Genomic DNA, 56,307 nt, shown 5'->3' on the forward strand with positions numbered 1-56,307 from the left:
CAGCGCGATCCGTTTCCCGGCCCTCTCCGCGACATCGACGACCGCTTGGAGATGGAGTTCGTCGAGGGGGCCCGGGTCGATCACGACCGCCGAGTCCGCGTCCGGCTCCGAGACGATCCAGGTGTTGGTGCCGTCGAGGGTCATCGCCGAGGCGTTCGGGGCGAGGACATTTATGGCGCGGGCCGTGACGGGGCCGGTGAGCACCCCGCCGCGCGGCTGGCCCGGGAGGGCGGCGGCGTCGGTCATCGGGAACCTCCGGACGGGCTTTGAGTCTGCGTCGGAGTCGGCGTCGGCGTCTGGCCGGAGCTCTGGCGTGGCCCCTGGCCCGTGCTCGGACTCGGACTTGGGCGGCTCGGACTCGGGCTCGGACTTGGGCTCTGGCTCTGCTTCTGCTCGCCCGGACGCGAGTCCACGCGCTTGGTGAACTCCTCGTGGCCGGGCCAGCTGAGCACCAGCTCCTCGCCCTCCATCCGGGCCGTGGCCAGCACCGGCGTCAGATCGCGGCCGTCGGAACCGGCGAGCGCCTCGTCGGCCGAACCGTACGACTGGAGCTGACGCAGCGTCGCGACGGTCGGCGGCATCATCAGCAGCTCGCCCCGGTCGTACGCCTCCGTCGCCTCGGCCGGTCGGATCCACACCGTACGGTCGGCCTCCGTGGAGGCGTTCCTGGTCCGCTGGCCCGGTGGCAGCGCGGCCACGAAGAACCAGGTGTCGTAGCGGCGCGGTTCGAACTCGGGGGTGATCCAGCGGGCCCACGCGCCGAGCAGGTCGCTGCGCAGCACCAGTCCGCGCCGGTTGAGGAAGTCGGCGAACGACAGCTCGTGCCCGGCGAGGGCGTCGCGGTCGGCCTCCCAGTCGTCGCCCGTGGTGTCGCCGACGACGGTCCCCGGGGTCTCCCCGGCGAGCAGGACACCGGCCTCCTCGTAGGTCTCGCGGACCGCCGCGCACACGATGGCCTGCGCGGACGCGGCGTCGACGCCGAGCCGGCGCGCCCATACGTCACGACCGGGGCCGGCCCAGCCGACGGTCCCGTCGTCGTCCCGCGGGTCGACTCCGCCGCCGGGGTACGCGTACGCGCCCGCGGCGAACGCCATGGAGGCGCGGCGCCGCAGCATATGGACGGCGGGGCCGGCGGGATCGTCGCGCAGGAGCATCACGGTCGCGGCCCGTCGGGGAGTCATCGCGGTGATCTCACCGGCGGCGAGGGCACGGATCCGCACGGGCCATTCGGGCGGGTACCACTGACCATTGGGCATGGCCGGATGCTATGCGCTGGCGCGGGGATGTTCGAGAGGCACTGGAAGGCATGTGCTGTGACGCTACGTACAACACGATCCCGCCCGGTGCGCCTCACATACGCGCACCAGGCAGGATCTTTGGCCACGCCCCGGGCGGGGACGGGCGAGGGGACGGGCGCCCAGAAGCCACCGCCCCGTGCTCAGCCGCCGCCCGCCCCGCGCTCAGCCCCGTCGTCCGCCCCGCGCTCTCAGCCGTCGCCCGGTCCGTCCGAACCAGCCCGCGCCCGGCCCGCGCCCGGCCCGTCGCTCAGACCTCGGTCAGCTCCACCTGGATCTCGACCTCGACCGGCGCGTCCAGCGGCAGCACCGCCACGCCGACCGCGCTGCGCGCGTGCACGCCCTTGTCGCCGAGGACCTGGCCGAGCAGCTCGCTCGCGCCGTTGATCACACCCGGCTGGCCGGTGAAGTCCGCGGCCGAGGCGACGAAGCCCGTGACCTTCACCACGCGCGCGATGCGCTCCAGATCGCCGGTGACGGACTTCACGGCGGCCAGGGCGTTCAGCGCGCAGGTGGCCGCCAGTTCCTTGGCCTCTTCCGCGGTGACCTCGGCGCCGACCTTGCCGGTCACCGGAAGCTTGCCCTCCACCATCGGGAGCTGGCCCGAGGTGTAGACGTACGCACCGGACCGTACGGCCGGCTGATAGGCCGCCAGCGGCGGTACGACCTCGGGCAGTCTCAGTCCGAGCTCGGCGAGCCTGGCCTCAACGGCTCCGGCTCGGGCTCCGGCTCCGGCCGCCGCCCCAACCCCGGGTCCGCTCATGCGGCTTTCTCCCGCTTCAGATAGGCCACCAGCTGCTCCGGGTTGTTCGGCCCGGGAACGACCTGGACGAGCTCCCAGCCGTCCTCGCCCCAGGTGTCCAGAATCTGCTTGGTCGCGTGCACGAGAAGAGGCACCGTCGCGTATTCCCACTTGGTCATGGAGGCGACTGTAGTCGTACCGCGTGGCGGCCTCGTGCGTAGCCTGCGGCCCGACTGGTTAGGCTCGAATACGTGAGCAGGCTCCAGGTCGTCAGCGGCAAGGGCGGTACCGGTAAGACGACGGTCGCCGCCGCCCTCGCGCTCGCCCTCGCCACCGAGGGGAAGCGCACGCTCCTCGTCGAGGTCGAGGGCAGGCAGGGCATCGCACAGCTCTTCGAGACAGAGGCCCTTCCATACGAGGAGCGGAAGATCGCCGTCGCCTCGGGCGGCGGCGAGGTGTTCGCGCTGGCCATCGACGCCGAGCGCGCGCTTCTCGACTATCTCCAGATGTTCTACAAGCTCGGCAGCGCGGGCCGGGCGCTCAAGAAGATCGGTGCGATCGACTTCGCGACGACGATCGCGCCGGGGGTCAGGGACGTACTGCTGACCGGCAAGGCGTGCGAGGCGGTGCGCAGGCGCGACAAGAGGGGACGTTTCGTCTACGACTACGTCGTGATGGACGCCCCGCCCACCGGCCGCATCACCCGCTTCCTCAATGTGAACGACGAGGTGGCCGGGCTGGCGAAGATCGGCCCGATACACAATCAGGCGCAGGCCGTGATGCGGGTCCTGAAGTCGCCCGAGACGGCCGTGCATCTGGTGACGCTGCTGGAGGAGATGCCGGTCCAGGAGACCGCGGACGGCATCGCCGAGTTGCGGAGCGCGGAGCTGCGGGTCGGCAAGGTGATCGTGAACATGGTCCGGCCGCATCTCCTGGACGAGGCCGCCGTACGCGCCGCGGCCGGTGATCGCCGCAAGGAGGTCGCGAAGGCGCTCGCGGCCGCCGGTGTGCCCGCGCCCACGAAGCTCGTCGGGCCACTGCTCGACCAGGCCGCGGAGCACGCGCAGCGCGTGGAGCTGGAGCGCGAGCAGCGGGCCGTCCTCACCAGGCTGGGGCTGCCCACGTACGAACTCCCCCTGGTCGGCGAGGGAATGGATCTCGCCGGTCTGTACCGGCTGGCGGGGGAGCTACGGCAACTCGGGGAGGTCTTCGCATGACCCTGGACTCTGCGGCTGCCCCACTCGACATCGATCCGCTGCTCGACGACCCGGCCACCCGCATCGTGGTGTGCTGCGGCTCGGGCGGCGTCGGCAAGACGACGACCGCGGCGGCTCTCGGCGTACGGGCGGCCGAGCGCGGCCGGAAAGTGGTCGTCCTGACCATCGATCCCGCGCGCCGGCTGGCCCAGTCGATGGGGATCGACTCGCTCGACAACACGCCCCGGCGGGTGAAGGGCGTCCAGGGCCCCGGCGAACTGCACGCCATGATGCTCGACATGAAGCGGACCTTCGACGAGATCGTCGAGGCGCACGCGGACCCGGACCGGGCCCGCGCCATTCTGGAGAACCCCTTCTACCAGTCCCTGTCGGCCGGCTTCGCGGGCACGCAGGAGTACATGGCGATGGAGAAGCTGGGTCAGCTGCGGTCCCGCGACGAGTGGGACCTGATCATCGTCGACACGCCGCCGTCGCGCTCCGCGCTGGACTTCCTGGACGCGCCGAAGCGGCTCGGTTCCTTTCTCGACGGGAAGTTCATCAGGCTGCTGATGACCCCGGCCAAGATGGGCGGCCGGGCGGGGATGAAGTTCCTGAATGTCGGTATGTCGATGATGACGGGCACGCTGGGAAAGCTGCTCGGCGGCCAATTCCTGCGTGACGTACAGACCTTCATCACCGCGATGGACACGATGTTCGGCGGGTTCCGTACGCGCGCGGACGCGACGTACCGGCTGCTTCAGGCGCCGGGTACGGCGTTTCTGGTGGTCGCGGCGCCGGAGCGGGACGCCTTGCGGGAGGCGGCGTACTTCGTGGAGCGGCTGGCGGCCGAGGAGATGCCTCTGGCCGGGCTGGTGCTCAACCGTGTCCACGGCAGCGGCGCCGCGCGGCTGTCGGCGGAGCGGGCGCGGGCCGCGGCGGAAAATCTTGAAGACGGCGGCATTGTGGATCAGGGGGCCGGGAATGCTCAGAGTCGTGGCAGTGCAGCCTCGGAAGGCTCTTCTCCCGAAGCCTCCGAGACGCACGAGCCCTTCGAAGCCGCCGTACCTGTCGTAGCCGCTGAATCCGTCGTACCCGCATCACCGCACGCGTCTGACGAATCCGATGTATCCGACGTATCCGCTATGCCCGCCGCCCCGGCCGTACCCGAATCGGTCGCGTCTGTCACAACTGTGGAACAGCTGACGGCGGGTTTGCTGCGGCTGCACGCCGAACGGATGCAGGTGCTCGCGCGTGAGGAGCGCACGCGCGACCGCTTCACCGCGCTGCACCCCGAGGTGGCGGTGGCGGAGGTCCCCGCCCTGCCCGGCGACGTTCACGACCTTGCCGGGCTCAGGGCCATCGCGGAGCGCCTCGCGGCGGGTGGCACGACGCGCTGACATGGCCCGGCACGCCATGGCGACGCACCAAGCTCGACGCGCCAAACTCGACACGCCAGGCTCGACGCACCAGGGCCGGCGCACCGTGCTCGACACACGCACCGTGCTGGGCGCGCCGTGTCCGGCACAGCGCGTTCGGCACACCGTGCCCGGCAACACCGCGGTCGATGTGACACGCCCGAAGCGCTGCCCGCCTCAGCGCCGAGTCATGGCGCCCTCGGCAGGACCGAGAGCGATTACCCCACCGGCTTCCCCACCCATTACCCCACCGGCTTCCCCGGCGGTTTCGCTACCGGCTCCCCAGCGGCTTTGCTACCGGCTCCCCCACCGGTTACCCCACGGCCCGGTTACCCCACGGCCGCGTACGTCTCGTACGTCTCGTCATCCTCCAAGCCCACAGGCAGGAGGCCCGCGCTGCGCTCGTACTCCGTGCGCGCGGTCTCGAGCAGCCGGCGCCACGAGGTGACGGTCGGCCGCCTGCGCAGCAGTGCACGGCGCTCCCGCTCGGTCATCCCGCCCCACACGCCGAATTCGACGCGATTGTCCAGCGCGTCGGCCAGGCATTCGGTCCGCACCGGGCATCCGGTGCACACCGCCTTGGCCCTGTTCTGCGCCGCACCCTGCACGAACAGTTCATCTGGATCGGTAGTGCGGCAAGCTGCCTGCGCACTCCAGTCGGTTACCCAGCCCATGCTGGCGCCGTCCTCTCCCGAATCGAGGCTCCCCCACGGCGGCAGCGGCATATTCACCGTTGCCAGTTGAGGACGTTACGGAAGGTGGGCACAGCGCAACACCCCCTTCGGGCCCAATCTTGAATGGCCCGAACGGACTATGCGTACGCGGCAGATCACCCAGGGGAGTGACCCGAGGGCATAACCGGCACATCCGACAAAGTCGGGTATTTCACTTGGGTCACAACGGTCATCTCATGCCAGGCGCGGAGGATTCGGGCGTCAATATTGCGTGTTTCGGGTTCACGGAAAGTTCACGCCGGGTGCTTGATACGCAACCGCACTGCTGTGACAGTTGGGGACAGCTTAGGCCAGAGCCTTGACGCGTGTCCGGCGATTGAGAACGTAGGCTGCCCTCATGCCAAAGAAGCGCTCGGGCGGGGGTCTGACCGGGACCCAGCAGGCCGCCAAGTTCCTCGGTGTCAGCGTGCTCGCGGGAGCGGTGCTCGCGGGAATCGCCCTGCCGGCCTTCGGGGCGCTGGGACTCGCCGCCAAGGGGACGGTCGAGGGATTCGACGAGATCCCCGCCAACCTCAAGACACCGCCGCTGAGTCAGCGGACCACGATCCTGGACTCCCAGGGCGGCCGTATCGCCACGGTCTACTCACGTGACCGCACCGTCGTCCCGCTCAAGGACATCTCCCCGTACATGCAGAAGGCGATCGTCGCGATCGAGGACTCGCGCTTCTACGAGCACGGGGCCATCGACCTGAAGGGCGTGCTGCGCGCGGTCAACCGCAACGCGCAGTCGGGCGGCGTCGCCCAGGGCGCCTCGACGCTGACCCAGCAGTACGTGAAGAACGTCTTCGTCGAGGAGGCCGGCGACGACCCGGACAAGGTCGCGCAGGCCACCCAGCAGACCCTGGGCCGCAAGATCCAGGAGCTGAAGTACGCGATCCAGGTCGAGGAGGAGCTGGGCAAGAAGAAGATCCTCGAGAACTATCTGAACATCACCTTCTTCGGGCAGCAGGCCTACGGCATCGAGGCGGCCGCCCAGCGCTACTTCTCCAAGCCGGCCAAGGACCTGAAGCTCGAAGAGGCGGCCATGCTGGCGGGCATCGTCCAGTCGCCGAGCCGGTACGACCCGGTCAACGACGAGGAGGAGGCCACCAAGCGGCGCAACATCGTGCTGCAGCGGATGGCCGACGTCCGCGACATCTCCCAGGCGGAGGCCGACCGCGCCAAGGCCGCCCCGATCACGCTCAAGGTGAGCCGTCCCGCGAACGGCTGCATCACGGCCGTCGCCGGGGCGGGCTTCTTCTGTGACTACGTGCGCGAGGTCTTCCTGACCGACCCGGTCTTCGGCAAGGACCGCAAGGAGCGGGCCAAGGTCTGGAACCAGGGCGGTCTGACGATCCGTACGACGCTCGACCCGAAGGCCCAGAGCTCGGTACAGGCGTCGATAAAGGATCACGTCAACCAGAGCGACAAGGTCGCCGCGGCGGTGACCCTGGTCGAGCCGGGCACCGGCAAGATCCTCGGCATGGGGCAGTCCAAGCCCTACGGCTTCGGGAAGAACGAAACCCAGATCAACTTCTCGGTCGACAAGGGGATGGGCGGCTCGAACTACGGCTTCCCGACCGGTTCGACCTTCAAGCCGTTCCTCGCGACGGCGGCCATCGAGCGCGGTGTCCCGCCGACACAGTCGTATCCGGCGCCGTACCAGATGCCGTACCCGGCGTCGATCCAGACGTGCAGCGGGAAGCCGTGGGTCAACACGGAGGGCGACACGGCCGAGAACGAGAACGAGTCGGAGGTCGGGCCGTACGGGCTGAAGGAGGCGATGGCCAAATCCGTCAACACGTATTTCGTGCAGATGATAGAGCAAATCGGTCTCTGCCCCGTGACGGAGACGATCGCCAAGCTGGGCGTGGTCCAGGGCGACGGCAAGAAGCTTCCGGAGTCGCCGTCGGCCCTCACCCTGGGCTCGCAGGGCATCTCGCCGCTGCGGATGGCGAACGCGTACGCGGCCTTCGCGAACCGCGGCACGTACTGCACGCCCATCGCCATCGACTCGATCAAGACGGCGACGGGCAAGAGCCTGAAGGTGCCGGAGTCGGGCTGTTCCCAGGCCATGTCGGAGAAGACCGCCGACACGATCAACACCCTGCTGAAGGGCGTGGTCGACTCCGGTACGGGTGAGGCGGCCGGACTGACGAGCCGCGACAACGCCGGTAAGACGGGTACGACGGACGCCCGTAAGAACGCGTGGTTCGTCGGATACACCCCGAACATGTCCGGCGCGGTCTGGGTCGGCAGCCCGTCCCAGCAGGTCGAGATGGAGGACATCACGATCGGGGGCGAGTACCACGACAAGGTCTTCGGTGGTCAGGTCCCGGGTCCGATCTGGAAGGACGCGGTGTCCGGCGCGCTGGACGGCAAGCCCGCCCCCGGCTTCGTGACGGTCGACATCCCGGACGCGCCGAAGGGCCGGGACACCGACAGGCCGGGCGGGAACAACCAGGGCCAGGGCAACGGCGGCCGGGGTGACAACAAGCCGGGCGACGGCGGTGACAGTGACGGTGACGATCCGTTCCCGGGCCTGCCGGACCTGATCAGCGGCGGCCAGTCCCAGGGCGGCGGGAACGGCGGCAATGGGAACGGCGGGAACGGCAACGGCGGCCAGAACGGCGGCGACGGCGGGGACAACGGCGGCCAGGACGGCGGCAACGGGTTCCCGTAAGCCGCGGTGGCCGAGTGCCGTAGCCGAATGCGTTAGCTGAATGACGAAGGGGCGCTCCATCCGACGGCGGCAGCCGGGGATGGAGCGCCCCTCACTCGTCGCCCCTCACTCGTTGAACTGCGTGCACTGAGTGCGGGTGCGAGTTCACGGTTCCGGGTTCACGGTTCAGGGTTCAGCCGGCGAGGGAGCGCTTCACGAGGGCGGCCACCCGGCCTCCCTCGGCGCGGCCGGCCACCTTCGGGTTCACGATCTTCATCACGGCGCCCATGGCGCGCGGGCCCTCGGCTCCGGTGCCCTTGGCCTCCTCGACGGCCTGCGCGACGATCGTGGCCAGCTCCTCGTCGGTCAGCTGCTTCGGCAGATACGCGTCGAGGAGCACGCCCTCCGCCTTCTCACGCTCGGCCTGCTCCGGACGGCCGCCCTGGGCGAAGGCCTCCGCCGCCTCACGGCGCTTCTTCGCCTCCTTGGCGATCACTTTCTGCACCTCGTCGTCGGAGAGCTCGCGCGCGGACGTGCCCGAGACCTCCTCCTTGGTGATCGCGGAGAGGGTCAGCCGCAGCGTGGCGGAGCGGAGCTCGTCACGCGCCCTGATGGCCTCGGTGAGGTCTTCCTTCAGCTTGGACTTAAGGCTGGTCATGAGGCCAAGTGTGGCAGGTGCCGAGAGGTACCCGCCCGCGGATTTCGTGCCCGTACGGCGTCTGCGACGATGGGCACATGCGCGCACGCTACGGGGTTCCCCTGAAAATCACCGCAGGCATCGCGGCAGTCGGCGCGGCCGGCCTCGCCTACGCCGCGGGCATCGAGACACGTTCGTTCCGGTTGCGCCGGATCTCGGTGCCCGTGCTCCCGCGCGGCATGCGTGACCTGCGCGTTCTCCAGGTCTCCGACATCCATATGGTGAGCGGACAGCGGAAGAAGCAGCGCTGGCTCCAGTCGCTGGCCGGGCTGCGCCCCGATTTCGTGGTCAACACCGGCGACAACCTCTCGGACCCGGAGGGCGTACCGGAGGTACTGGACGCGCTGGGCCCGCTGATGGAGTTCCCGGGTGTCTATGTCTTCGGATCGAACGACTACTACGGCCCGAAGCTCCGCAATCCGGCCCGCTACCTCTTCGAGAAGGCCCAGGGCCGCCACGGTCTGAACGGGAACGCCCCGGCCGTCCACGCGGTGCACAACCCGTGGGAGCCGATGCGCGACGCCTTCGACGCGGCGGGCTGGGTGGGCCTGACCAACACCAGGGGCCGGCTGAAGATCGACGGCCACGAGATCGCCTTCACGGGCGTCGACGACCCGCACATCAAGCGGGACAGGTACGAGCGGGTCGCGGGCGGCCCCGAGGCGGACGCCGACCTCTCGATCGGCGTGGTGCACGCCCCCTACCTGCGCTCCCTGGACTCCTTCACCGCCGACGGCTACCCCCTGATCCTGGCGGGCCACACGCACGGCGGCCAGCTCTGCATCCCCTTCTACGGAGCGCTGGTCACCAACTGCGACCTCGACACGGACCGCGTGAAGGGCCTCTCCACCCACCGCTCCGGCGGCCACACCGCCTACCTCCACGTCTCGGCGGGCTGCGGCACGAACCGCTACACCCCGGTCCGCTTCGCCTGCCCCCCGGAAGCAACGCTCCTGACCCTGACCTCCCGCCCCTGACGTACCGGGCCCGCCCCACTCCCGGCCCCTGTCGCCCCCCGAAACCGGATTTCGTCTCCGGCCAGCGGTGGGCTAAAGTAATCGATGTCGCCGCGACAAGGGCGACATCGGGGTGTAGCGCAGCTTGGCAGCGCGCTTCGTTCGGGACGAAGAGGTCGTGGGTTCAAATCCCGCCACCCCGACAGCTAAGCACCAGGTCAGAGGGCCCTTACCGAATCGGTAAGGGCCCTCTGGCGTTGCTGTGTGTCTATCTGCGTGACTATTGCCTACGGCTTCCGTGGGTCCGCGCCGAAGATGCCGTCCATGACGACGGCGCCCGTCTGGATCACTGGCCTGATCTGCTTCCGGTAGACCTCCTCGGTCACGGCCGTCCCCGAGTGACCGACGAGCCGGGAGATCTCCTCCAGGGGGACGCCACGGTCGGAGAGCAGTGACACAAAGCTGTGCCGGAGCTCCCGAGGCGTCCACTCGGCTGGGTCGACCCCGTCGACGTCCTTGAGCGCCTGGCGGAAGGCGCGGCGGACGTTGGCGGCGTCGAGCGGCTTGCCGACGGCCGAGGAAAAGACGAGCCCGTGCTCCTCCCACTCGTCATCGGCGGCGAGCCGATCCCACCCCTGATCCTCGTACTGCCGCCAGAGCGCATCGATACAGCGTGACGGCAGGGCGAGCGTGCGCCGGGACTTGCGGGTCTTGGTGTCGCCGCTCCGCCGGACCGGACCGCCACACGGCGATGTGCGGAGGCTGCGCCGGGACCAGGTCGGGCCGTCCCTTGAGGAAGACGTGGTCCCAGGTGAGGGCCCGCAGTTCTTCGGTGCGGGCACCGGTCAGGAGGGCGACGACGATGTACGCGTACATCGAGGTTCCCTCAGCTCCCCGGAGAATGGCCTCCGCCCGGGCGAAGGTGAGGGCTTTCGAAGGTCGCCCGGACTGCCCCTGGGGCACCGAGCACAGCTCCACGACGTTCCGCTTGACCTTGTCCCGGGCCATGGCCCGCTTGACCGCCCGGTTCAGGCAGGAGTGAAGGCCCTGGAGAGTTCGGGTGCTGAGCGTTCTGGACTTCTTGGCCAGCCAGCGGTCAACGTCCTCCGCACTGAGATCGCGGAGCTTGCGGGCGCCGAGCGACGGAATGACGTGCTTCTCACTGAGGAGCGTGGTCGTCGCGACGGTGCTCGGGTCAAGGCCGGCCAGACCATAGGCGAGCCAGTCCGTGACGGCGTCCTTCACGGTGTAGTTGGTCGGCGCGATGGCCAGACCGTCTTCGTGATCGCGCAGCACCTCCTTGAGCTTGTTTTTCGCCTCGGTCTTGGTCCTGCCACTCCCCCGCTTCACGATCCGCTTGCCGCTCGGGTCGAAGCCGAGGTTCGCTGTGGCGATCCACCGCTGTCTCTTGTCGTCCCAGTGCAGACCGCCGTCACCGCGACTGCGTCGCTTGGTCACTGCTCAGCCCCAGCTTCCCGCTCCAGGAGCGCAACGTAATCAGTGATGGCGGAAGCTGGAACGAGGCGGGTCCGCCCTTCCTTGACAGTCCGGAGACGACCAGCACGGATCAAGTCGTAGACGACGCTTCGGCTCAGCCCCAGCACCCTCACAGCATCGGGAACGCGGTACAGGGCCGGAGGGATCGCCGGTCCTCCAATGTCGAGTACGGTCACCATTCCTCCTCATCGCTCAGCAGTTCGGCGCGGTGTTCGCGGGCGGCTTCGCGGTTGTGTTGGATGTCGCGGTGGATGTTGGCGGCGAGCCAGGATTCGCCGGGGGTGTGGCCGTTTCCGGCATAGGCCCAGTGCGCGAGCGTGAGCGTGGTGGCCTCGGGGTGGTCGTCGGGGTCGGGGAGGCCGAGTGCGGCGCGTTGTTCGGCGGCTCGATAGTCGGCGCGGACCTGGCGGAGTGCGCTGAGGGTGGTGGAGTAGGCGCGGGACTTGGTGGAGAAGTGGCCGCGGAAGCCGAGCATGTGGGCCCAGTCGCGGAGCTTGCGTTCCGGGTAGGCGTGGTGCAGGTCCAAGCACGCCTCGATCAGCCGCCGGGGGTGCTCCGGCACGTCAAGCAGCACCAGAGCTTCCTTGTTGCCGACACGGTGGTCCACGGTCCCGGTCGTCTCAGCTGCCTTCGTGGCGTACTTGGCGACGTAGGAGGCCACGGCCTGTTCGGTGAGGTCTTCGCCCTTGCCGAACGCGCCGATGGGCTGCACATCGAGTTGCGTGCCCCACCGCAGCGTCCACCCCTCATGGATTCCGGCTTCCGGGTTGGCCGGCACAATCACTTCGGCCCGGGCGGCGGCGGCGCGGATCGCGTCGTCCAGGAGCTCCCGCGTGGCCCAGGCCGGTGGCGGGGTGTTCGGTCCTTCGGGTCCGTCGAAGCGGATGACCGCGTGGAAGTGCACGGCCCCGCGCTTCTGGTACTCCGCAACCTTCCCGAAGGAGACTTTGGATTGTTCGCGGGCGGCTTTCTGGGTGAGTCCCGCTCGCTTGGCGATCTCGCGGCGGAGGTAGATCGTGAAGTAGCGCCAGAGGTCCGATGCGTGGTTGTTCCACAGCACCGCCCCCGCGTAGTCGTAGGTGTCCGGGTCCAGCGGCGTACCAAGTTCCGGCGCGTCCTCGGGGTGTCGGGTACCGCAGCGGCAGGGCCGGTTGCCAGGTCGGTTGTGGACGGGCCCGAAGGAGGGGGCCGTCAGGGTGGCGAAGACCCGGGGGTGGTCCCGGATCGTGGTCGGGGTGCCTTTGTCGGGGTCGCCGGTAAGTCCGGCGCGGATGAGGTGGTAGGTGTCGCCTGCGTAGGTCCAGGCGCAGGCGGGGCAGCGGGTGGCGCGGCGGTTGCCGCAGGCGATCCGTAACCGGCCCCCGGGCTCGGCGTCGGTCGAGTAGTGGTGCAGGACCGTGCCGGTCGCCCGGTCAATGGTCTTGGTGGCGCCGGTGAGGTGGATGGGCTGGGAGCAGCCTCCGGTGCGGCGGAGTTGTTCGGTGAGGCGGTCGAAGCCGGGAGACCCGGCCACCCTGAGCAGGTCGCCCAGGGTGGCCGGGTCCAGGCCCGCCGCGGTCGCAGCGGTGTTCATGGTCAGCGCCCCGCCCTGCCGTGCGCGGGACCGTGGTTGGCGGTGTAGCCCTCGACCAGGGCCTTGACCTGGCTGTCGCCCGTGGCGGTGGCCTTGGCGCCGCAGTGGCAGACGGCCGATCCGGTGGCCGGGGCGTTCGGGGACGGCTTGCTGACGTGGAGACCGGGGCGGTCCGGGGTGGGGGTCAGGTCGGCCATGGCGCTCAGGCCCCGATCCGGCTGTGGGCGCGGGCGGGGGTGGTGTGACCGGTTCCGCGGCAGGCGGGGCAGTGGGCGGTGATGGTCTGGCGCTGCCCGTCGGGGGTGGTCTGGCCGGTGGTGATGGTGACGGTGGGGAAGCCGTCGCAGTGGCCGCAGATCGGCCGCGGCGGGGTGTGCTGGGGCATGATGGGAGCTCCCTTTCGGGTCCGTTGGATCTGGAGTGGGTTGGACACCCGGGGCGGCGGAAACTTGGCGGTTGAGGCCGCCCCGGGGGCCGGTTAGCGGTTGTTCGGGCGGTTGAGCAGCGAGCGCAGGACCACGGCGCACACGGCGACCGAGGCGGCGGTGATCGCGGTCGCGAGGAGCATCGAGACCAGGACCGTCCCGATGATCAGGACCATGGCGGTCCCGCCCGCGGCGGCGACGAGGAGCGAGCCCGGGGTGAACTGAACGGCCGGACGGGCGGGCGGAGCAGCCGGAACCGGGGCCGGGACGGTCGGGGCGTTGTGGCAGGTGCAGGCCGGAGGATGCATCAGGCCGGTGAGCGGCGGGACGAGGGACGCGCCCGGGGTGGGGGCGGTGTCGGGGGGCGGGATCTTCGGGGTGAACACGGGCGGGGCCTCCTGTCAGGGGTTGCAGCGGTGGGTGCGGGCGGCGAGTTCGGCGGCGGAGCGGCCGTGGTAATCGGCGGAGAAGTCGCAGCGGGGTGCGGTGCAGGCGGCGACGTGCTTGGTCCGGCCCCGGCCGTCGTAGTAGGTGCCGACCTGAACGGGGCCGAAGCGGACCACGTTCGTGAAGCGGTTCGGACGCGGCATGGCATGAACCTCCTTGTTTGTTAGACGAGTTGGGCGGTGATGGCGTCGGCGAGGGGGGCGGGGACGCCGAGGCGGGCGCGCAGGGTGGCGGAGTCGATCCGGCTGCCGGTGGTGGCCTGGTGGGTGTCGGCGAGCTTCCGGGCGTGATCCAGAAGGGCCGGAGGAACGGCCGCGGCCGGAGCGGACACCGGAGCCGGAGAAGCCGTGGCTTCCTCAGGAGCGGGCGCGGGCGGCAGTTCGGGAGCCGGTTCGGGAGCCCGTTCCACCGTCACGTCCGCGGCGGGTTCAGATGCTCGGGCAACCGGCGGTGCGGGCACTGGAAGGGGCTCGGGATCGGCCTCGGGTGCGGTGGTGGGGCTGTGGACAAGGAGGGTGCCGCCGAGGAAGGCGAGGGCGGGCCATCCGGCGACGAGGATGCGTAGCCAGGCCGGGACGTCGTTGAGGTCGAGGAGTCCGGCGGTGGCGACGTTCGCGCCCAGTGAGGCGGCCAGCGCGATGATGAACCAGGCCCAGGCGGCGCGGTTGTCCGCGGTGGTGCGCATGCGGCGCCAGGCGGCGACGAGGAGCAGATCGACGCTGACGGGGTAGGCCCAGGCTTTCCAGCCGTCCTGCCCGGCGGCTGCGGCCAGATCATGCAGGTGGGCGAAAGACAGGGCCCCGGCGATGACGGCCTGGATGAGTACCGCGTCGATGCGGATACGGGACACGAGGAGTCACCTCCTTTCTACTCAGAACAGGGAGAGTTGGGCCGTAGCCGGGGCCGTGGGTATGGCCGTGGGGGGTGTGGTGGTGTTCAGGACGCGGGTGCGCCAGTTCATGGCGTAGGGGAAGCAGTTCGCGCAGTTCTTGTGGGTGTGGCCGGGCATCGGGGGCCGGTGGCGGGCGTGGAGGCTCCAGGCGGCGGAGTCGGCGGAGGCCAGCAGATGGCCCACCCGGTTCAGGCCGAGAGTTTTGAAGCCGAAGCCGTGCAGCCGGAGCCCGTGGGCGGCCATGGCGGTGACGATGGCGGCGCCTTGGGTGGTGGACTGCAACCGGCACACCGACCCCAGCCCCACCGTGGGCTCAGCGGCCAGGTTGACCCCGGCGCGTTCGTAGAGCTCCCGGCACTGCTCGTACTCCGGCACCGTGCTTCCCTGAAGCGTCGGGATGATCCGCAGATCGGGTGCCAGGGAGCGCAGTTCGAGGAAGTTGTTCACGGTGCGCTGCTGGTGTTCGGCAACGCTGAGGCCGGTACCGGCGAAGGTGAGGGGTCCGGCTTGGCCACCGTGGATGATGAGTTCTTCGCACATCCAGTCCTGTCCGGCGGCCCAGTCGTAGGGGCCGACGCACTCCCAGATGCGCCGCAGGTCGTCCACGTACTGGCGGGGGGTGCGGGTCCACGCGCCGTGGCGCTGGAGCTCCGAGAAGCCGCCGGAGTCGACCGCGTAGGGGCCGAGCGCGGGGTAGAGATTGGCGGCGCTGGTGAAGTGCTCGGACTTCAGGAACAGCGGCTTGTCGGTGAGCTTGATCCAGTGGCGTTTGTGGGTGGTCAGGTAGAAGCGCACAGCAGGACCTCTCAGAGGCTTGGCCGGGGCCGGGCAGGAGACGAAGGCTCACCGCCCGGCACCGGAGCGACGGGGAATGGTCAGTCGGTGGGGGCGAGGCCGGAGCCGAGGCAGTTGAGGCAGATGCCGTCCTGCTGGCCGACCGGGCGGCGCTTGCGTCCGACGCGGACCGTGGCGGCGACCATCCCGGACCCGTCACACGGCGAGCAGACAACCGGGGCGGGCGGGGTGTTCTTCGGGGGCTTGGTGGTGGTCCGTCGGGTGGCCATGGCGTTGGTTCCTTCCGGTTCCGGGCATGGGCGGGGTAGGGACCTGGCGCGAGACAGTCACGCCAACTGGTCTTGCGGGATGGGGTGTTAGCTGGTTGCCGGGCGGGGCTTGAGGAGCGGGGAGCCCGGGGCCGGGGCGGCGGAAACGGCCGGCCGGAAGGGTGCCAGAGCGGCAAGGTGCGGGGTGAGGTGCGCGTACTCGTGGCAGACGGCCACGGCTTGGGCGGGGGTCATGGCGGGGGTGCGGATGCGGGACCAGCCGCCAGAGGAGTCCCCGGCCACCGCAATACCGGGACGGTCCGGCGGGATGGTGGTGGCGGCGAAGACCGCTTCGGGGGCGATGTCCCCGAGGGCCATTTCGGCGGTCTGCTTGTCGTTGACCCGGTGCACCACACGCCCGGTGAGCTGAGCCCGCAAGGCGGTGGCTCCCTTGCCGAGGTCGGATCCGAAACGCTGCCCACAGACCTCCAGGAAGATCCCGACCGCGCGGGCCATCTGCGCGAGCCGGATCATCCGCATCACCATCCGGTCCCGCCGCTCCTCATCCTTCTTCACAGCGACGAGGAACAGCTCAGCGACTTCGTCGACCAGGACGACCAGCGGCACCGGCCGCACTTTCGCGGGCAGACCCCACAGATCCGGAACACCGTGGGAGCTGAGGAGGTCGAACCGGTCTTCCATCTCGCCAACGAGGGCTTCCAGCAGGCCGTCGGCCTCGTCCGGGGTGATGGCGAGGGCGGAGAGGCGGGGTGCGTAGCCGCGCTGTTCCACCCCGCGCTTGCAGTCGATGCCGACCAGGCCGACCGGGAGTTTCGCCAGGCCGGAGATGAGGTTGCGCTGATACATCGACTTGCCCGACTGGTTCGCACCGACCGTCAGGGCGTGCGGGACCTGCTGGTAGTCCCGGACGAACGCCGTACCGTCCTCCCGCAAGGCCACCGGCACGACCAGCGGGCCAGCGGGCCAGCGGTGATGTTGCGATGGAGGCGGCGGGGCATCTTCACGCGGCGTAGCACGTCGTAGCCCGTCATCCGGAGCTCCACGAACCCCGGCTTGACCTCGACCACGTGGACGGAGTGGACGCCCCAGGCGTGGCGGAGCCGTTCGGAGGCGGCGGACACGTCGGCAGGCTCCAGACCGGCGGGAAGGCGCAGCGTCGCTCGCATGCCGGTGGTGGAGTAGCGGACTCGGCGGACCTGTGGGGGAACGGGGTGAACGTCCTGGCGGCGGGCCACGTTGCGGACCATGAACGCCCGCAGGCGGGACGGCTGGACCGTCAGCCCGCACACATCCATCGTCGCCCGATACGTCACCGAGAACCGGACCCGGGCGACCGGGGCTCCGACCAGCGACCAGAACACCCGAGGAGAGCGGGCCTTGGCGTAACCGAGGCCACCGGCGGCCGATAAGGCCCCCGCCACCTCGATCACCGTGGACAGGTCCGACATGATCAGGCCCCCAGCGGGGTCACAGCGACCGCGCGGAAGCTGATCCCGTGCCGGGTCTGCCCGTTGAACGTGTTCTCCCAGTCGCGGGCCTTGAGGCCGACGACCGTGACCGGGGTACCGGGGGCCAGGTTCTCCGGGACACCCGTATTCGGCACGGTCACCTGGTACAGGTTGCCCTCACCCTCGTCCGCGACCAGCAGCCCCACCGTCGCGAGCGGGGCACCGGTCTCCCGGTCGATCGCGATCTCACCGGTCTGCTTACTCACGAGCTTCGGCGTCGGAGGCGTCGCCACGAACACGACAGCGGTCGAAACATCGATCTTGAAGGACGGCATGAGCGTCTCCCTCATCGCGGGGGGGGCAGCACGAGAAGCGCCAGCCCCAACTGGCTTGAGCCACTCGCTGGCTTAAGCCAGTTGAGCACGCAATGCGAGGCGCCGTCAAGCTTCTGGCTTGAGCCAGTTGCTACGCTGTCGGTATGACCTCGTCCAAGCCCCCTACTCAGCAGCCAGCAAGCAGGCGCATCGCGGAAGAACTACGCCGGCGGATCCGCGACGGGGAGCTCCCAGCCGGTGAGAAGTTGCCTTCAGAGCGCGCTTTGGCCGAGGAGTACGGGGCGGCTCGGAACACCGCGCGCGAGGCGGTGCGACTGCTTGCGGAGCAAGGTCTCGTGACTGCCAAGCACGGGCGGGGGGTGTTCGTACGCGAACCGCAGAAGCTGTTCAGGTTCGAGAGTGATCGGTACTCGATCAAGAACCGGGAGACCGGGCTAACTCCATTCCGGCTAGAAGCACAGCGCCAAGGCAAGGTGCCCAGGATCGATGTGCTGTACATCGAGCGCGAGACGCCGCCGCTTGACGTGGCCGAACGCCTCGGTGTGCCCTCGGGCGAACAGAGCGTCGTACACCGGGAAAACCACTACTTCGCCGACGACGAACCCGTTCAGATCGTCTCGACCTACCTCCGGTGGGACGAGGTGCAGGGCACCCTGCTCATGCAGCCGAAAACCGGCAAGGACGGAATCTACGGACGGCTTGAGGACCTAGGGCACGTCATGACGCGGGTCCGTGACGAGATCAGCGCACGGATGCCGACGCCAGAGGAAGCCCAGTTTCTCCAATTGCTGCCAGGCGTGCCGGTTCTGGAGGTGCTCCACACCAGCCTTGATCAGGACTCCCAGCCGTTCGAGGTCTCCAGATACGTACACCGAGCCGACCAAACAGGACTGCTCTACGAACTACCGGTCGAATAGACCGCAGTGGAGGGGGAAACGCATGTCAACGGCCACAGTTCGCCCGCGTGAGACAGGTGACCTCACGGAAGCGGCGACCGTCCTCACCGCCGTACACGAATCTGACGGGTACCCAGTCGAAGGGGTGAAGGACCCAGAAGCCTGGCTATCTCCAGAAGGACTTCTGGCGGCATGGGTCGCGGAACTCGATGGGCATGTGGTGGGGCATATCGCTATCAACAGCCCGCAGCCGGGAGAAGAGGTAGCCCGACTCTGGAAGGAAGATAGCGGTGACGACGACTCCCACATCGGAGTCCTAGCCCGACTCTTCGTGGCGCGCGAAGCACGTAAGGCGTCCGTCGGCAAACTCCTCATGGAAGCCGCTACGGCCTACGCCCGAGACAGGCACCTGCGCTTGGTGCTGGAGGTCTTGACGAAGGACGCAGCCGCGATCCGCCTCTATGAACGCCTCGGCTGGCAACGCATCGGTGAAGCCGTCCACACCTTCGGAGGCAAGCAAGTCGACGCCGTCTGCTTCGTGGCACCTGCCTGACGACGAGAGCTGTTACAGGTTTCTCTACCTCATCAAGGCACCCGGCTGCGCTCCGCTCCGCCGGGCGCGCTTCCCGGCTCTGGCTGCGCCCGCGCTCCTGCCTTCGGCCCGCTCGGCGCTGCCGCCGCCGACGCGCGCCCACAACTGGATAGGCCCGGGGGCATGAGACGAGAACCAAGCCCGCGGCTTCACGAGGATGCCTCCGGCGGGGGCGCTCAGACTCCGGGATGGACGGGGCACCGTTCGCGAGTGCCGGCCGGAGCGGGGCGAGCGTCGGGGACTCCCATCCCGACCACCTTCGACCCAGGCAAAGCCGAGCAGCCGCGGCCCAGGGCGTCAAGGTCGTTCGTACAGTGGCGCGCTCCACCTTGACGCCCTGAACCACGACCGCTCCACGGAGTGTGGGTCGAAGGCGGACGGGATGGGAGTTGGGGGGAGTGGTGGGCAGATGTGCCGATGCCCACGCCTTGAGGTACCACCGACCCCAGCAAGCCACACCCCCTGAGCAATCGGCTGACAGCAGGTCAGCCCACGTTCACGGAAAGACTTCCTAGTGCAATAATTGCCCCCTCCAGGGCGTCACGGGGAGGGATGGAAGGGGATGGAAGCCTAGAAACCTTTCCTCCTCGATCCAAAACATCATGAAAAAGTGGGAGTTGCAGTGCCTTACACCATCGAGGAACTTCTCGGCATTGAGAGCGCTACTCTCGAAGCGATGAAAGAACTAAACCCTAAGGTCCACAACGCCGTTAATCACATTGACTATCATCACGAAGACCCCGCGGAAGGTATACCAGAGCCAACCGTAGAAATTCACTTTAACTGGTCCGCTGTTCTCGAGGAGGAGTGGGAAGACGGACCTGATGGCGACCCCCGAGAACTTTGGGTGTACCTGACGCCAAAACGTTGGGAGTTGGCTCACATCCTCGGTGACGGTAACGAAGATTTGCCCATAATCCTCCCCTCTAGCACCGATCCGCGCCAAGCAGCTGAAACACTGGCGAGAGTACTGACTGCCGAAATTCCCATCCCTGCACATCTTCCCCAACCTCACCAGATCTCAGACACGCATTAAGCCAAAAGTGCCCCTCGACCCGAATCGAGGGGCACCAGTTCAGGCAGGGTCGGCTCTACTTAGCATCGACGTCCGAGCAGAGATCCTCCCAGGTGTCGGAGATGACCTTGTTCAGAACGAAGCCGATCGTTGCAGCCGTATTCTGAGCCTGACCCTCGACGATCGTCTTCTTCCCGCCCTCTGTTCCGTCCTTGATCTCCCTTGCCTTCTTCTTTCCGTCCTTATCTAGTTTGTGCCCGGTTACCTCGATCCAATGCTTGCGATACCTGGTCCAGTCAATGGACGAAAGCCGCGTCTTGAGTTCCGCGAGAGACAGTGCAGGAGTTGGAGGGTTGCCCTTCGCATCCTCGACCAGCTTTCGGTCCGCCTCGATCAATTCAGTTGGTGTGGAGTGATCGCTGGAAAGACCCAGGCCGGCACCCAGCGGTTCTAGTTCATGACGCATGACTTCGTGATATGCGAGCGCGATCGCCTTCTGTGCGAATGCCCATCCATGGATGTATAGGCGTCGGTAGGGCTCGTGATGCTTCGGAGTGGGATCTGCCCATTGAGCGCCGAAGGTATCGCCTAGCAGCGTGAGAAAATCTCGACAGTACGGCACAAAACGGTCGACGTGGTGATGCTTAATTTGCTCCGGCTTCTTACCACCTTTGCAAATTACGTTTAGAAGCATCTGATCCATGGTCGAGAGGTCGACAATGAATTTGGTGGCTGTCTCTGAGGTTCCCCCAGTCCGACCATCTGCAAGGCGGCCATCAAAGATGGTTCCCTTAACAGCCTTCTCCCTGATGATGGCGAGCGCAGAGGAGTTGTCGAGGCGAGCGACGAGGTTCTTATTCTTCTTCGACCCGCGTCCGTTTCGATCAGCGAAGCTCTGGCCCGCCTTGAGTTCGTCGACGTTGAGTTCAATCTCAAGGGTGGTGCCGAAGGTGTCGAGCGCGCCTGCCTTAATTGCCAAACCTGTCCCCGCAGCCTGAAAAAGTGCTGCCGTCTGCGTTTGCCCGTCAGACTGCATTACGGGAGATTTAGGCAAGTAGAGCGTCCCGTAGAGAGCCATCTCATTACTCTCATCGTACGCGACGAAGATCGTCTGGCCGAAGACGGAACTCGACTGCCATCCACTTACCGTCGGAAGATAGGCGACACGTTCCCCTCGGATGGCCTCGATGTTGTAGTTCCTGAAGTGCGTCAGGTTGTCCTTCTTCGCTCCTTTGAAATCTGATTGCGTTTGCTGATGCGCCTCGCGCATGCCGATTTCGTCATAGTCATCACCTGGAGGGTTCGCCGGGTTATACCTGACGATTTCGGTGAATTGCCGAAGCGTAGGATGTAGCGTAGCGGTGATTCGATAGTTGGGCGAGGCCCCTTTGAGGGCGAGGATTACACCCGGGATTGCATGGCGCCGCCCGATCTCATGTTGGAACTCATACTTGCTGCCGAGGAACGCTTCCTGAGCAGTCTTGTCGCTCTGGAAACGAACGATCTTGAGGTCGAAGAACTTTGCGTCTTCGGGGATCTCGCTGTCCTGGATGAGGGTAGTGGACGGGATCATCGGAAAGCTCATGAGTGGCACCCTTTTCGTTTTCGACGGGCCGGGAGTTTCGTCATTCCGCAGGTTCAGCCGCGAGCGGAATAAAGGGGATGCTGTCGGCATTTACGACCTGTGATGGCACGCTTCCAGCTCGACGCAGCATGGACGGCAACGTGATCATTTCAATGCCGAGATTGAGGGTCTCGTTAGTCTCAACGATCGAATCGGCGAATTCGAAGGCGGCGAGAACAGCGCGAACTTGTCGGCCAGGTGAGCTCTTACGCTCCATGGCCAGATAGGTGAGCACTTGCCCCAACCCGTTGTAGTCAGCCTGAATTTTGAATTCCCAGACTCGCAGAACATTGTCCGTATCAACGGTCTTCATATCAACACGAAGGCCGACCGCCTGATACGTCAACTCCGTCCGGATCAGGCGCTCCTGTGGCCGGAAGTCCTCGAGCCGTCGTGCGTAGGTGTCCCGGATGGCGCACTCATGAGCGTACCCATCTGCGAGATCCCTTGCCACATCTCCCCCTTGCTTGCTGCTCTCTTGAAGAGACGTCAGCTTCTCAGCGCGATGATGGCATGTCAAACCCCGCTGGTAGAAGCGGCTTAGGCAAGGGAGAGCTCTCATCCGTCAGAATCGGAACATGGGGACCTCGTATGGGGCGACCATGGATCACTTATGGAGTGGGCTTGCCGCCAAGCGCCGTCGTGATGGCTTGGCCAGCACAGGCGCATAGCCCACAACAGCCCTCCGGAGTCGTGTGCACCAAAGGCCGACGCTGATGAACTGCGCGTCGGCCCCGCCGACGTGGGTTGACGAACTGCTCATGGGGCTGGGTTGAGGCGCGCCAATCCCGCGCACCGGGAGCCATGCCAGGTGAGTGTCTAACTGCGTGACAACGCCCACGGACAACGGCGAACAAGCCGGGACGTCTGCGGACTATCAGCGCAGGGGGGCGCCACTTCGGTCGACGGAGCCGCTTCCCGTCGTCGACTCCCCAGCGGTCCCCAAGACGACCTCACAAACGATGCAGGGGCCCGATCCGCGATGCGGATCAGGCCCCTGACCTGGTGTTTCAGCTGTCGGGGTGGCGGGATTTGAACCCACGACCTCTTCGTCCCGAAGCAACTGGGGCCTGGGCTCAGCCATGGGCTCGCGCGGCCTTTAAGCGCATCACATACAGCAGGGTGTTGCGGGACGTCGGCCACATACGCCACCCGACGAGTGGCTTCCCGTCCTCAAGGGCAGGAAGCCACTTCAAAGCCCAGCGGATGGCTTTTTCGGATGCCAGTCCGCTCAGACCAGTCGTACTCCACGAACTCGGCGGGAACCTGCCCACAGGGGGCGTAGACGCTGATGAACAGCGTCGTGGTCAAGTCGTTCCACTGCACGTCGACCATGTCGCCGCCCACCGGATCTTCAAAACGGAAGCCCAGTTCGCGGAACGTTGCTCCTGCACGGCCGCCTTCATGAGTGAGCTTCCAACCCTTCTGCACCAGCCGCTGGCGCACGCGTTCCTGCGCGTCTCGGGCGGTGGCTTCGGGGACGTCGGGCACGCTCCAGTCGAGACCGAAGCTGCGGACGTCGCTTCGCGCATCGTCAATGTGGGCGAGGCCCCTCAGCCCGCGGTAGTAACAGGCGCCGGTATCGACCCTGCCCCCATCCGCGGCGTGATTCTCGGGCAGCGCGAAGTCGTCGTACACCTCGTCGGACCGGGACTTGAGCCGTTGCGCGACCGTGTCGGGGTCGGCCGAGGGATACGGCGCGCCGTTCCACACAGCGTTCCCCGCCACCACGACACCGACCAGCAGCGCCACCATCACCAGCCCTGTGACGGCATACAGGACGGACCGCCCGGAGGTCCGGGCTCTACGCACAGGGCTCTGGAGCATGCATGTGACGGTAGGAGCCGGCATCGCGCGGCGCATGAGTAGCCGTACCCAGGAGAGTTCTGGAACACCCACGAAGTCGGATACCGAAGCGACGAACGCGGAGAGCCACTGGCAGAGGGCTTCCACGCATTCGATGTCGCTCACCGCGCGGTCTCGCAGCGCCGGGTCTCGCTCTCGTGCAGACACACCGAGGTCCACTGCGCGAAGCCGGTCTGCCCAGGGCAGTGCGTGACGTTGACGAACGTTGATCAAGCACGCATGGAGTCAGCCCTCAGGGCATCACAGGCCCCAGCCACGGAGCACGGAGCACGGAGATGAGCTCAGACTCCGCGATCGAATCCCTACGCGGACCATGACTCCTCCAGGATTTCTTCGATGATCCGCGTCCACTCCGGTTCCTCGGCCGCAAACGGGATCGGATCGAAGGAGTTGATCTGCTCTTTGAAATGGGTTTCCAGTTGATCAAGGTCTGCGCCTGAACGACAGGCGTCTGCGAATTCCTGAAAAGCGAGAAGAGTGTAGACGAGCGACTCCACATCCCGATGGAGTTGCACATACGCGTCGAGAGGTTCCCCTTCCGGGAAGGCGTACACCTTCCCGTCCGCCGGGTCCAGCGCGATGACCATGTAGGAGAACCAGCCCAGCTCAAGCCAGTTCTCGCACTGCGAGGGAAGTCCCTCCTCATGATGCGCATATTTTTCCGAGAGCAGGATCGGCGTACCCTCGGCTCGCGTCATGAATTGCTCATCGTGCGGCAATCCGACAGAACTCAGAAAGTTCGCCGTTTTCTCATGGAGATACACATCGGTTTCGTAACGCGGAAAATAAACAACACCAGTGATTCCGTATCGACCAATCAGCTCTTCGGACGTGATTGCGTGACGCATAGCCAGACCTTACTTGTTTACCCTCGAATTATCGACCATGGGCGATCTTCAGATCAGCCACATAATCCCTGTGTTCTCGGTTGCGTTGATGCAGGGAGGAAACGGACGCATCATAGTCGGCGACGTGGTGCACCGCCGTGGAGCCGAAATGGAGGTCCAGCCACCTGTCGCAACTGGGCCTTTTCTGGCACGGCTCTCGCTCGGTAAAGACTTCCTTCAGCCCTGACTTTTTTTCGTTATGCATTATCGGGTAACCAATTGAGCGTTCCGAGTGGAGCTTGTTTGGTTCACTGTAGCCGACGAGTATGCTTTCCCCTCTGCCACCGGGGTCGACATAGCGCCCTGCCGCGTAGTTGCTGCCCCCGTAGTCGTTCCGCGCAAAGCGGGCCAATTGAGTTGCCTGGCCCAGCCGGTCGGAATACGGATCAACCTTGGTCGAAGTCACCTTACCCTTATGAGTGCCAGGTACCCCGGACTCCTCCTGTTCGCGTCTCGAACCCGGTCGCCAGGCCTTGCCATCATTGGTGATTCCACCCAACCGCTCCTCGTCCACCCTGTCCAGGGGTTTGAGGTCACCGTTGGGCAGAAGGCGTTCTATTGTTCCGTCTGTCGCCAGCAAGTAGGTGCGGACGTCATCATCATCCTTTCCGCACTTATCGAAGTCGCGCTCGCGATCCTTGTCGTTGCCCTTGTGGTCCCGTTTGCTCTTGTCTATCTTCCCGCCATGGTCCTCAAGGGTCTTGACCATGTCGTCGGCCTTCTTTTCGACCGCGTCTTCAGCCTTGTCCATGACGGTGGCGAGCTTATGGAAGCGGCTGTCCTTCTTGACGGACGTTTTGCGCTGTGCGCCACCGTCCTTGAATGAACCTTTCTTCTTGTCGAAGTTGTCGGCGGTCTTCTTGTAGTCACCGGATTCCCGGTCAAATTCGTCGAACTCGATGACCAGGTCTTGAGCCATGTCCGCGCTACCCGACGCCATGACGTCATAGGTGCTGCCGCCGCCGAGCCGGTCGCTGAACAGCGTCTCGATCTCCGCGAGTATCCTGTCCTCGATCTTGTCCGTGACGACCGCCGTGATCTGGCCTATCGCGTAGTCGATGGCCTCCTGGATGATGAGGCGGGCGGCACCGATGGCAGCAGCGGAGACAAGACCGCTGATCCCGGCGGTGAAGAACATGCCGACAACCCCTGCGGTGGCCGCGGCCGCCGTGGCTGTGAGCTTGGCGATGATCGCGATCTTGCAGGTCAGGATTAGGCCGGCGCATTCATCGAGCGCGCCGGCCAAGTCGTCGCACCCGTCGGCGAACGTAGCGAGGTCCCGAGTGGTGAGCTTGCCCCAGCGGCGGTCTATCGCTGTGACGGTTTCTCCCCTGCTCTTGCCTGCCACGATGTGCGAGCAGGCGTTATTGCCCTCCTTGACCGCATCACGTATGCCTTCGGCCAGGTCTCGGTAGTCCTTCGCCGAGGCTTTGACCTCGTCCTCGTCTATCTGGGGCCAGTCGATGCCTACAAGGTCCAGTACCTCGACGAGATCGTCGGGCAGCTTCTTCCCCATGCGTGAATCCCCCCGAGACAGAGCAACCATTCCAGGTTCAACAGTGCCTGAATGCTCGTCAACTTGAAGGGGTGAGGATGCTGTGAATCAAACCCGCCGGCAAGGTCAGCTGCTGTCAGTGTGCTGGAGCGAGGCGGACCAGCGCCTCGTCCGTGCCGATGACAAGGGAGCGGTCCGCGAGGATGACCACAGCGCGGACAGGAGGCCCCGGTCGAAAACCCACTACTTCGCCACCGTCGAAGCGGTGGAGTTCGACGAGGCCATCCTCCCAGGCGACCACCAGCGCCGGTCCTTCACGGGTGTCCGACGCGTGCAGCGCCACCACGGGACAGCGGCGCGCGGCGAGCGGCGCGGCCATGGGCTCGTGGCCCGGCGCCCAGGCTCGCACCGTTCCGTCCGCGCCCCCGCTGTAGACCAACGGCGCGACGCCGCCGGCCTCGCCCTCGGCTCTGACGTTCAGCGTCGAAAGGGCTGCGACGCGTCCGGCATGCGAACGCGCTGACTCAGTGGTCTCGCCGAAGGTGCGCACCCGGCCCTCGGCGTCACCGAGAACCACTACCGGCTGCTCACCGGGTGTCGCCGCCAGGGCCGTTCCCGAGTGCTCCCGCAACTCGCCTATGTGGTCGGCCTGATGAGGCGTGTCGTTCAGCAACGCTTCGAGACCGGAGGCGGCCGGACGCACGGCCCGCGATCGCTCCACATGCACTCGGCCCCAGTCGTCCAGCAGCAAGACCGTCCCGTCCGGCAGTACGGACATCGCGGCGCACTGTGTGGCCGAGGGTGTGAACCGCCCACGTGGACCGGCATCCGAGGCATTGAGTACGTGCACCGTGCCGCGGTGATCCGCTGACAGCAAGCAGTTGTCAAGCGGCCCTGATCCCCTCGCCAGCGCGGCCACCGGGCCGGGCCACGGCGGTGATACGTCTCCCCTGACCCGATTCCACGCCACGCGCCAGGGCGCTTCCTCGGCCAGGACCGCGAGAGCTTGACGGAGTCGGGGGTCGGCGCCGTCTCCGAGGGCGGCCAGGAGGACCAGCGCGCGTGAGGCCTCGTCCTGCTCGCGGCACAGGGACTGCCCTGCCCTCAGCCACGCCGTCCGCAAGCCTCCGTGGTCTTCGGAGTCTGCTTCGTAGGCAGCAGTGACGACCCAAGGGTCGGCCGCGCAGACCGACGCCGGTTCAGCCAGATCCACCGGCGCGGGCGCCTCGGCGACGGCTGGGTTCCGATCAACGTCGGAGGACAGTCCAGCCCTCCAGGTCTCAAGGCGTTCCGGGTCTGTCCACCGCTCCAGATCCAGGTTCAGCTCGGCCGCGTTCGTTTCTCTCAGGAGCGCGTGGGCAGCGCTGTCCGTCCGTGTTTCGGCGATCAGCTTGAGGTGTGGCAACTGTGCCAGTGCCCGTACGAGTTCGGCGACCGGCCGGGTGGCGAGGTCCGGCAGGACGATCACGGTGCGTCGCGGATCAGCTGTCAGAACCTCCACCAGCTCATCCGGGGCACGCGCCACCACGCCCAATTGGTCGGCCAGCGCCCATACCGTTCCCAGCAGGCTCTCCCCGGACCGCGGGACCACGGCGTGCACACGCCGGCTCACCGGCGTCCCTTCACGGCTCCCATGCGCGACAAGCCAGGCCAGCAGTGTCGACTTCCCGCAGCGCTCGGATCCGGACACCAGGCAGATTCCCGGTGCTTGAGCGTCGGCGAGCCAGCCCAGCAGTGCCGCGGCGGCGGGCTCGCGACCTGCCGCGGGACGATCCCAGCGAGTCACTGACGCCTCGCCTGTTCGGCCGCGTAGGTGATGAGCGCCTTCAACCCTTCCTCCCGGGACTCCGCCGTATCTCCGTAGTCGAAGCTGTGAGTGAACTCGGCGGTGGGAAAGGTCGTGTGGAGCCAGACCGCGCAGTAGTGACCAGGCATGAGGCACGGTTCGAGCTCACAGTAGACCCGGCGTACCCGGCTCGGGTCCACGCCGTCAGCCGACAGGCGTCGCCAGATCCTTTCCTCGGGATGGGGCAGCCCTGGTCCGGTCGCCTCCGTCACGACCTTCTCCTTCCCCGCCTCGTCGATGTATTCGAATGCGGCTGAGAAGGGGAAGTTGAGCGTGTGGCGGACATCGTCCAGGACGCGAGGCCACCAGCTCTCCCTTTCGGCGAAAGCCGCGGGGTCGACCCGTCGCAGCTCCGCGTTCAACTCTCGGAAAGTGGCTGCCGCGTCCACCGGCCCGGAGGACGCGGCGATGACGGGCAGGGCTCGGTCCAGCGCCAGTAGTGACGCGCCGAGCGTCGACAGGTCTGTGTTCACGAACATGTCCTCGGCGACGTCCTCAAGGACAACCGCCTGCACCGCACCGTCCGGTCGCACACAGAGATGCGCGAGGCCATCGCTGGCGATACGCGGCCATGTCTCAAGCTCTCTCGGGGGCTGAGGCAGTCCCAGGCGTACGGCGACAACGCCCAGTGTCGTCCCTTCGGCGGCCTCCGGGGCCTGGAAGTAAGGGGCGACGCTCTGCGGGATGCCGGTCTCTTCCAAGTACGTCCGAGCGGTCTCCGGCAGCTCCGCCCCCAGCAGACTCCCCCGTCCCACTCGACGCATGCCGTCCCGGCCGAAGTGCTGGACCAGTGGCTCCGGGCGATCCGGGGTGTGGGATGACATGGATACCTCACGACAGACTCGGCTTACCGGCGTCGACGACCCTAGTCGGTAACCTCGCGCGCGGGGTTTCCCAGGTCACCGGTCGGCGTGAGCCCCGCAGAGGTGCCGGCGAGGTCGGAGCGTGCGGGCGCGTACGCGGAGGTACCTCGCGGCGCGGGACGCCCGGGGCAGCGGCCCCGCCGTCCTCCCCCGCTCTGGCCGCATCCCCTGTGAGCGCCGCGGCGGCTGGATACCATGTGAGCCGGCCCACTGCATTGGCGCTGACGAGTAATCGGGGAAGGAATCCGGGCAACATGCCTATCGAGACATTCGAGTTCCAGGTAGAAGCGCGTCAACTCCTGCAGATGATGATCCATTCGATCTACTCGAACAAGGACGTATTTCTGCGCGAGCTGATCTCCAACGCCTCGGACGCATTGGACAAGTTGCGGTTGGAATCACTCCGCGACGACAAGCTGCGGGAAGACGTATCGGATCTCCACATCGGCATCGAGGTCGACAAGGAGCGGCGCACACTGACCGTACGCGACAATGGCATCGGCATGTCGCACGACGAAGTAGTGGAGCTCATCGGGACGATCGCGAATTCCGGCACCGCGAAGTTCCTGAAGGAGTTGAAGGAACTCAAGGAGGCCAAGGACGCGGCCGCGTCCGAGGAACTCATCGGGCAGTTCGGTGTGGGCTTCTACTCCAGCTTCATGGTGGCCGACGAGGTCACGCTGCTGACCAGGCGCGCGGGGGAGAGCCAGGGGACGCGCTGGGAATCCAGTGGCGAGGGTACGTACACCATTGAGACGGTCGACGACGCGCCGCAGGGTACGTCGGTGACGCTGCGGCTCAAGCCCGAGGACATCGAGGACCAGCTCTTCGACTACACGTCCGCCTGGAAGATCAAGGAAATCGTCAAGCGGTACTCGGACTTCATCACCTGGCCCATCAAGATGGCCGCGGAATCCACGGACACCGACGCGGACGCGGACGCGGATGCGGATGCTGGTGCGGACGGCGGCAGTGGCGGCCCGCGCGAGGCCGAGACGATCAACTCCATGAAGGCGCTGTGGGCCCGTTCCAAGGGCGAGGTGACCGATGACGAGTACAGCGAGCTGTACAAGCACATCAGTCATGACTGGAACGACCCGCTCGAAACCATCCGTATGCAGGCGGAGGGCACCTTCGAATATCAGGCGCTGCTCTTCATCCCGTCCCACCCGCCCCAGGACCTGTTCATGCAGGGACACAAGCGCGGAGTTCAGCTCTATGTGAAGCGCGTGTTCATCATGGACGACTGCGAAGCGCTCATGCCCGAATACCTCCGCTTCATCAAGGGTGTCGTCGACGCGCAGGACCTGTCGCTCAATGTCTCGCGGGAAATCCTCCAGCAGGACCGCCAGATTCAGTTGATGCACCGTCGCCTCGTCAAGAAGGTGCTGTCGACGCTGAAGGACATGATGTCCGGCAGCCCGGAGCGTTACGCGACGTTCTGGAAGGAATTCGGCCGGGTCCTGAAGGAAGGTCTGCTCAGCGACTTCGAGAACCGCGACGCGATCCTCGGCGTCTCCTCGTTCGCGTCGACCCAGGACAAGGAGGGGCTGACCACTCTCCGGCAGTACGTGGACCGTATGAAGGAGGGCCAGCAGCACATCTTCTACATGACGGGCGAGTCGCGCTCGGCCATCGAGAGTTCGCCGCACATGGAAGCGTTCCAGGCCAAGGGCTTCGAAGTGCTGCTGCTGACCGACCCGGTCGACGAGGTGTGGGTCCAGTCCGTACCGGAATTCGACGGCAAGCAGCTGCGGTCGATCGCGAAGGGCGAGGTCGATCTCGACACCGAGGAGGAGAAGAAGGAGGTCGAGGCCGAACGCGAGAAGCGGCAGCAGGAGTTCGCCGGTCTGCTGACGTGGATGACGACGGAGCTGAGCGAGAGCGTGAAGGAAGTACGGCTCTCGTCCCGGCTCACCGTCTCGCCCGCCTGCATCGTCGGGGACACCCACGATGTGACGCCCGCCCTGGAGAACATGTATCGCGCCATGGGCCAGGAGGTGCCGCGCATCAAGCGCATCCTCGAACTCAACCCCACGCACCCGCTGGTCACCGGGTTGCGGAAGGCCCACACGGAACGGGACGCCGACGCGGGACGGGACGCCGACGCGGGACGGGACGCCCACACGGAACGGGACGCCGACGCGGGACTGGCCGAGGCGGCCGAACTCCTCTACGGGATGGCCCTCCTGGCCGACGGCGGCGAGCTGAGTGACCCCTCGCGCTTCATCAAGCTGATGGCGGACCGGCTGGAGCGCACTCTGTAACCGGGCTTCACCACCGTCCGGCCCGCGGCGTACGTCCGTCCCTGTCCGGATCCCCTCTATAGTCCTAAACTTGCGCAACCCATAAAGTGTTCGCATGAATGATCAGGGCAGGGATCCGGGCAGGCACCCGGACGTGAAGGCGTACGCGACGGAATGGGAAACCGCGGTGCTCGACGGCGGCCCCGCGGACGGCATGCGGATGCGGGTCACCGACCGGCCGTCCGTGGTGCAGGTGACGTACCCCTGCGAGCTGGAGGGGCCGTCGGGCGGCGCCCAGGCGGTGGCGGTCTACGTGTACCGGCGGGACCCGCGCGTACAGGGCGAGCCGCTGCGGTACGGAATCGACAGAGCCAGCCCCTGAGCTGAGCCGCGCGCTCCGCGCTCAGCGTGCCGCGTCATCGCCGGCGGCTTCGGAAGGCGCCCGGCCGGAGGGGGCCGGGTGCGTGGCACCCTCCCCCTTCATCGCCTTCGCCTCGCTCTTGAGAATGCGCAGGGACTTGCCCACGGCACGCGCGGTGTCCGGCAGCTTCTTCGAGCCGAACAGCACGATGATCACGATCGCCACGATCAGCAGATGCCAGGGCTCCAACCCGTTACGCACCATTTCCGCCCCGCCTTCCTCTCTCAATTGCTGTATTGCGCAACCGTACAACCATGAGGGAGCTCCAGCCGGGCGCCCCTACAGCTGAGCGCCGCCGATGCGCCGCCGCGCGAGCACCAGTCCGGCCGCGTACAGGCCCAGAACCGCGCCGAGCAGTACGTAGGAGAGTCCCGGCAGCGGGGGCATGCCCAGGACAGGGCCGAGCGGCGAGAGCGGCAGCAGCAGCCCGGTGACGGCGAGCCCCGCGGCGGCCCAGCGGACGGGGCTCGGAGCCCGCCGACCGGACGCGGGGCGTGCGCTCGTACGCAACAGCAGCATCACCAGCGCCTGGGTGAGCAGGTTCTCGGTGAACCATCCGGAGTGGAACTCCGCCTGGCCGTCCCCGTCGACGGCGGCGTGCGAGGCCGACGCGAGCAGCGCGAACGTCGCCAGGTCCGAGAGCGCGTTGATGAGACCGAAGCCCGTGATGAACCGGAAGAACGCCCGGGAGCGCAGCTCCGTCGGCCGGCGCAGCGCCTCGGGCAGCGGCCGGTCGTACGCGAAGGCGAGCTGCGCGGCGTCGAAGCACAGGTTCTGGACGAGGACCTGGGCCGGAAGCATCGGCAGGAACGGCAGCAGCAGCCCCGCGACGAGCATCGCGATGACATTGCCGAGGTTGGAGGAGAGCGTGATCCGCAGATAGGTGGCGATATTGCCGCTCGAATGACGCCCGGCGCCGATCGCGTGCTCGATCGCGGTGAGGTCCTTCCGCGCGAGCACGACATCGGTGGACTCGCGGACGACGTCGACGGCGTCGCGCGGGCATATCCCGACATCGGCGGCGTGCAGCGCGGGCAGGTCGTTGACGCCGTCGCCGAGGAAGCCGGTGGTGTGCCCGTCGGCGCGGACGGCGGCGACGATACGGGCCTTGTGCTCGGGTGTGCAGCGCGCGAAGACGGTGGTGTGCCGGGCGACCTCGGCGAGTTCCGCGTCGGTGAGCGCGTCGAGCCGTTCGGCGGTGACGACCTCTCCGCCAGCGAGGCCACCGCCAGCGAGGCCGCCGCTCCCGAGGCCACCGGTTCCGAGGCCACCGGTTCCGACACCACCGTCAGCGAGGTCACGGCCCCCGAGGTCAGGGCCTGCGTGCCCGCCGACCCCGAGGTCACGGCCCGCGTGCCCGCCGGCCGCCATGTCGAGGCCCAGATCCAGACACGCGCGGGCCGCCGTGCCCGGGTGGTCGCCCGTCAGGATCTTGACCGTGACGCCGCGCTCGGCGAGCACCTTCAGCGCTTCGGCGGCGGTCGGAGCGAGTGCGTCGTGGAGCGCGACGAAGCCCCGGAAGTCGAGTCCGCGCTCGTCGGCGGGGGTGTAGTCGCGGTGACGGGCGGGCCGTTCCGCCGTGGCGACCGCGAGCAGCCGCAGACCGCTGTCCGCCTCGCGGGCGGCCAGCGCGCTGAGCCGGTCCCGTTCCTCGTCGTCGAGCGCGCACCGCTGGAGCACGGCCTCGACCGCCCCCTTGACGACGAGCGTGTGGGTGCCGAGGCTGCCCGGCCGTCGTACGACCGCGGTGGAGAGGCGGCGTACGGAATCGAACGGGAGGGCCGCCACGCCCTCGTACCGCGCCGGATCCTCTTCGTCCACCGCGTCGAGGATCGCGTCGTCGAGGGCGTCAGGGGCGGGCAGATCGGCCAGTTGCAGGGTCCACCAGGCGTTCACGGCGGCCCAGCGCAGCACCTCGGGGTCGGGGTCGCCGTTCGCGTCCGTCGACCCGCCGACCACCGGCCGGTCCTGGGTGAGGGTGCCCGTCTTGTCCAGGAACAGTACGTCGACGGCGCCGAGGTCGTGCAGCGCGGGCAGACGTTTGACGATGACCGCGTGGTGGCGCGCGAGGCGTGAGGCGCCCCGGGCCAGGGCGGTGGTGACGATGACCGGCAGCATCTCCGGAGTGAGTCCGACGGCGACCGCGACCGCGAAGGGGAGCGTCTCCAGGCCCCGGCCGCGCAGGGCGGCGTTGGCCATCAGGACGAGCGGCGGGGTGAGCAGCATGAACCGGATGAGGACCCACGAGATGCCGTTCACCTGCCGGTCGAAGGCACTGGCCGTACGGCGTCCCGGCCGGCCGCGCGCGGCGCCGAACCGTGTACGTGTCCCGGTCGCCACGACGACGGCCGTGCCGCTGCCCGAGGCGACGCTGCTGCCCTGGAAACACAGCCGCGGCTGCGCGAACACCCCCGCGAACGTCTCACCGGCCGCGGAGGTACGGGCCACCGGCTCGTTGCCTGTCGGGGCCGCCGCGTCGACGGCGTACTTCTCGACCGGCGCCGACTCCCCCGTCAGCGCCGCCTGATGCACGGTCAGCCCGCTCGCGCGGAGCAGCAGTACGTCGGCGGGCACCAGATCGCCGGGGCCGAGGCGGATCACATCGCCCGGCACCAACTGGTCGACCGGAATCTCCCTCGGCCGCGAGCCGCCCCCGTCGGCCCGGCCCCCACGGGCCCCGCTCCCGTCCCCATCCCCGTCCCCGTCGCTCCCGCGCCGCTGCACCGTCGCCGTGGTCGCCACCAGCTCGCGCAGCCCGGCCATGGAACGGTCGGCCCTGTGCTCCCCGGACGAGCGCAGCAGACAGCTGACCACGACCAGCGAGAGGATCACCAGGGCGGTGCCCCAGGCGGAGACGGTGGCCGACACCACCCCGAGACAGAGCAGTACGGCGGTGAACGGATCCCGCGTGCTCCGTACGAAACGCCGCGGCCAGGACGCCGTACGCCACTCCGGCACCGCGTTCTCGCCGTACCGGAGCAGCCGCTCCTCGGCCTGCGCCTCCGTCAGCCCGCGCGGCCCGCTGTCCAGCCGCCGCAGCACCTGGAGGGTCGTCAGGGCGGCCAGATCCGGCGGGGTGCCGTCCCCGCCCGGCGCCCAGGGGTCCACGGGACCGAGGCCGGCGCCCGGCCCCGGCCCGGACGTGGCCGCCGTGGACCCATCCGCCCCGGACGTACCCGCTCCGGACGTACCCGCTCCGGACGTACCCGCCTCGAACGTACCCGCTCCGGACGTACCCGCTCCGGACGTACTCGCTCCGGACGCCATGGAGTCCGGCGCCACGGAGTCGGGCGCCACGGAGTCGGGCGCCACGGAGTCGGGCACCGCGGACTCAGGCAGTGATGTCGCGGACGCGCCGTGCCGGGGCGTGCGCCGCGCGGTCGGTCAGCTGCCCGACCATCAGCCGGACCACGGTCACGACATCCGGATCGTCGACGAAGTACACCTGGCGACGGCCCTCGCGCCGCGACCGTACGAGACCGGCCAGCTTCAGCTTGGTCAGATGCTGGCTCACGGCGGGCAGCGCCCCGCCCACGCGCTCGGCGAGTCCGGTCACATCGCTCTCGCCCTGGGCCAGCACCCACATGATGTGCAGCCGCGCAGACGACGCCAGCAGTCCGAACGCGGCGGCGGCCTCGGCCAGCACCTCGGCAGGAGGGTCCTCGAAGCCGCCGGCACCCGTCGGCACACCTGGCGTCACGATCGCTCTCCCGTCCCGCGCGGGCCGTCACCCCGTCAACCCGAATGTCCTCATACCTGAAGGCCCGAACCAGCGGTTCAGTCTAGGGCTACGGCCTGTCGCGAGAGTCCCGCGCGGGGGCGTCGTCCCGGTCGACGATGATGCCCGTGACGACACGACGCTCCCCCGGCCCGGCGGCGTCGGACGTCCTGCCGGAATCCTGGCCGTCCGTCGTGCCATCCGTCTTGGCGTCCGTCTTGCCGTGCGTCTTGCCGTGCGTCGCGCCATCCGTCGCGCCATCCGCCTGGCCCGCCTCTTTGCCCTCCTCCTTGAGCGCCTTCGTCTCACTCTTGAGGATGCGGGCGGCCTTGCCGGCGGAGCGGGTCAGCTCAGGGAGCCTCTTCACCCCGACGACCACGGCGACGACGATGAGGATCAGGGCCAGTTCACTCAAGCCGAACATCAAGTCTGCTCTCTCCCGGTAACGGATCGGATCGACTTCTACAGCGCTGTAGAAGTATTCAGCACAGGCCGACCACGCAACAAGTCCATGCCGAGCCAACCGCACCGCGGCCTGCTACTCTTCGTCCGCAATTGATCACTTAGCGTCACAACGGGACAACCGGGAGCACCTGTGAAGGTCGCATGCGTCGGCGGCGGGCCCGCCGGCCTGTACTTCTCGATCCTGATGAAACGGCAGAACCCGTCCCACGACATCACCGTCTACGAACGGAACGAGGCCGGGTCCACCTACGGCTGGGGCGTGACCTACTGGGGCAGCCTGATCGACAAGCTCCATGTCCACGACCCCGAATCAGCGGTCGCCATCAGCGAGAACTCGGTCCGCTGGAGCGACGGGGTCGCCCACGTCGGCGACCGGAAGACGGTGCACCACGGCGACACGGGGTTCGGAATCGGCCGGCGCCGGCTGCTCGGCATCCTCACCGAGCGGGCCCGCTCCCTCGGCGTACGCGTCGAGTTCGAGCACACGATCACCAACGCAGCCGAACTGCCCGACGCCGATCTGGTCGTGGCCTGCGACGGAGTCGGCAGCGCACTGCGCGAGCGGCACGCCCAGCACTTCGGCACCGAAGCCACGGCCGGGCGCAACACCTACATCTGGCTCGGCACCACCAAGGTCTTCGACTCGTTCACCTTCGCCTTCGTCGAGACCGAGCACGGCTGGATCTGGTGCTACGCCTACGGGTTCAGCGAGGACGCGAGCACCTGCATCGTCGAGTGCTCCCCGGCGACCTGGACCGGCCTCGGGCTCGACAGGGCGAGCGAGGCCGACGGTCTGGCCCTGCTGGAGCAGCTCTTCGCGGGGCCGCTGGACGGGCACCGGCTGATCGGCCGGGCGCAGGCGGACGGCAGCGCGCAGTGGCTCAACTTCCGCACCCTGACCAACCGGACCTGGCACCGCGGCAATCTCGTCCTGCTCGGCGACGCCGCCCACACCACGCACTACTCCATCGGCGCGGGCACCACTCTCGCGATGGAGGACGCCATCGCTCTGGCCGGCGCGCTGCGCGGGCACGACAGGCGGCGCGGACACGACGTACATGACGCACGTGACGTACATGACGCACACCACGTGCACCCCGAACTGCGGGCCGCCCTCGTCCAGTACGAGCGGGAACGGAGGTCCGCCCTCCTCCCCGTCCAGAGCGCGGCCCGCTACAGCGCCCAGTGGTACGAGAACCTTCCGCGCTATATGCAGCTGGCCCCGCCGCAGATGTTCGCGCTGCTCGGGCAGCGGCACTCCCCTCTGCTGCCGCACATCCCGCCCCAGCTGTACTACCGGATCGACCGGGCGGCGGAACAGCTGGAGCCGCTGCGCAGGCTCAAGCGCTGGCTGGGCCCGAGGGTCGCGCGCACGCTGCACGCCCGTTCACGCGGCTAGCTCCGTCCAGGTACGTCGTCGTCATCGTCGTCATCATCGTCGTCGTCTAGATCCTGTCGAGATACGTCGTCACCGCCAGCGCCTTCTTGGTGGAGCGGTAGCGCGCCAGCAGTACCGGGCGCAGCCACCGCACCGACGCCGGGAAGGCGCTCAGCACGGCCGCGTATCCGGGGATCCGGTCTGGGTCCTCCATCAGGCCGAGCACCAGGTGCGGGCTGCCGCGGAAGCCGCCATGGAAGATCCCCTCCCGTACGCGCGTGAGGTCGGCGTCCGGCACCTGCGGGAACAGCTCCAGCAGGACCGGCTCCTCCTCGTCGAAGTGTCTGGTCAGAATCTCGCGGACCCGCTGGGCGGACGGCAGCCCGGACATGGCCGCCTCACTGACGACCACCAGCACCTCGGCGCGCCCGCCCGTGATCTCCCGGGCGTCGATCGCGTCGACCACCCTGGCGAGGGCGTGCAGCTCGGCGTCGAGCGCCTGGTGCTCGACGAGCATCTCGTCGAGTTCGGCGACGGCGGTGGGAAACAGGTCCCGCAGCGCGGGCCAGAGTTCGTCGTCCTCACTCCCGTGATGGCTCCTGATGTAATCGATCAGCCAGCGGGAGGTGCTGACCAGCGTCCTGACATCGACGGGCTGACCGTCGGCGAGATTCGCGAACGAGACGGCCACGAGGGCGGCCCCCCGTCGCATGATCATGTGCTCGGCGAGGAGTTCGTCGTACAGGCGCGAGCGTTCGGCTCGAAGCGCGGATGAAACCTTCATTCTCTGTCCCTCGAAGATAGGGGTGAGCCCCTATGTAATGAACTCAAAGCTACTGTAATAAATGCCCGACTTGCCCTAAAATAACCACATGTCTGACGGACGGCCGTACCACTCTCCTCGCCGCGCACTCACCGCGGCCGCCACACGGCGCGACATCATCGACGCGGCACGGCGGCTCTTCCTGGAGCGGGGTTTCGCGAAGGTGACCGTCGCCGAGATCGCCTGCGAGGCAGGGACCGCGGTCAAGACGGTGTACGCCAGCGCCGGGGGCCGGCTCGACATACTGCGGGAGACCGTCCACCGCGCGGCCGCGCACTCGGGCGCTCAGGAGACCGTGAAGCGGATACGGGGCACCGAGGACGCCGTCTCCGCCATCGCCCTGCTTGCCCACCGCACCCGGCTCAGCAACGAGGAGCACCGCGAATCGATCGCGATCCTCTACAGCGCGCTGCCTGTGCACGAGGCGGCGGAAGCACTCTGGGACGAGGGCACCTCTATCTACACATCTGCCCTCCGCGAGATCGCCTCACACCTCAAGGGCCTCGGTGCTCTCAAGGCCGGGATGACCGTCGAGCGGTGCGCGGACGTGCTGTGGTTCTGCTTCGGGCTGGGCGCCTGGCGCACGCTCGTCGACGACTGCGGCTGGACCTGGGACCAGGCCGAGAAGGAGCTGGCGGCCGTGGCCACGAAGATGCTGCTCAAGGAGTTATCCACAGGCTGAGCGGGACGCCGACGGAATGTCAGGGGCCGGGCGCAGAATAGGGGGCATGACTGAGATCACCGGTTCGACACCGGATTCGACAGCGGCCTCGACAGCGGACGCGGCGGCCGGCCCGGCTGCCGCCCCGACCCCGGCCGCGGCCTCGATGCCCGCGTGGGAGAAGCGCTTCCGGGCGCCGCGGGTGTCGCTGCCCGACTGGGCGGAGGACGCGCCGGAGCGCGCGCTGTTCGTCTCCAACGCGACGGGGACGTACGAGCTGTACGCGTGGGATCGCGCGACCGGTGAGCAGCGGCAGGCGACGGACCGGCCGAACGGGACGACGGACGGCGTGCTCTCGCTCGACGGCGAGTGGATCTGGTGGTTCTCGGACACGGACGGGGACGAGTTCGGGGTCTGGATGCGGCAGCGGTTCACCGCCGGGGCGGACGGAGCCGGTGACGAACCGGCGGTGGCGGGGCTCGCCCCCTCCTATCCTGCCGGGCTGGCGCTCGGCCGGGACGGCACGGCCGTGGTGGGGCGCTCGACCGACGAGGACGGCTCGACGCTCCATGTCGTACGGCCCGGCGAGCAGCCCGTGGAGATCTACCGGCACCGCGAGTCGGCCGGGGTCGGCGATCTGTCGCACGACGGCTCGCTGCTGGCGATAGAGCACACCGAGCACGGCGACGCGATGCACTCGGCGGTGCGGGTGCTGCGGCTGGACGGCTCGGTGGTGGCCGAGCTGGACGACACGGAGGGCGGTACGCGCGAGCTGGGCCTTGAGGTGCTGGGCTTCGCGCCGGTGGAAGGGGACAGCCGGCTGCTCATCGGCCATCAGCGGCGGGGCCGCTGGGAGCCGGTCGTCTGGAATCCGCTGACCGGCGAGGAGACCGAGCTGGCCATCGAGCTGCCCGGCGATGTCAACGCCGAGTGGTATCCGGACGGATCGGGGCTGCTGGTCGCCCACAGCTTCGAGGCCCGCGGCGAGCTGTGGCGCTATGACTTCGCCAAGAGCGCGCTGGTCCAGCTGGAGACCCCGGCGGGGACGGTCTCGGGGGCGACGGCCCGGCCCGACGGAAGCGTGGAGTATCTGTGGTCGTCCGCGGCCCGGCCGCCGGAGGTGCGTTCCACGGCGGGCGGGGTGGTGCTCGATCCGCCGGGACCGGCGGCGCCCTCGTCGGTGCCGGTGGAGGACGCGTGGGTGGAGGGCCCGGGTGGCCGGATCCACGCGCTCGTGCAGCGGCCGGAGGGCGAGGGCCCGTTCCCGACGGTCTTCGAGATCCATGGCGGCCCGACATGGCATGACAGCGACGCGTTCGCGGCGGGCCCGGCCGCGTGGGTCGACCACGGCTTCGCGGTCGTCCGGGTCAACTACCGGGGCTCCACCGGATACGGACGGGAGTGGACGGACGCGCTCAAGCACCGGATCGGGCTGATCGAGCTGGAGGACATCGCGGCGGTCCGGGAGTGGGCGGTCGCGTCCGGTCTGGCGGATCCGGCGAAGCTGGTGCTGTCGGGCGGATCGTGGGGCGGCTATCTGACCCTGCTGGGTCTCGGCACCCAGCCCGATGCCTGGGCCGTGGGGCTCGCGGCCGTGCCGGTCGCCGACTATGTGACGGCGTACCACGACGAGATGGAGGCCCTCAAGGCGATGGACCGCACACTGCTGGGCGGTACGCCGGAGGAGGTGCCGGAGCGGTTCGCGGCCTCGTCACCGCTGACCTATGTCGACGCCGTCCGGGCCCCGGTCTATATCTCGGCGGGCGTGAACGACCCGCGCTGCCCGATCCGCCAGGTGGAGAACTATGTGGACAGGCTGGCGGCCCGGGGCGCGGTCCATGAGGTGTACCGGTACGACGCGGGCCATGGCTCGCTCGTCGTGGAAGAGCGGATCAAGCAGGTCCGGCTGGAGCTGGAGTTCGCGGTCAAGCACCTGGAGGAGGGCGCGCGGTGAGGTGAGATGACGGGAGCCCGCGGCCCGGGGCCTCCACGGGGGACACGGGGGGACACGGGGGGACACGGAGGCCCCGGGGCGGGAGGGGGGCCTCTGCGAGGGGGCTTCTACGGGGCCCCGGGACCGGGGGCCGGGGCAGCGTTCCGTACCGTGGAGGGGTGTACCGCTTCCTGGTGACTCCGCGCTGGTTGGGGATCAACGTCTTCGTCCTGCTGGCGATCCCCGTGTGCATTTTCATGGGGATCTGGCAGCTGGGCCGCTTCGAGGTCCGCGTCGCCTCGCACGAGGCCGCGCAGGCGGCGCCCGATCCCGGTGAGCGGCCCGCGGCGGCGCTGGAGACACTGCTGCCGGTCGACCAGGAGACCTCGGGCCGGCACACCACCGCCAGTGGGCGGTACGAGGACCAGTTCCTGGTGCCGGGCCGGGAGCTGGACGGCAAGACCGGTTCGTATGTGCTGACCATGCTCCGTACCGACGGCGGCAAGGCGCTGCCCGTCGTGCGCGGCTGGCTGCCCAGCGGCGGGAAGGCGCCCGCGCCACCCACCGGCGAGGTGACCGTGGCCGGGGCGCTCCAGGCGTCCGAGTCCACCGGCTCCGACGGGGTACGGGCGGGCGGCGGACTGCCCCGCGGCCAGCTGGCCATGATCAGCGCGGCATCGCTGGTCAATGTCGTGCCGTACGACGTGTACGACGCCTGGGTCACCGTCAGCAAGGCGTCGGACGGGCTGCGGGCCGTGCCCGCGGGCGCGCCGCAGAACACCGGGCTCGACCTCAAGGCGTTCCAGAACCTCGGTTACACCGGCGAGTGGTTCGTCTTCGCCGGCTTCGTGGTCTTCATGTGGTTCCGGCTCGTCCGCCGCGAGGCGGAGGCGATCAGGGACCGGAAGCTGGGGCTGGAGACCGCCGCGTAGCCACTCCGGTCCCCAGGCCCGTGTCCCGTGGGCCGTGGGCTGTGCCCCGTATCCGTGGGCCGTAGGGCGTATCCGCGGGCCGTGGACCGTGTCCCGTGGGCTGTGCCCGGTGTCCCGTGTCCGGTGTCCCGTGTCCCGCGCTCCGGTCCTACGACGCGTTGAGGACGCCCGTCCGGTAGATGGTGCCGGCGCAGGCGTTGGAGATGCTCGTCTGGCCGCTCGGGGCGCCCGGCTCCGCCGTGTGGGTCACCGCGACCGAGCCGTCCAGCGTGCCGCCGTCGGTGGTGAGCTGGGTCACCGTTTCCGAGCCGTCCGAGCCGGTGTCCGGTCCCGTACCGGGGTCGCCGGTCGTGCCCCCCGAGCCGTCCTCGGACGGGGAGGGGTCGGGCGAGGCGCCGGTCGTCGGGCAGGTCTCCGAGGGGACCCAGGCGAACTTCACCTCGTACGCGCCGTTCGGCGGCAGCACCAGAGCCGTCGCCTCCTGGGAGGGGTCGGGCAGCCCGGTCGCCGGGTCGCCCGCGGTGTGCGACGCGACAAGGATCTTGCTCTGGTCGGCCGCGCCCGTGGCCAGGACGTTGACCGTGCCGCGGCCGGTGACCGAACAGCCCGAGGACGAGACATTGGAGACGCGGAAGCTCCCGTAGACCATGCCCGCGGCGTCCGGGGTGCCCGTCTGGCCGACGACCAGGAGCTGGCTGGAGTCGCAGGGGGACGAGGAGGCGGTCTCGTAGGGGGCTTCGGAATCGACCGAACCGTCCTTGCCGCCGTCCGGCGAACCCGACGCGCTTCCGTCGTCCGGCTTGTCCTTCTTATCGGTCTCGTCCTCGTCGGCGGACACCTTGTCGGAGGGACCGTCCGCGTCCTTCTTGCCGCCCGTGGCCGCCTTGTCGGCGTCGGTGCCGCCCTGCGCCTGCTCGCCGTGGCCGGTGCTGACGGCCCGGTCGTCCATCACATCGGTGGAGTTGGCGACATGGACGAAGGCAGGGACCGCCGTACCGAACAACAGCGCGGCCGCCGCCATGCCGACGACCGCCTGGCGCTTTCTGGCCCGCCGGGTCGGTACGGCCTTGCGGAGATGGTCGAGGGCGCCGTCGGACGGCCGCAGGTCGCCCACGGCGCCGTGCAGCATCCGCCGCAGCGCCAGTTCGTCCCCGTTCAGGACGCCGTTCAGGTCGTTGCTCACGACCTCGCCGCCGTCACCGTCACCACGGTCGCCGGCACGACCGCCACCGTCGCCACGGCCGCCGCTGTCGACACGGCCACCGCTGTCGCCACGGCCACCGCCGTCACGACGGCCACCGCCGTCACCAATGCCGCCCTTGGCGGCGTTCTTATCCCTGTCGGCACTCGTGTCACCGAGGCCGCTCAGCTCATTCTCCGGCCCGTTGTTCACAATTCCGTTTCCAGTCAGGTCGTTCGTCGGGGCGTCCGGGCCGGCCGGCTCGTGCCCGCGGCGCTCGCCGCGGCCCTCGCCTCGATCCCTGCCGGGGTCCTCGCCCCGGCCGAATCCATGCCGGTCCTCGCGCCCACTCATGCCGTGGCCTCCATGGCGACGCGCAGCGCCGCTATGCCGCGCGAGCCGTATGCCTTCACCGAGCCCAGGGATATCCCGAGCGTCTCGGCGACCTGCGCCTCGGTCATGTCCGCGAAGTACCGCAGGGACAGCACCTCGCGCTGCCGGCGCTGGAGTCCGCGCATGGCCTTGATCAGCGCGTCCCGCTCCAGCAGGTCGTACGCGCCCTCCTCCGCGCTCGCCATGTCGGGCATCGGCTTCGAGAGCAGCTTGAGACCGAGGATGCGGCGGCGCAGCGCGGAACGGGAGAGGTTCACGACCGTCTGCCGCAGATACGCGAGGGTCTTCTCCGGCTCACGTACACGATTGCGCGCGGAGTGCACCCGGATGAATGCCTCCTGGACGACGTCCTCGCAGGAGGCCGTGTCGTCCAGCAGGAGTGCGGCGAGACCGAGCAGCGACCGGTAGTGGGCGCGGTAGGTCTCGGTCAGGTGGTCGACGGTGGTACCCGCGGCCATCGCCTCGTCAGCGCCGTCGCGCTGGGACGGTATACGTGCGGGCCGCGCGGCGGGCATGGGGGCGATCACCGGCATACCGCCGGGCGTGCGGGGCCGACGGAGCGGACGCACTGTCGCGCCGCGCACCGGGCCGATCGCTGTGATTTCGAGAACCTCTGCCACGCCAGTTGGACACGCTTCCCCCCACCAGGGTTGTACGCGCACGCCATCCCATTTGACGCTGCACCAAATACCCTCATGCGTAACTGATCTCCCCCTATGCCCCATTTTTGCGACACCGCAAAGGGGCGACCGCAGAGACGCTTTCCAGCCGTCCAGCGGTTGCAGAGCTCTCGCGGAAAGACGGATGTGCATCGTCGAACACCACAACGTCCCAGTTCAAGAGGCATAGAGCGTGGAACTGCCCACAGGACGTTCACAGATTCTACAAAGTTTTACGGATCTCTGGCTTCCTGATTTCGCTCGCTCACACGGCTGCCGCTCCCGGAGGGTGGGGAGTTACGGCCGCGACAGCTCGACGGCGACGGCCTCGGCGATCTGAGCCGTGTTCAGCGCGGCGCCCTTGCGGAGATTGTCGCCGCAGACGAACAGCTCCAGCGCCCGGGGGTCGTCCAGCGACCGCCGTACCCGCCCCACCCAGGTGGGATCCGTCCCCACCACATCGGCGGGCGTGGGGAAATCACCCGCCCCGGGGTTGTCGAACAGCACCACGCCCGGCTGGGTCGCCAGGATCTCGTGGGCCCGGCCGACCGTGATCTCCTGCTCGAAGCGCGCGTGCACGGCGAGGGAGTGCCCGGTGATCACCGGGACCCGGACACAGGTCGCCGACACCCGCAGCGTCGGCAGGTCCAGGATCTTCCTGGTCTCCTCGCGGATCGCCATCTCCTCCGAGGACCAGCCGCCCTCCAGGGCGGACCCGGACCACGGCACGACGTTCAGCGCCAGCGGGGCGGGGAAGGGCCCGGTGGCATCGCCCACCGCGCGGCGCACATCGCCGGGGCGCGTGCCCAGCTCCGTACCCGCGACCAGGGAGAGCTGTTCACGCAGCGCGCTGACGCCGTCCCGTCCGGCGGCGCTGACCGCCTGGTACGAGGAGACCGTCAGCTCCCGCACCCCGAACTCGGCGTGCAGCGCGCCCACGGCCACGATCATCGAGAGCGTGGCGCACCCCGGGCTCGCGACGATGCCGCGCGGACGGGCCCGTACGGCGTGGGGGTTGAGCTCGGGCACGACCAGCGGGACATCGGGGTCCATGCGGAACGCGGCCGAATTGTCCACGACCACGGCGCCCTTGGCCGCGGCGACCGGTGCCCACTGGGCGGACACCTCGTCCGGTACGAGGAACAGCGCCACGTCCACACCGTCGAGAACAGCCTCGGAGAGCGCGACGACCTCGGTCGCCTCACCCCGTACGGACAGCTTGCCGCCCTCCGTACGGGGTGAGGCGATCAGCCGGATGTCGCCCCAGACGTCCGCGTGCTGCGACAGGATCTGGAGCATCACGGCGCCGACGGCTCCGGTCGCACCCACGACCGCGAGCGTCGGCCCGCCGTTCATCGCGCGGCGCTCCGCGCGGCGCCGCGGGGCGCGGACGGCGCGTTCATCGTCCGGTGCCTCCGTAGACCACGGCCTCGTCGGAGTCGCTGTCGAGCCCGAAGGCGGTGTGCACGGCGCGCACGGCCTCGGTGACCTCGTCCGCGCGGGTGACCACCGAGATACGGATCTCGGATGTCGAGATCAGCTCGATGTTCACACCCGCGTCCGAGAGCGCCTCGAAGAATCCGGCGGTGACGCCCGGGTTGGTCTTCATGCCGGCGCCGACGAGCGAGATCTTGGCGATCTGGTCGTCGTAGCGCAGCGACTCGAACCCGATCGTCGGCTTCGTCTTCTCCAGCGCGTCGATCGCCTTGCGGCCCTCGGTCTTCGGCAGCGTGAAGGAGATGTCGGTCAGACCGGTCGACGCGGCGGAGACGTTCTGCACCACCATGTCGATGTTGATCTGGTTGTCGGCGATGGCGCGGAAGATCGTCGCTGCCTCGCCGGGCTTGTCGGGGACACCGACGACCGTGATCTTCGCCTCTGAGGTGTCATGGGCGACACCGGAGATGATGGCCTGCTCCACCTTGCGGTCCCCTTGCGGTTCGTTGCTGACCCATGTGCCCTGGAGCCCCGAGAACGAGGAACGGACATGGATCGGGATGTTGTAACGGCGTGCGTACTCGACGCACCGGTGCAGCAGCACCTTGGAGCCGGAGCTGGCGAGCTCCAGCATGTCCTCGAAGGAGATCCAGTCGATCTTCCGGGCCTTCGTCACGACCCGGGGGTCCGCGGTGAAGACGCCGTCCACATCGGTGTAGATCTCGCACACCTCGGCCTCCAGCGCCGCCGCGAGCGCGACAGCGGTGGTGTCCGAGCCGCCACGGCCCAGCGTAGTGATGTCCTTCTTGTCCTGGGACACCCCCTGGAACCCGGCGACGATGGCGATGTTGCCCTCGTCGAGCGCCGTACGGATCCGGCCCGGCGTGACATCGATGATGCGCGCTTTGTTGTGGACCGAGTCGGTGATGACGCCCGCCTGGCTGCCGGTGAACGACTGGGCCTCGTGGCCCAGGTTTTTGATCGCCATCGCCAGCAGGGCCATGGAGATCCGCTCTCCCGCGGTCAGCAGCATGTCGAACTCACGCCCGGCGGGGATAGGGGATACCTGCCCGGCGAGATCGATCAACTCGTCCGTCGTGTCGCCCATCGCCGACACCACGACGACCACTTGGTGGCCGTTCTTCTTGGCGTCGACGATCCGCTTGGCGACCCGCTTGATGCCCTCGGCATCGGCTACGGAGGAGCCTCCGTACTTCTGCACGACAAGGCCCACGTGCGCTCCTCGCTCAGTCCATAGTCACTGTCGGCTCAGTTTAACGAGCGGCCGCACGACGTCCCGGCTATACCACATCGTGAGATGTCCCGCCCACTCCGTGATCACCTTGAGACGGACACGGCCGCTCGGTGTGCATGCATGCCCCCGATGGCGCGGTACACGCGGGAACGTGGCCCACGTCACGAAGCTTTGCCCGCTCACGCCGCCCGTGTCACGCCCGAGCCGCCCGCGTCACCTGAGCGTGCGCATGCCCAGCGGGGTCGCGATCTCCTCCGCCATCACCTTGCCGGCCTCCTCCGCCAGCACGTCCTCGGCCTCCTCGGTCAGATCCTGGTCGGTGTCGAGGCCGTCCAGGGCCGGGAGCGGCTGGTCGAGGCGCACGTGGGCGACCAGCGACTGAAGGGCGCGGAGGGTGGCGGAGGCGGTGGAACCCCAGCTGGAGAAGTACGAGAACTGCCACCACCACAGCGCCTCGGTCGTCCGGCCCGCGCGGTAGTGGGCCAGGCCGTGGCGCAGATCCGTCACCACACCGGCGATGTCGTCGGAGATACGGGACGGCACGGGCGCCTTGCGCGGCTCGTACGGGTCGAAGACCTCGGAGTAGACATCGATCGGTTCGAGGATCACGGCGAAGCGCTCGCGCAGGTCGTCGACGTCCGGCTCGGGGCCGAGATCGGGCTCGTACCGCTCGTCGGGAAGGATGTCCTCGTGGGCACCCAGCCGGCCGCCGGCCAGCATGAGCTGGGAGAACTCCAGCAGCAGGAACGGCACGGCGCTGTCCGGCTCATCGCCCTTCGCCACTTCCGTGACGGCCACGATGAAGCTCTCGATCTGGTCGGCGATCTGGACCGCGAAGTCGTCCGGATCCTGGTTGACGGCGTGCAGCGTTGCGTCAGACATCGAGAAGTCGTCTCCCCTCGAAGGCACGCCCGAGCGTGACCTCGTCGGCATATTCCAGGTCGCCCCCCACGGGCAGACCGCTGGCCAGGCGCGTGACCTTCAGGCCCATCGGCTTGATCATGCGGGCGAGGTACGTGGCCGTGGCCTCGCCCTCCAGGTTGGGGTCGGTCGCCAGGATCAGCTCGGTGACCGTACCGTCGGCGAGACGGGCCAGTAGCTCACGGATCCGCAGGTCATCGGGGCCCACGCCCTCGATGGGACTGATCGCGCCGCCGAGCACGTGGTACTTGCCGCGGAACTCGCGGGTGCGCTCGATGGCGACGACGTCCTTCGGTTCCTCCACGACACAGATCACCGTCACATCGCGGCGCGCGTCACGGCAGATCCCGCAGCGCTCCTCCTGCGCGACATTGCCGCACACGGCGCAGAACCGGACCTTGTCCTTGACCTCAAGGAGGGCATGGGCGAGACGGCGCACATCGGTCGGCTCGGCCTGGAGGATATGGAAGGCGATCCGCTGCGCGCTCTTGGGACCGACGCCGGGCAGCCTGCCCAGCTCGTCGATCAGTTCCTGGACCACGCCTTCGTACAACGGACTGCCTTCCCTACTACGGTGAGTACATACGCTAGTTGGTGTCAGCGCGGGTTAGAAGAGCGGGTTGGAAGAGCGGGTCACGCGGGTTCGCGGGCGCGAAAGAGCGCGAAGGACGCGTCAGAAGGGCAGGCCCGGCATCCCGCCGAGTCCCTGCGCCAGCGGACCCAGCTTCTCCTGCTGGAGCTGCTGCGCGTTGTCGTTCGCCGCGTGCACGGCGGCGACGACGAGATCCGCGAGGGTCTCCGTGTCCTCGGGGTCGACGGCCTTCGGGTCGATGACCAGAGAACGCAGCTCTCCGGAGCCGTTGACCGTGGCCTTCACGAGACCACCGCCCGCCTGCCCCTCGACTTCGGCGTCCGCCAGCTCCTCCTGTGCCCGCGCGAGGTCCTGCTGCATCTTCTGGGCCTGCTGGAGCAGCTCTTGCATATTGGGCTGACCACCACCGGGAATCACGGTCACTCCTGGCATCTCGACGACGAGTTACTGGACGAGTTGTCCGTAAGGCGAGCCTACGTGGTCCCCGAGCACCGCGCCCTACCCCACCGGAACGAACCCCAAGCGAACTCTTTCGAGTGAGAGCCTCCCGCTCCCCTACCTGATCACGGCGCCCACACGGAAGGAAATGCCGGGGTTTCGGGCACAGCGCCCACCATTTGGCGGTAGGAAGTGCATACGCGTCAACAGGCGCGTCGACAGGCCCTGGGGGCAGGCCCTGGGCAGCCCCCGGCCCGTACGCGCACACAGGACCGTCACGCAGAGTCACAGCCAGACCGCAGAGGAGTACCCAGGTGAGCCAGCCGGAGATGCAGCCCGGAGGCCCCGCCCGGGAGGAGGGGCCGCCGTCCGGGGAGACCACCGGCGAGGACGAGAGCGGCCCGCCGCCCTACGGCGATCTGACCGGCGGCCCGTTCCCGCTCGGGGACTGGGGAGAGCCCGCGGAGCGGCTCGACGAGCTCTACCGCTGGGTCGAGACGGGGGCGCTGCGCACGGTCGACTGGTATCTCGCCGACCGGGTGCGCAAGCGGCGCGCCTCCCGCGCGCTGCGGGCGGCGACGGCCCTCGCGGTGACGGCGGGCGCGGCGCTGCCGCTGCTGGATCTGACGGGCGCGGTGACCGGGGCCGCGGGGTGGGGATACCTCTCGCTGCTGCTGGGCGCGGCCTGTGTGGGCTGCGACCGGTATCTCGGGCTGACGTCCGGCTGGATGCGGGCGGTCGCGACGGCCCAGGCGGTGCAGCGCAGGCTACAGACGTTCCAGTTCGACTGGGCGTCGGAGTGCGTACGGGAGGTCCTCGGGCCGACCGAGGGCACGGCCAGCGAGGCGGCGGAGCGCTGCCTCGGCGTCCTGCGGCGGTTCACCGAGGACGTGACGGAGCTGGTGCGGGCGGAGACGGCGGACTGGATGGTCGAGTTCCGCTCGGGCCCCGCGCCGCTGATGATGCAGTCGGTGCCGATGGGCGGGGCGCGCGGCGAGGGCGTCGTACCGCCCCCGGGACGTTTTCCGCTCCCCCCGGGCGCCCGCCCCAACATGCCGAGGCAGCGACCGCCGGAAGCGCGGTGAGGGCCGTGAGGGTGGGAAGCGCGGTGAGGCGGGAAGCGCGGTGAGGGCCGGGGGCGGGGCGGGGGGCGGCTCGCGCCGGCCCCCGGTCCTCGGCCCCGGCCCTCGGCCCTCATACTGCTCGCGCTTCAACTGAAGATGATCATCGAGCCCTGGCCCAGGCTCCTGGTGGCCGCCGCGTGCAGGCCGAGCCACACATGGCGCTCCCGGGCGAACGGGCCGTCGTCGTACGGAATCGAGGTCGCCGGTTCCTCCAAGGACGTGGGGCGGGCCGGCGGGGCGGGGGCGGACGGGGGGTTGGCCGGATCGATACCGATCGCCGGGCCGACGATCTCCAGCTCCCGCAGCAGACCCTGCGTGGAGCCCAGCGGGCCGCCGCCCGCGAGGAGTTCCTCGTTCGAGAGGGGCGCGTCGTAGTCCACCGGGACATACGCGCCCGCGTGGTCGTAGTGCCAGACCAGATGCGACTGCTGGGCCGTCGACTCGAACATCTCCAGCAACTGCTCGTAGTCGCCGCCCAGTTCACCGACCGGCGTCACCGCGAGGCCGCAGAGCTGGAGCAGATACGCGCGCCGCAGGAAGTGCAGCGCGTCATAGTCGAAGCCGGCGACCGGGGCGACATCCCCCGAGAGGCCCGGCATATAGGCGAAGACGGGAACGGACGGCAGCCCGGCAGCACCGAGTGCCTTGTCGTAGACGGCGATCTCTTCGGCGAAGGGGTTGTCGGGGCTGTGGCACAGCACATCGACGAGGGGGACCAACCACAGGTCACAGGCCAAGGGAGGCTCGCTCTCCAACGGGTTCGTACGCGGGCGCGCGATGGTCGCGACGGTCGGGACAGCGTAATGCGGCGGGCACGTCCAGCGAAGAGGCCGGGTCGACGGGGACCCGTATGTACGGGGTGGGTACGGGGTGGGTACGGGGTGGGCAGGGGGTGTTTCGTGTGTACGGGGTTTCGTGTGTACGGCTTCGTGTGTACGGGGCTTCGTGTGTACGGAGGCCACATCGCCGACAGCACCCCGTGGGCGACGGATCACCGCGCGGGCGGCAGATCCCAGATCCATGCCCCGCCGATCCGCTTCCCCGGCCCCCCGAGGAGCTTCTCCAGCGTCTCGTACAGCGCCGCGTCATTGGGCTGCGACGCGAGCACCACCACCCCCGCCTTCCAGAACTCCAGGTCGAAGCGGGCCTGCGCGCGCCACTTCGCGTCGATGGCCGGGACCTGTCCGCTGTAGCGGACATCGCGCAGCAGATTCGAGGTGTAGCGGGCCGGGGCGCCGTAGATCCCCCTCCGCTCCTCGCCCCAGGGCCCGTTGAAGTACCCGCCGGGCACCGAAAAACCGAGGCCGCTCGCCGACTGCCAGTGCAGCGCCTCCGCGTTGCCGGGGTCGGGCACCGGTACGGGCACCACGGTCTCGCCCTCGCCGACGTACGAGCGGTACATACCGTCCGCGATGAACGCCGGGACGTCCGGGCGCTCCCGTACCGGCAGCGGCGTCGGGACGATCGGCAGCAGGGCCCCGGCCACCACCGCGTACGCCACGAGCCGGAGCCTGCGCCGCTCCGCCAGGGCCGGTCCGCCGAGCCGCAGCTCCCGCTCCTCGGCGCGCCGGTCCGCGAGCCGGTCGGCCGCCAGCGCCACCAGCGCGCCCAGCGCGGGCGCGCAGACCATCGCGACCCGCGACTCGATGACCGACTCGAAGAGCGGCTGATGGGCGAGGATCCGCCAGGGGCCCGTCAGCACCACATCCGTGAAGGGGATACGTATCTTCGGCCCCAGCGAGAGCAGTGCCGCCGCTGCCGCCGTGAACGCCAGCGCCCTGACCACCGCGGCCCGCCACAGCCACAGTCCGATCCCGAACGCCAGGGAGATCAGCGGCCAGCCGTAGAAGGCGTTCTGCTCGGTACGGTTCATCGCGAGCCGGTCGGCCGTCGCGTCGTCGCCGAACAGCGAGCGCCCGGAGTACTGGAGGAAGGCGAGCGGGCTGTTGCCCGCGTTGTCGCCGTGCAGCACGCTGTGGTAGCTCTGCGGGCCGAAGAACTGCCAGTACAGCGGGATCGCGACCAACGGCAGACACACCAGCAGCGCCCACCCCAGCCCGCGCAGCAGCGGTCGCAGCGCCGCCCGCGCGCGCTCGCGGTCCACCACGGCGTACGCGAGCGCGAAGAGCAGTGTGCCCATCACGGCGAGCAGCAGCGGCTCCTCGCCGAGGAAGATCTGGTACGTCGCGAAGAGCCCCAGCAGCACCCCGTCCCGGACCACGCGCCGGCCCTCGCAGAGCCGCAGCGCCCGGTCGATGATCACCGGAATCATGAACAGGACGAGGAAGTTGGGGTGCGCGTTGGCGTGCGAGATCATCGGCGGCGCGAAGGCGGCAAGGGCCGCGCCGAGCGCCGCCGCCCAGCGTCCGCGCACGAGCCGGCGCGCGAACAGCCAGTACCAGGTGAGCGCCGTGGCCGCGAGACCGAGGGTCAGGACGAGCGCCCAGGTGACGGTCGGACCGAAGGCGAGCGTGACGGGAGTGAGCGGGACGGAGAGCCCGAGCATGACGGTGTTCGCCATCAGGTTCACGCCGTCGGGGAAGTTCTGGAGGGTGGTGAACAGCGGGTTCCGCAGGTGGGTGACGTTGTCGGCGGTGACCCGGAAGAACCACTCCCACTGGTTCTGGTCGGAGCCCGCGTCGGCGAGATAGGCGTGGTCGAGGTCGGCCCACAGCCCCTTGTAGAGGAAGAAGGAGGCGAGGAGGAAGAGCATGCCGACGACCAGGTCGGTACGGCGACGACGACCGGGACCGGTGGTGCCGGTGGCATCTCCGGTGTCTGGCGTGTCTGGTGTGTCTGGTGTGCCGGTGGTGTCTGTGGTGCCGGTGGTGCCGATGGTGGAGTCGAGGCCGGGGCCACGCCGTGCCGCCCTGAGCCGCAGCAGCTCCAGCAGCACCCGTCCGTAGTCCAGCGGCCTCACCTTGGAGCCCCGCTGGTGCGCCCAGCGCACCGGCACCTCCGTCACCGGCCAGCCCGACCGCCGGAAGAACCGCAGGATCTCGACGTCTATCCCCCAGCCGTCCAGCCGGGAGCCGGCGAAGGCGGCCCGCGCCCGCTCGCCGTCGAAGAGCTTGAAGCCGCACTGTGTGTCGGCTATGCCGTCGAGCGCGACCAGCCGTATCAGCCGGTTGCCGAACCGCCCCAGCCACTCGCGCAGCGCCAGCTGCCGTACCTCGATCCGCGCGTCGGGGTGCGCGCGCGAACCGATCGCCGCGCCGCCGCCGTCCGCCCTGAGCTGCTTGTCCAGCCGGTCCAGCTCATCGATCGGGGTCGCGAGGTCCGCGTCGGTCAGCAGCACGCGCCGGCCGTGCGAGGCCAGCACGCCCTGTCGCAGGGCATGGCCCTTGCCGTAGTTGCCACCGCCCGTCACGACCCGGACGCGCGGCTCGCCCGCCGCGGCCTCGGTGGCGACCGCGGCCGTACCGTCCGTCGAGCCGTCGTCCACGACGATCAGCTCCCACGTACCCCAGCGGTCCTGGTCCGCGCTCAGATACGCGCGGATGGCGTCCAGGGTGGGGCGCAGCCGCCCCTCCTCGTTGTACGCGGGGATGACGACGGACAGATCCACGCGCACCGCGTCCGACGGATTCGCCGCGTCCGACGGATTCGCGTCCGACGGGTTAGTCGCCTCCGCCGTGTTCCCCGCGCCCACTCCCGAGGCCCTCGCTATGTCGCCGGTCACCGTTGCGGACTCTCCAGCCTGTCCGCCCACGCGAGCGCATGGTGGTCGTACTCACCGATCACGGCACGCACCGCCGGTGCGTCACCGAGGGTCAGCGCGTCGACCAGCTGCTCGTGCCCGCCCCACAGCCGCTTGCGGACCTGCGGATCCTCGCGCAGGAACGGCACCGAGAACACCCAGGCCTGGACGCGCAGCCGGTGCAGGAAGTCCGCGACATAGGGGTTGGCCACCAGCGCGCACAACTCGCGCCAGAACCGCAGGTCGTAGCCGATGAGAATGGTCAGATCCCCGCTCCTGGCCGCGCGCGCCGCTTCCTCGGCCCGGCGCCGTACGGACACCAGCACCGCGCCGTGCGCCCTGGCGGACAGATGCTCGCCCTCCAGCCTGCGGAAGACGGCGTCCACGATCAGCGAGCGCGCGTCGACCATCCGCCGGAAGTCGTCCACCGAGAACTGGTGGACGCGGAAGCCACGGTGCTGGTCGGAGTCGAGCAGATCCTGCGCGGAGAGGTCGACCAGCGCCTCCCTGACCGGGGTCGCGGAGACCCCGTACTGCTCGGCGATCTGCTTGACGGTGAATTCCTGGCCCGGCAGTAAACGCCCCGCGAGCACCTCGTCACGCAACGCGTCCGCGATCTGCTGCCGCAAGGTATTGCGGGTCACAGCTCCGCTGGCGGGCATGGTTTTCTGTCCCCTCGTCCGGCTTGGGACACCTTAAGCCAGGTGACGCGGGGGTTCGGGGCGGGCAGGCCGGACCCGCCCGCCCCGCGCCGGGGCCACCCGCCGCCCGCGCCGGAGCCCCACACCGGAGCCCCGCGCCGGGGCCACCAGTCGACTCCGCCGGACCCGCCCGTCGACTCCCGCCGGACCCGCGCATCGGCTCCGGCGGAGCCGGCCGTCGGGCTCCGCCGGTTGGCCGTGCTACACCGTGTGCTCGTCCGCGACCGTCAGTGCCAGGTCCAGGACCGCCAGCCCCTCCTTCGCCTCGGCCTCGGTGATGTTGCAGGGCGGCACCGCGTGCGTACGGTTCATGTTCACGAAGGGCCACAGGCCGTTCTTCTTGCAGGCCGCGGCGAAGGCCGCCATGGGCGCGTTCGCCTCGCCCGACGCGTTGTACGGCACGAGCGGCTCGCGCGTCTCCTTGTCCTTGACCAGGTCGAGCGCCCAGAAGACCCCCGTACCGCGCACCTCGCCGACCGACGGATGCCGGGCCGCCAGATCACGCAGCCCCGGGCCGAGGACCGTCTCGCCGATGTGCGCGGCGTGCTCGACGACCTTCTCGTCCGCCATCACCCCGATCGTCGCGACGGCGGCGGCACAGGCCAGCGGATGACCGGAGTAGGTCAGCCCGCCGGGGTACGGACGGGTCGCGAAGGTCTCGGCTATCGCGGCGGAGATGGCGACCCCGCCCAGCGGGACATACCCCGAGTTGACGCCCTTGGCGAAGGTCAGCAGGTCCGGCACCACGTCGAAGTGCTCGGCGGCGAACCACCTGCCCGTACGGCCGAAGCCCGCCATCACCTCGTCCAGGACGAAGACGATGCCGTGCCGGTCGCAGATCTCACGGACACCCGCGAGATAGCCGGGCGGCGGCGTCATGATGCCGGCCGTGCCCGGGATCGTCTCCAGGATGATCGCGGCGATGGTGGCGGGGCCCTCGAAGGCGATCGTCGCCTCCAGGTGCTCCAGCGCGCGGGCGCACTCCTCGGCCTCCGTCGTGGCGTAGAACGGCGAGCGGTAGAGGAACGGCGCCCAGAACCGGACCACGCCGGACGTGCCGCTGTCGGACGCCCAGCGGCGCGGGTCGCCGGTCAGATTGATCGCGGTGGACGTACCTCCGTGGTACGAGCGGTACGCGGAGAGCACCTTGGGACGGCCGGTGTGCAGCCGGGCCATCCGGACGGCGTTCTCGACGGCCTCGGCGCCGCCGTTGGTGAAGAAGATCTTGTCGAGATCGCCCGGGGTGCGCTCGGCGATGAGGCGTGCGGCCTCGGAGCGCACATCGATGGCGAAGGCGGGCGCGAAGGTGGCCAGCCGGCCGGCCTGCTCCTGGATGGCCGCGACGACCGTGGGGTGCTGATAGCCGATGTTGGTGTAGACGAGACCGCTGCTGAAGTCGAGATAGCGGTTGCCGTCGTAGTCCCAGAAATAGGAACCCTCGGCGCCCGCGACGGCGAGCGGGTCGATCAGGCCCTGGGCTGACCAGGAGTGGAACACGTGCGCTCGGTCCGCGGCCTTCACCGCGGCACCGGACTGCGGGTCGGCACGGTCGGCATCGTCGCCGTGGCCGACATGGTCGGTATGAGGGGTCATGCTGGCAAGGGTAGGGAGGCGCGGGAGCGGGGCGGTATCGCCAGGTTGTATGGAGTGGGCCATTTTGGTCGGCATCCTGTCGGGGCGAGCGGTGCCAGGGCCTGACAGGGGTTGCCAGGGGTTGCCAGGGCCTGCCAGGGGTTGCCGGGGCCTGGCGGGGGTTGCCGGGGGTCACCAGGGTTTGAGGAGCCCGGAGGTTGCCGGGGTGCTCACTTGGATTCCAGCCGCCCCAGCGGGTGGGGGTCGGCGAGGGCCTTCCGCGTCGCCGTCCAGTCGGAGCTGTCGATGCCGAGGGCGTGGCGCAGGTAGGCCAGGGTGACCCGCTGGACCAGGGCGACGCGCTCGGGGTTCTCGTCGGTGGTCTCCGCGGCGTGGTGGCCGGAGATCCCGCCGAGGAAGTGTTCGGCTCCGAACAGGGTGAGCAGGCTCTTGTCGCCGGGGGCCAGGACGTACGGATCGGTCGTCCAGTCCGCTCCCCGGACGGTCAGCGGAAGGACGTCCCTGTCCCCCGCGATGACGAGGGCGGGGGTGGTCATGTGCCCGAAGTCCGGATGCCTCAGCCACGGAAGGGTCTCGGCCGCGAAGGGCGTCAGGGCGTCGCCGCCCCTGCCGGCCGTGGCCAGCAGCACGCCCGCCTTGACGCGCGGGTCGGACAGGTCCTCCTCCTGCCCTGTCCGCGGGTCACGGACGCGCAGCCCCAGCAGAACGCCCGCCGTCTGGCCGCCGAAGGAGTGTCCGGCGGCGGCGATGCGGCTCCGGTCCAGGCGTCCGCTCAGGCCGGGGACGGCCGCCTCCAGTACGTCGAGACTGTCGAGGACGCGCTTCATGTCCTCGACGCGGAACCGCCACAACCGCGGCGCGCGGGGGTCGTCCGCGGGCACGCCCAGCGTCTTGGAGTCGAGATGGGTGGGCTGGATCACCACGAAGCCGTGGGCGGCCCAGTAGTCGGCCAGCGGCCCGTAGCCGTCCAGCGACGAGCCGAAGCCGTGGGCGAACAGCACGATCGGCAGGTCGCGTCCGGTCACGGGCGCGGAGACGCGTACCCGCAGGTCCGCGCCGCGCGGAGGCAGATCCGCACCGCCTGCCGGGGCCGTGGCCGTGGCCGTGGCCGTGGCCGTGGCCGTGGCCAGGGTCGGGGCCGGGGCCGGGGTGGGGGTCGGGGTCGGGGTCGGGGTCGGCGCCGGCAGCACGATCGGTTTGACCGAGACGATGGCGGGGTCGTGTTCGGGCATGGGCCACACTCCTTCGACGGACGGGAACGGGGCCGGTGGTGGGCGCCCTCACGAGTTACGCTAA

The 56,307-nt window shown here is 68.8% G+C and carries 54 protein-coding genes, 1 tRNA gene and 2 pseudogenes (1 of these 57 running past the window's edge); 15 read left to right on the forward strand and 42 right to left on the reverse strand.

Going from position 1 to position 56,307, the window contains the following annotated elements; translation table 11 throughout:
- The 4 genes from ACIOGX_RS11555 to ACIOGX_RS11570 form a co-directional block, all read right to left on the reverse strand.
- On the reverse strand, window positions 1-246 hold the beginning of the coding sequence (locus ACIOGX_RS11555; protein ID WP_401912261.1) for an MBL fold metallo-hydrolase. Its footprint begins 585 nt before the window's first position; the window shows 246 of its 831 coding nt (coding positions 1-246); it begins with the start codon at window positions 244-246; its stop codon lies off the left edge, out of view.
- Window positions 243-1,256, reverse strand: a complete 1,014-nt coding sequence (locus ACIOGX_RS11560) for an NUDIX hydrolase (protein WP_401912264.1) — start codon at window positions 1,254-1,256, stop codon at window positions 243-245. Before ACIOGX_RS11560 ends, ACIOGX_RS11555 begins: the two co-directional genes overlap by 4 nt.
- Window positions 1,257-1,545: 289 nt before the next feature.
- Window positions 1,546-2,058 carry a RidA family protein gene (locus tag ACIOGX_RS11565; protein WP_401912267.1) on the reverse strand — a complete coding sequence of 171 codons (513 nt, stop codon included), beginning with the start codon at window positions 2,056-2,058 and terminating at the stop codon, window positions 1,546-1,548.
- Complete coding sequence (locus tag ACIOGX_RS11570) at window positions 2,055-2,216, reverse strand: DUF4177 domain-containing protein (protein ID WP_014178397.1); 162 nt, start codon at window positions 2,214-2,216, stop codon at window positions 2,055-2,057. The genes ACIOGX_RS11565 and ACIOGX_RS11570 overlap by 4 nt, the downstream gene beginning before the upstream one ends.
- Before the next feature lie 72 nt (window positions 2,217-2,288).
- On the opposite strand from ACIOGX_RS11570, the gene ACIOGX_RS11575 reads away from it, so the two are divergent.
- Both ACIOGX_RS11575 and ACIOGX_RS11580 read left to right on the forward strand, forming a co-directional pair.
- Window positions 2,289-3,254, forward strand: a complete 966-nt coding sequence (locus tag ACIOGX_RS11575; protein WP_384768626.1) for an ArsA family ATPase — start codon at window positions 2,289-2,291, stop codon at window positions 3,252-3,254.
- Entirely contained in the window at window positions 3,251-4,630 is a 1,380-nt protein-coding gene (locus ACIOGX_RS11580) for an ArsA family ATPase (protein ID WP_401912269.1), read from the forward strand. Before ACIOGX_RS11575 ends, ACIOGX_RS11580 begins: the two co-directional genes overlap by 4 nt.
- A gap of 347 nt (window positions 4,631-4,977) precedes the next feature.
- Here the strand turns inward: ACIOGX_RS11580 and ACIOGX_RS11585 are convergent, their stop codons facing one another.
- Complete coding sequence (locus ACIOGX_RS11585) at window positions 4,978-5,322, reverse strand: WhiB family transcriptional regulator (RefSeq protein WP_030353248.1); 345 nt, start codon at window positions 5,320-5,322, stop codon at window positions 4,978-4,980.
- A gap of 397 nt (window positions 5,323-5,719) precedes the next feature.
- On the opposite strand from ACIOGX_RS11585, the gene ACIOGX_RS11590 reads away from it, so the two are divergent.
- Window positions 5,720-8,044, forward strand: coding sequence for a transglycosylase domain-containing protein (locus ACIOGX_RS11590; RefSeq protein ID WP_356515332.1), 2,325 nt, complete (start codon window positions 5,720-5,722; stop codon window positions 8,042-8,044).
- A gap of 172 nt (window positions 8,045-8,216) precedes the next feature.
- Here the strand turns inward: ACIOGX_RS11590 and ACIOGX_RS11595 are convergent, their stop codons facing one another.
- Window positions 8,217-8,681 (reverse strand): GatB/YqeY domain-containing protein, encoded by a 465-nt coding sequence (locus tag ACIOGX_RS11595; protein WP_401912272.1) that lies wholly within the window; start codon window positions 8,679-8,681, stop codon window positions 8,217-8,219.
- A gap of 77 nt (window positions 8,682-8,758) precedes the next feature.
- Between ACIOGX_RS11595 and ACIOGX_RS11600 the strand changes: the two genes are divergently transcribed.
- Complete coding sequence (locus tag ACIOGX_RS11600) at window positions 8,759-9,697, forward strand: metallophosphoesterase (protein WP_356515328.1); 939 nt, start codon at window positions 8,759-8,761, stop codon at window positions 9,695-9,697.
- 108 nt (window positions 9,698-9,805) lie between these two features.
- A tRNA-Pro gene (locus tag ACIOGX_RS11605) sits at window positions 9,806-9,879 on the forward strand.
- A gap of 84 nt (window positions 9,880-9,963) precedes the next feature.
- Here the strand turns inward: ACIOGX_RS11605 and xerC are convergent.
- From xerC to ACIOGX_RS11665, 12 genes and pseudogenes are all read right to left on the reverse strand, one after another.
- Window positions 9,964-11,134 (reverse strand): annotated as a pseudogene (gene xerC, locus ACIOGX_RS11610) (tyrosine recombinase XerC).
- A complete protein-coding gene (locus ACIOGX_RS11615) occupies window positions 11,131-11,352 on the reverse strand; it encodes a helix-turn-helix domain-containing protein (RefSeq protein WP_042496582.1) in 222 nt (73 codons plus the stop codon). The pseudogene xerC and the gene ACIOGX_RS11615 overlap by 4 nt, the downstream one beginning before the upstream one ends.
- Complete coding sequence (gene repSA, locus ACIOGX_RS11620; RefSeq protein ID WP_401912276.1) at window positions 11,346-12,746, reverse strand: replication initiator protein RepSA; 1,401 nt, start codon at window positions 12,744-12,746, stop codon at window positions 11,346-11,348. The genes ACIOGX_RS11615 and repSA overlap by 7 nt, the downstream gene beginning before the upstream one ends.
- A gap of 2 nt (window positions 12,747-12,748) precedes the next feature.
- The gene (locus ACIOGX_RS11625) at window positions 12,749-12,943 is read right to left on the reverse strand and encodes a hypothetical protein (RefSeq protein WP_401912279.1); all 195 of its coding nucleotides are present in this window, start codon (window positions 12,941-12,943) and stop codon (window positions 12,749-12,751) included.
- 5 nt (window positions 12,944-12,948) lie between these two features.
- Window positions 12,949-13,131 (reverse strand): hypothetical protein, encoded by a 183-nt coding sequence (locus ACIOGX_RS11630; RefSeq protein WP_401912282.1) that lies wholly within the window; start codon window positions 13,129-13,131, stop codon window positions 12,949-12,951.
- 93 nt (window positions 13,132-13,224) lie between these two features.
- Window positions 13,225-13,557, reverse strand: coding sequence for a SpdD protein (locus ACIOGX_RS11635; RefSeq protein ID WP_401912284.1), 333 nt, complete (start codon window positions 13,555-13,557; stop codon window positions 13,225-13,227).
- Window positions 13,558-13,572: 15 nt separating this feature from the next.
- Window positions 13,573-13,761, reverse strand: a complete 189-nt coding sequence (locus ACIOGX_RS11640) for a mobile element transfer protein (protein ID WP_401912287.1) — start codon at window positions 13,759-13,761, stop codon at window positions 13,573-13,575.
- A 20-nt stretch (window positions 13,762-13,781) separates the two neighbouring features.
- Window positions 13,782-14,468: a DUF2637 domain-containing protein gene (locus tag ACIOGX_RS11645; RefSeq protein ID WP_401912289.1), complete on the reverse strand. Its 687-nt coding sequence runs from the start codon at window positions 14,466-14,468 to the stop codon at window positions 13,782-13,784.
- A 21-nt stretch (window positions 14,469-14,489) separates the two neighbouring features.
- Complete coding sequence (locus tag ACIOGX_RS11650; RefSeq protein WP_401912292.1) at window positions 14,490-15,305, reverse strand: hypothetical protein; 816 nt, start codon at window positions 15,303-15,305, stop codon at window positions 14,490-14,492.
- Between the two features lie 80 nt (window positions 15,306-15,385).
- Window positions 15,386-15,574, reverse strand: coding sequence for a hypothetical protein (locus ACIOGX_RS11655; protein ID WP_401912295.1), 189 nt, complete (start codon window positions 15,572-15,574; stop codon window positions 15,386-15,388).
- 87 nt (window positions 15,575-15,661) lie between these two features.
- Window positions 15,662-17,022: pseudogene (locus ACIOGX_RS11660) on the reverse strand (FtsK/SpoIIIE domain-containing protein).
- Window positions 17,023-17,024: 2 nt separating this feature from the next.
- Window positions 17,025-17,357: a hypothetical protein gene (locus ACIOGX_RS11665; RefSeq protein ID WP_007452857.1), complete on the reverse strand. Its 333-nt coding sequence runs from the start codon at window positions 17,355-17,357 to the stop codon at window positions 17,025-17,027.
- 143 nt (window positions 17,358-17,500) lie between these two features.
- Here ACIOGX_RS11665 and ACIOGX_RS11670 point away from each other — a divergent pair, with 143 nt between their 5' ends.
- From ACIOGX_RS11670 to ACIOGX_RS11680, 3 genes are all read left to right on the forward strand, one after another.
- On the forward strand, window positions 17,501-18,274 hold the full coding sequence (locus ACIOGX_RS11670; protein WP_401912297.1) for a GntR family transcriptional regulator: 774 nt from the start codon (window positions 17,501-17,503) through the stop codon (window positions 18,272-18,274).
- 22 nt (window positions 18,275-18,296) lie between these two features.
- Window positions 18,297-18,806 carry a GNAT family N-acetyltransferase gene (locus tag ACIOGX_RS11675; protein ID WP_401912299.1) on the forward strand — a complete coding sequence of 170 codons (510 nt, stop codon included), beginning with the start codon at window positions 18,297-18,299 and terminating at the stop codon, window positions 18,804-18,806.
- Between the two features lie 661 nt (window positions 18,807-19,467).
- Window positions 19,468-19,881 (forward strand): hypothetical protein, encoded by a 414-nt coding sequence (locus ACIOGX_RS11680; protein WP_401912301.1) that lies wholly within the window; start codon window positions 19,468-19,470, stop codon window positions 19,879-19,881.
- A gap of 55 nt (window positions 19,882-19,936) precedes the next feature.
- On the opposite strand, the gene ACIOGX_RS11685 is transcribed toward ACIOGX_RS11680, so the two are convergent.
- The 7 genes from ACIOGX_RS11685 to ACIOGX_RS11715 all read right to left on the reverse strand — a co-directional run bounded on the left by ACIOGX_RS11685 (window position 19,937) and on the right by ACIOGX_RS11715 (window position 28,402).
- Window positions 19,937-21,445 (reverse strand): hypothetical protein, encoded by a 1,509-nt coding sequence (locus ACIOGX_RS11685; protein WP_401912303.1) that lies wholly within the window; start codon window positions 21,443-21,445, stop codon window positions 19,937-19,939.
- Between the two features lie 40 nt (window positions 21,446-21,485).
- On the reverse strand, window positions 21,486-21,938 hold the full coding sequence (locus ACIOGX_RS11690; RefSeq protein WP_401912305.1) for a hypothetical protein: 453 nt from the start codon (window positions 21,936-21,938) through the stop codon (window positions 21,486-21,488).
- A gap of 719 nt (window positions 21,939-22,657) precedes the next feature.
- Complete coding sequence (locus ACIOGX_RS11695) at window positions 22,658-23,455, reverse strand: hypothetical protein (protein WP_401912308.1); 798 nt, start codon at window positions 23,453-23,455, stop codon at window positions 22,658-22,660.
- 197 nt (window positions 23,456-23,652) lie between these two features.
- Window positions 23,653-24,198 carry an SUKH-4 family immunity protein gene (locus ACIOGX_RS11700; RefSeq protein ID WP_401912310.1) on the reverse strand — a complete coding sequence of 182 codons (546 nt, stop codon included), beginning with the start codon at window positions 24,196-24,198 and terminating at the stop codon, window positions 23,653-23,655.
- Window positions 24,199-24,226: 28 nt separating this feature from the next.
- A complete protein-coding gene (locus tag ACIOGX_RS11705; protein WP_401912312.1) occupies window positions 24,227-25,753 on the reverse strand; it encodes a nucleic acid/nucleotide deaminase domain-containing protein in 1,527 nt (508 codons plus the stop codon).
- Between the two features lie 115 nt (window positions 25,754-25,868).
- Window positions 25,869-27,422: a hypothetical protein gene (locus ACIOGX_RS11710; protein ID WP_401912315.1), complete on the reverse strand. Its 1,554-nt coding sequence runs from the start codon at window positions 27,420-27,422 to the stop codon at window positions 25,869-25,871.
- 92 nt (window positions 27,423-27,514) lie between these two features.
- Window positions 27,515-28,402, reverse strand: coding sequence for a nucleic acid/nucleotide deaminase domain-containing protein (locus tag ACIOGX_RS11715; protein WP_401912318.1), 888 nt, complete (start codon window positions 28,400-28,402; stop codon window positions 27,515-27,517).
- Between the two features lie 293 nt (window positions 28,403-28,695).
- Between ACIOGX_RS11715 and htpG the strand changes: the two genes are divergently transcribed.
- Together htpG and ACIOGX_RS11725 are read left to right on the forward strand one after the other, a co-directional pair.
- Entirely contained in the window at window positions 28,696-30,708 is a 2,013-nt protein-coding gene (gene htpG / locus ACIOGX_RS11720; protein ID WP_401912321.1) for a molecular chaperone HtpG, read from the forward strand.
- Between the two features lie 94 nt (window positions 30,709-30,802).
- On the forward strand, window positions 30,803-31,069 hold the full coding sequence (locus tag ACIOGX_RS11725; RefSeq protein WP_356515304.1) for a hypothetical protein: 267 nt from the start codon (window positions 30,803-30,805) through the stop codon (window positions 31,067-31,069).
- A 21-nt stretch (window positions 31,070-31,090) separates the two neighbouring features.
- On the opposite strand, the gene tatA is transcribed toward ACIOGX_RS11725, so the two are convergent.
- From tatA to ACIOGX_RS11745, 4 genes are all read right to left on the reverse strand, one after another.
- On the reverse strand, window positions 31,091-31,312 hold the full coding sequence (gene tatA, locus ACIOGX_RS11730) for a Sec-independent protein translocase subunit TatA (RefSeq protein ID WP_356515302.1): 222 nt from the start codon (window positions 31,310-31,312) through the stop codon (window positions 31,091-31,093).
- A 75-nt stretch (window positions 31,313-31,387) separates the two neighbouring features.
- Window positions 31,388-34,375 carry an HAD-IC family P-type ATPase gene (locus ACIOGX_RS11735; RefSeq protein WP_401913363.1) on the reverse strand — a complete coding sequence of 996 codons (2,988 nt, stop codon included), beginning with the start codon at window positions 34,373-34,375 and terminating at the stop codon, window positions 31,388-31,390.
- A gap of 64 nt (window positions 34,376-34,439) precedes the next feature.
- On the reverse strand, window positions 34,440-34,796 hold the full coding sequence (locus ACIOGX_RS11740; protein WP_383962065.1) for an ArsR/SmtB family transcription factor: 357 nt from the start codon (window positions 34,794-34,796) through the stop codon (window positions 34,440-34,442).
- 100 nt (window positions 34,797-34,896) lie between these two features.
- Window positions 34,897-35,250 (reverse strand): twin-arginine translocase TatA/TatE family subunit, encoded by a 354-nt coding sequence (locus ACIOGX_RS11745; protein WP_401912325.1) that lies wholly within the window; start codon window positions 35,248-35,250, stop codon window positions 34,897-34,899.
- Window positions 35,251-35,421: 171 nt separating this feature from the next.
- Here ACIOGX_RS11745 and ACIOGX_RS11750 point away from each other — a divergent pair, with 171 nt between their 5' ends.
- On the forward strand, window positions 35,422-36,690 hold the full coding sequence (locus ACIOGX_RS11750; protein ID WP_401912328.1) for an FAD-dependent monooxygenase: 1,269 nt from the start codon (window positions 35,422-35,424) through the stop codon (window positions 36,688-36,690).
- A gap of 46 nt (window positions 36,691-36,736) precedes the next feature.
- Here the strand turns inward: ACIOGX_RS11750 and ACIOGX_RS11755 are convergent, their stop codons facing one another.
- Window positions 36,737-37,453, reverse strand: coding sequence for a hemerythrin domain-containing protein (locus ACIOGX_RS11755; RefSeq protein WP_401912331.1), 717 nt, complete (start codon window positions 37,451-37,453; stop codon window positions 36,737-36,739).
- An 88-nt stretch (window positions 37,454-37,541) separates the two neighbouring features.
- Here ACIOGX_RS11755 and ACIOGX_RS11760 point away from each other — a divergent pair, with 88 nt between their 5' ends.
- The 3 genes from ACIOGX_RS11760 to ACIOGX_RS11770 all read left to right on the forward strand — a co-directional run bounded on the left by ACIOGX_RS11760 (window position 37,542) and on the right by ACIOGX_RS11770 (window position 41,018).
- Window positions 37,542-38,174, forward strand: a complete 633-nt coding sequence (locus tag ACIOGX_RS11760) for a helix-turn-helix domain-containing protein (protein ID WP_356515296.1) — start codon at window positions 37,542-37,544, stop codon at window positions 38,172-38,174.
- A 145-nt stretch (window positions 38,175-38,319) separates the two neighbouring features.
- Window positions 38,320-40,107 (forward strand): prolyl oligopeptidase family serine peptidase, encoded by a 1,788-nt coding sequence (locus ACIOGX_RS11765; protein WP_401913367.1) that lies wholly within the window; start codon window positions 38,320-38,322, stop codon window positions 40,105-40,107.
- A gap of 158 nt (window positions 40,108-40,265) precedes the next feature.
- Window positions 40,266-41,018, forward strand: a complete 753-nt coding sequence (locus ACIOGX_RS11770) for an SURF1 family protein (protein WP_401763857.1) — start codon at window positions 40,266-40,268, stop codon at window positions 41,016-41,018.
- A gap of 148 nt (window positions 41,019-41,166) precedes the next feature.
- Here ACIOGX_RS11770 and ACIOGX_RS11775 read toward each other — a convergent pair whose 3' ends face one another.
- From ACIOGX_RS11775 to ACIOGX_RS11805, 7 genes are all read right to left on the reverse strand, one after another.
- Window positions 41,167-42,552: a hypothetical protein gene (locus tag ACIOGX_RS11775; protein WP_401912334.1), complete on the reverse strand. Its 1,386-nt coding sequence runs from the start codon at window positions 42,550-42,552 to the stop codon at window positions 41,167-41,169.
- Complete coding sequence (locus ACIOGX_RS11780) at window positions 42,549-43,211, reverse strand: SigE family RNA polymerase sigma factor (protein ID WP_129766763.1); 663 nt, start codon at window positions 43,209-43,211, stop codon at window positions 42,549-42,551. The genes ACIOGX_RS11775 and ACIOGX_RS11780 overlap by 4 nt, the downstream gene beginning before the upstream one ends.
- 336 nt (window positions 43,212-43,547) lie before the next feature.
- Window positions 43,548-44,606: an aspartate-semialdehyde dehydrogenase gene (locus ACIOGX_RS11785; protein ID WP_356515288.1), complete on the reverse strand. Its 1,059-nt coding sequence runs from the start codon at window positions 44,604-44,606 to the stop codon at window positions 43,548-43,550.
- A gap of 43 nt (window positions 44,607-44,649) precedes the next feature.
- Complete coding sequence (locus ACIOGX_RS11790; protein WP_129766765.1) at window positions 44,650-45,921, reverse strand: aspartate kinase; 1,272 nt, start codon at window positions 45,919-45,921, stop codon at window positions 44,650-44,652.
- Between the two features lie 234 nt (window positions 45,922-46,155).
- Window positions 46,156-46,824, reverse strand: coding sequence for a DUF5063 domain-containing protein (locus ACIOGX_RS11795; protein ID WP_356515286.1), 669 nt, complete (start codon window positions 46,822-46,824; stop codon window positions 46,156-46,158).
- Window positions 46,817-47,416 carry a recombination mediator RecR gene (gene recR / locus ACIOGX_RS11800; protein WP_129766767.1) on the reverse strand — a complete coding sequence of 200 codons (600 nt, stop codon included), beginning with the start codon at window positions 47,414-47,416 and terminating at the stop codon, window positions 46,817-46,819. The genes ACIOGX_RS11795 and recR overlap by 8 nt, the downstream gene beginning before the upstream one ends.
- 120 nt (window positions 47,417-47,536) lie before the next feature.
- On the reverse strand, window positions 47,537-47,872 hold the full coding sequence (locus tag ACIOGX_RS11805) for a YbaB/EbfC family nucleoid-associated protein (protein ID WP_356515580.1): 336 nt from the start codon (window positions 47,870-47,872) through the stop codon (window positions 47,537-47,539).
- Between the two features lie 335 nt (window positions 47,873-48,207).
- Between ACIOGX_RS11805 and ACIOGX_RS11810 the strand changes: the two genes are divergently transcribed.
- On the forward strand, window positions 48,208-48,978 hold the full coding sequence (locus ACIOGX_RS11810) for an SLATT domain-containing protein (protein ID WP_356515283.1): 771 nt from the start codon (window positions 48,208-48,210) through the stop codon (window positions 48,976-48,978).
- 125 nt (window positions 48,979-49,103) lie between these two features.
- On the opposite strand, the gene ACIOGX_RS11815 is transcribed toward ACIOGX_RS11810, so the two are convergent.
- From ACIOGX_RS11815 to ACIOGX_RS11835, 5 genes are all read right to left on the reverse strand, one after another.
- Complete coding sequence (locus tag ACIOGX_RS11815) at window positions 49,104-49,754, reverse strand: hypothetical protein (RefSeq protein ID WP_129766769.1); 651 nt, start codon at window positions 49,752-49,754, stop codon at window positions 49,104-49,106.
- 254 nt (window positions 49,755-50,008) lie between these two features.
- Entirely contained in the window at window positions 50,009-52,591 is a 2,583-nt protein-coding gene (locus tag ACIOGX_RS11820; RefSeq protein WP_401913371.1) for a dolichyl-phosphate beta-glucosyltransferase, read from the reverse strand.
- 104 nt (window positions 52,592-52,695) lie between these two features.
- A complete protein-coding gene (locus tag ACIOGX_RS11825) occupies window positions 52,696-53,379 on the reverse strand; it encodes a GntR family transcriptional regulator (protein WP_356515281.1) in 684 nt (227 codons plus the stop codon).
- A gap of 240 nt (window positions 53,380-53,619) precedes the next feature.
- Entirely contained in the window at window positions 53,620-55,011 is a 1,392-nt protein-coding gene (locus tag ACIOGX_RS11830) for an aspartate aminotransferase family protein (RefSeq protein ID WP_401912340.1), read from the reverse strand.
- Window positions 55,012-55,220: 209 nt separating this feature from the next.
- Window positions 55,221-56,243, reverse strand: a complete 1,023-nt coding sequence (locus tag ACIOGX_RS11835) for an alpha/beta hydrolase family protein (protein ID WP_401912342.1) — start codon at window positions 56,241-56,243, stop codon at window positions 55,221-55,223.
- Window positions 56,244-56,307 lie beyond the last annotated feature (64 nt).

Source organism: Streptomyces sp. NPDC088147 (assembly GCF_044741565.1).
In the GTDB taxonomy this organism is placed as follows: Bacteria; Actinomycetota; Actinomycetes; order Streptomycetales; family Streptomycetaceae; genus Streptomyces.

Coding starts and splice junctions, on each gene's coding strand:
- ACIOGX_RS11565 (WP_401912267.1), bottom strand. CDS start 2,058: ATGAGCGGACCCGGGGTTGGGGCGGCGGCCGGAGCCGGAGCCCGAGCC.
- ACIOGX_RS11760 (WP_356515296.1), top strand. CDS start 37,542: ATGTCTGACGGACGGCCGTACCACTCTCCTCGCCGCGCACTCACCGCG.
- ACIOGX_RS11735 (WP_401913363.1), bottom strand. CDS start 34,375: ATGGCGTCCGGAGCGAGTACGTCCGGAGCGGGTACGTCCGGAGCGGGT.
- tatA (WP_356515302.1), bottom strand. CDS start 31,312: ATGGTGCGTAACGGGTTGGAGCCCTGGCATCTGCTGATCGTGGCGATC.
- ACIOGX_RS11785 (WP_356515288.1), bottom strand. CDS start 44,606: ATGAACGGCGGGCCGACGCTCGCGGTCGTGGGTGCGACCGGAGCCGTC.
- ACIOGX_RS11725 (WP_356515304.1), top strand. CDS start 30,803: ATGAATGATCAGGGCAGGGATCCGGGCAGGCACCCGGACGTGAAGGCG.
- ACIOGX_RS11795 (WP_356515286.1), bottom strand. CDS start 46,824: ATGTCTGACGCAACGCTGCACGCCGTCAACCAGGATCCGGACGACTTC.
- ACIOGX_RS11775 (WP_401912334.1), bottom strand. CDS start 42,552: ATGAGTGGGCGCGAGGACCGGCATGGATTCGGCCGGGGCGAGGACCCC.
- ACIOGX_RS11590 (WP_356515332.1), top strand. CDS start 5,720: ATGCCAAAGAAGCGCTCGGGCGGGGGTCTGACCGGGACCCAGCAGGCC.
- ACIOGX_RS11570 (WP_014178397.1), bottom strand. CDS start 2,216: ATGACCAAGTGGGAATACGCGACGGTGCCTCTTCTCGTGCACGCGACC.
- ACIOGX_RS11715 (WP_401912318.1), bottom strand. CDS start 28,402: ATGTCATCCCACACCCCGGATCGCCCGGAGCCACTGGTCCAGCACTTC.
- ACIOGX_RS11705 (WP_401912312.1), bottom strand. CDS start 25,753: ATGGGGAAGAAGCTGCCCGACGATCTCGTCGAGGTACTGGACCTTGTA.
- ACIOGX_RS11640 (WP_401912287.1), bottom strand. CDS start 13,761: ATGCCGCGTCCGAACCGCTTCACGAACGTGGTCCGCTTCGGCCCCGTT.
- ACIOGX_RS11670 (WP_401912297.1), top strand. CDS start 17,501: ATGACCTCGTCCAAGCCCCCTACTCAGCAGCCAGCAAGCAGGCGCATC.
- htpG (WP_401912321.1), top strand. CDS start 28,696: ATGCCTATCGAGACATTCGAGTTCCAGGTAGAAGCGCGTCAACTCCTG.
- ACIOGX_RS11630 (WP_401912282.1), bottom strand. CDS start 13,131: ATGCCCCAGCACACCCCGCCGCGGCCGATCTGCGGCCACTGCGACGGC.
- ACIOGX_RS11560 (WP_401912264.1), bottom strand. CDS start 1,256: ATGCCCAATGGTCAGTGGTACCCGCCCGAATGGCCCGTGCGGATCCGT.
- ACIOGX_RS11585 (WP_030353248.1), bottom strand. CDS start 5,322: ATGGGCTGGGTAACCGACTGGAGTGCGCAGGCAGCTTGCCGCACTACC.
- ACIOGX_RS11600 (WP_356515328.1), top strand. CDS start 8,759: ATGCGCGCACGCTACGGGGTTCCCCTGAAAATCACCGCAGGCATCGCG.
- ACIOGX_RS11685 (WP_401912303.1), bottom strand. CDS start 21,445: ATGAGCTTTCCGATGATCCCGTCCACTACCCTCATCCAGGACAGCGAG.
- ACIOGX_RS11595 (WP_401912272.1), bottom strand. CDS start 8,681: ATGACCAGCCTTAAGTCCAAGCTGAAGGAAGACCTCACCGAGGCCATC.
- ACIOGX_RS11825 (WP_356515281.1), bottom strand. CDS start 53,379: ATGCCCGCCAGCGGAGCTGTGACCCGCAATACCTTGCGGCAGCAGATC.
- ACIOGX_RS11745 (WP_401912325.1), bottom strand. CDS start 35,250: ATGTTCGGCTTGAGTGAACTGGCCCTGATCCTCATCGTCGTCGCCGTG.
- ACIOGX_RS11615 (WP_042496582.1), bottom strand. CDS start 11,352: ATGGTGACCGTACTCGACATTGGAGGACCGGCGATCCCTCCGGCCCTG.
- ACIOGX_RS11755 (WP_401912331.1), bottom strand. CDS start 37,453: ATGAAGGTTTCATCCGCGCTTCGAGCCGAACGCTCGCGCCTGTACGAC.
- ACIOGX_RS11700 (WP_401912310.1), bottom strand. CDS start 24,198: ATGCGTCACGCAATCACGTCCGAAGAGCTGATTGGTCGATACGGAATC.
- repSA (WP_401912276.1), bottom strand. CDS start 12,746: ATGAACACCGCTGCGACCGCGGCGGGCCTGGACCCGGCCACCCTGGGC.
- ACIOGX_RS11625 (WP_401912279.1), bottom strand. CDS start 12,943: ATGGCCGACCTGACCCCCACCCCGGACCGCCCCGGTCTCCACGTCAGC.
- ACIOGX_RS11580 (WP_401912269.1), top strand. CDS start 3,251: ATGACCCTGGACTCTGCGGCTGCCCCACTCGACATCGATCCGCTGCTC.
- ACIOGX_RS11830 (WP_401912340.1), bottom strand. CDS start 55,011: ATGACCCCTCATACCGACCATGTCGGCCACGGCGACGATGCCGACCGT.
- ACIOGX_RS11765 (WP_401913367.1), top strand. CDS start 38,320: ATGCCCGCGTGGGAGAAGCGCTTCCGGGCGCCGCGGGTGTCGCTGCCC.
- ACIOGX_RS11665 (WP_007452857.1), bottom strand. CDS start 17,357: ATGCCGTCCTTCAAGATCGATGTTTCGACCGCTGTCGTGTTCGTGGCG.
- ACIOGX_RS11835 (WP_401912342.1), bottom strand. CDS start 56,243: ATGCCCGAACACGACCCCGCCATCGTCTCGGTCAAACCGATCGTGCTG.
- ACIOGX_RS11655 (WP_401912295.1), bottom strand. CDS start 15,574: ATGGCCACCCGACGGACCACCACCAAGCCCCCGAAGAACACCCCGCCC.
- ACIOGX_RS11675 (WP_401912299.1), top strand. CDS start 18,297: ATGTCAACGGCCACAGTTCGCCCGCGTGAGACAGGTGACCTCACGGAA.